The sequence below is a fragment of the Cupriavidus lacunae genome (genome assembly GCF_003353055.1).
Classification (GTDB): domain Bacteria; phylum Pseudomonadota; class Gammaproteobacteria; order Burkholderiales; family Burkholderiaceae; genus Cupriavidus; species Cupriavidus lacunae.
In genome coordinates this window covers 1-48,941 of the sequence record NZ_QKWJ01000056.1, presented here as the reverse complement: position 1 = coordinate 48,941, position 48,941 = coordinate 1, and the positions used below count along the sequence as shown (strand labels likewise).

The window sequence follows — 48,941 nt, the reverse complement described above, 5'->3', positions numbered from 1 at the left end:
GTACGCGGTGTCTCGGTCAACGGGAACGAAGCGGCTCATCGGGATAGTTTCTCGGTTGTGCTGCCGCGATTATCTGGCAGGGCATCATCGATTGGAAGGCCGGAAAGCCCGACGGGCTCCTAGGCTCGCGCACCTTCTCGACAGACTTATTTCTGCAACGAACTTCCGACTCAGGACACTAGTGAACGCACTCCGGAGAGCTCGCTATGGAATTTCGATACGGCGGCCGTGAGGTCTTGGTTCAAACAAGAGGGGACGCCGGCTTGCCGTTTCCCCTATCTCTACGACGAGACGCAACAGACGGCCCGCGCATATGGCGCGGTCTGCACGCCCGAGTGCTTCGACTTCGATGCGAACCTACGGCTGTGTTACCGGGGGCGCGTGGACGCGTCGCGCAAAGACCCGGTGGCCGGTGCGCCGCGCGATCTCTTTGAAGCGATGCGGCAGGTCGCGCAGACCGGCGAAGGTCCCGCGCAGCAACAGCCGGCGTTTGGCTGTTCGATCAAGTGGAAACTGGATACCTGACGCCGCAGAAGGTCCAGGTGCGATGCGGGCTGGCCGCTCGCGGCATTGATGGCCCGCCCGCGCAACGCGCCGATGCGGCGACGCGCGCATCCGACTTCGTGGCTGCTAAAGCGATGCGATGAACTCCTTCCACGGAGTCCCTTGCAGGGTTTCGGTACCTGCGTGCCCATAAGCACGGATGATCAGGACCGCTCTTTCGAGTTGTTTCAGGTCATTGGACTCGACGATATCCACCACGTCGAACCGGCCCAGCGTAAGAAAGCTGTCCTTCCATGTAACAGCGGGGCATTCCGCCTTGATCTTCTCCGAGACCGTGGCGGCGAGCTGCTTTAGTTCATGTGGATCCTTGAAGGCGTTGGGAGACAAAGTGCTGAGGATGACGTAGGTTGCCATGGAATACCTCCGTATGAACGGTTGCCCTCCATCGGGTACGGGCTGACGCACGCGGCAACGCTGTCCGTTGACAGCGCGTGCGCTGCCAATCGATTATAGGTTCGCGTGGGTGGCGCGCGGCCGCGCGCCCGCTATGGCAGGCAGCCGCGCCTTGCGCGGCTAGCAAGTAAGGTGCAGGACCGCGTTGGTGCCGCCGGGGTGCTTCTCCAGCGTCGCAATGGCCTTGGCAGTGGGCGCAATAACCAGTTTCACATGGCGATCCTTAGCCTCCTGCTTCACCTCGTCCATGACCGGCAATGCCCCGCTGCCGGTGCCAATCACCAGCCGACTGCAGTTCCAGGGAATGTCTTCCCGCACCGACAGCGGCGTATGCCCGAAGGCCTCGCGGAATGGCTTGGATGGCCCCTTCCTGCGCTTGCGGACTTTGCCTTGGTCGATGACCACGTCATGCTCGTACGTGACGCCATCAATGCAGATGGAGCCGAAGGAGAATGCCTCGAAGCGCATACGCACCTCCACAGTGGCCATGCCATGCGACGAACCGGCACGATCATTGTAGTTCGCCAGAACCCACCGGATTCCGCCACTCTGCCAGATGCCGCAAGCCTGATTTGCACCTGGCATGATCGTCGCCAAGAATCATTAATGTCACCCCCAACTGTTCGCAGGAGTATTGACCATGTCAGAGACCAGGATCACGACACATCTGCCGACCATCGATATTGAACTTATTCACCACCAACTCCCTGAGCAGAACGCGGAGCTGATGACCGTGCAAATCAGGGCAACGCCCTCGTTCGAGGCGATGGAGCGTTGGCTGGCGCAATCCGCCACATTCGCGCCCGGGCAGCCCTTCGCATTGCAGTTGTGGAGCGACATGCTGCGCCGGGCGTGGCTGCCATGGCTGGTCATGAATCCTGCGCTGGCGCTGTTCGTGCCGCGCGCCACTGAGGGCGGTTAAAGGCGCGCTCAAGGGGATCGCCGCGTCTTCAGACCGGCACCGCGGCGCGTGGACGCTCAGGTAGGGGCAGGGTGAAGTGGAACAAGAATGCCTTCTTGTAGGTGGTGGGAGAACGACCGTAGCGAACGGTCCACTGGAATTCCGAAATGGTTGTGATCCATGCGAGCTTCATGAGAATCAGCCCAGTGGCTGGGGATTCAGCGTGGAAGAAATCGGCGAACTTCTTCGCCTGGAGGACGGCTTGCGATGGACGAGACCGTGACACATCCCTCCGCCGTCCCGTGCTCTGACGGGCGCGCGGCAGGCGTAACAGCGGGAACCGATTGTGCCGGGGCATACCCGGGCTCTGCGCTGGATAAGCCGGCCACGCGGATCGACCGGCTCCTGCACGCGGCGATCGCCCGCGCCACCGGCGGCGTTTCGCCGGCCGCGCTGTGGCTGGCGTGCCTGGACTGGGCTTGGCACCTTGCCAGCTCGCCAGGCAAGCAGATGGCACTGTTGCAGCACATCGCGCAACCGGTCGGTCTTGCGGGCCGGCCGGCGCTCCTCGTTGAACCCGACGACCCGCGCTTCGCCCATCCGGACTGGGGCCGCTGGCCGTTCCATCTGCTGCGTGATGGCTTCTTGCACGCCGAGGCGTTCTGGCAGCAAGCGACCACCGACCTGCGCGGCGTCTCTCCACACCATGAGCGTGTCGTCAGTTTTTCGGCCCGGCAATGGACCGACATGCTGTCGCCAAGTAACTGTTGGTGGCTGAACCCCGAAGTGCTGCGGGCGCTGGCCGAGACAGGTGGAGGCAACTTCCTCGCAGGCGCTCAGCATTGGCTGGACGACCATCAGAACATCTTTGCCGACCATGTCCTGCATACGTCCCGGGCGCGATGCGGCCCCCATTGCGTCGGTCGAGACGTCGCGATCACGCCCGGTAAGGTGGTCTATCGCAATGCCTTGATCGAGCTGATCCAGTACGCACCGCAGACCGCGACCGTCTGGCACGAGCCGGTGCTGATCGTTCCCTCGTGGCTCTTGAAGTATTACGTGCTGGACCTGTCGCCACACAATTCGCTTGTACGCTATCTGGTGGAACGGGGGTACACGGTTTTCCTGATCTCCTGGAAGAACCCGCATGCGGATGCGCGCGACCTCGGCATGAATGACTACCTCGAACTGGGGCCGCTCGATGCATTGGCACAGGTGCGCCGCATTGTCGGCGGGGTACCGGTCCATGCCGCCGGCTACTGCCTTGGCGGCACCTTGTTGGCGATCGGCGCAGCCGCACTCGGGCGCGACATCGGGCCGAAGTCGGCTCCCCTCAAGACGGTTACGCTGTTCGCGGCGCAGACCGACTTCAGCGAGCCGGGCGAGCTTGGTCTATTCATCGACGCGAGCGAACTTGCCTATCTCGACGCGCTGATGTGGGAGCAAGGCTATCTGGATGGGACCCAGATGGCGGGTGCCTTCCAGCTGCTGCATTCGCGGGATCTGGTCTGGTCCCGGTTGACGCGCGAATACCTGCTGGGCCAGCGCACTGAGCAGACCGATCTGATGGCCTGGAACGCCGATACCACGCGCTTGCCTTACCGCATGCATAGTGAAAATCTGCACTGGCTGTACCTGAACAATGATCTGGCCGAGGGCAGATACTGCGTGAAGGGCCGGCCGGTGGCCCTCGCCGACATCAAGCAGCCCATCTTTGTTGTCGGCACGGAACGGGACCACGTGTCACCTTGGCGCTCCGTGTACAAACTCCACCTGTTGACGCGTACCGAAGTCAGTTTTCTTCTCGCTTCAGGTGGACACAATGCGGGCATCGTCTCCGAACCTGGGCATGCCGGCCGCCGCTATCGCTTCAGCACGCGGCCCCAGGACGGCGCCTCCTTGAATCCGAATGAATGGTTCGCGCAGACACCGGTTTGCGAAGGTTCCTGGTGGCCGTGCTGGCAGCAGTGGCTGGCCGCGCATTCCAGCGAACAATCTGCCCCGCGGCAGCTTGGCGGGGGTACCGTACTGGGAGATGCTCCCGGCACTTACGTATTCGCACCCTGAAGGTCCACTCCGCACGCCACTCGAAATAAGGCGAAGCGGGCCTCGCCAACTCTGAGCCTCTGAGCCGCCCTTGCTCCGCTGCATCAGCGGTAAATTGGCGGCGTCCAGGGCGGCGTGGCCGGCCGCCCCATCGTCGCCATCGTCCGAGCCGGCGTCCCATGCGCACTACTTGTGGCCGGCTGTGGTGCAGGGCTGTATTGCCGGATCAGATCATCGATGTGCGGGAAGACCTCGGTCTGCAAGCGCCGTCCGGAGAACAGATCGTAGTGGCCGCATCGACTCGCCGTGAGATGTCGCTTGTGTCGCACGGGTACCCCCCGACACAGATCGTGCGCTGCGTGGGTCTGCCCGCGGCCGGAAATGGCATCCAGTTCGCCTTCGATCGTGAGCAGCGCGGTGGTGCGAATGTCCTGTGGGCGCACTGGCTGGCCCTGCACGTCCCAATCGCCGACGGCCAGGCGGAACTCCTGGAACACAATGCGGATGGTATCCAAATAGAACTCCGCCGCCAGATCAAGCACGGCGTTGTATTCGTCGCACCGGCGCCGGTGCACCTCGGCATGCTTGACGTCACCGCGAACGAGATCTACGTAGTAGTCGCAGTGCGCCCGCACCAAACGGTCCGGCTGCGCCGCCGCTAGTCCGGCAAGCTGCAGGAAGCTGGGGTACACCTTGCGTCCGGCACCGGGGTAGGGATCGGGGACCACGTGAATCAGGTTTTGCTCAAACCACGTGAGCGACCGGCGCGCGGCCAGGCGGCCGACCGCGGTAGGACTGCGGCGGGCATCGATTGGGCCGCCCATCAGAATCAGGCTTCTTGGGGTCGGTTCCCCAGCGCTGGCGAGCAGGGAAACGGCTGCCAGTGCGGGCACGGCCGCCTGGCAAATGGCCAGCACGTGCAGCTGTTCTGCGCCAATATGAAGGATGGCTGTCTGCACCTCGGCCACGCAATCCTCCAGCGTGAACGGCCCGTCCGCTGTCGGCACCCGTCGCGCATCCTTCCAGTCCGTCACGTACACTACATGCTCGGGCAACAAAGTCTCAATGAGTTCCCGCAGCAGCACGGCATGATGTCCGGCGAGCGGGGCGCAAACCAGCACCACGGGTTGCGGCTCGGGCCCCGCAACACTCCCGCCAGTCGTATCTGGCGCGAAGCGCAGCAGACGGCAGAACGGATGGTCCAGCGCCACGTGCTCGGTCACAGGGATCATGCGGCCGTTATAGTTGAGCGCCGTGATGCCGAAGGCCGGCTTTTGATATGCCTGACCAAAGCGATTGCACAGTGCCCATCCCGCGGCAATGCACGATGCAGCAGCAAATCGGGCCCAGGGATTGGCCGGCTCGATCCACCCGCTTGTGACCGCCTCCGCCCACGCCGTCCATGTCGCAAGCAGCGAGCGCTGAGATTCGACGATGGGATACAGCATCTGGGCTCCACGATGAGGGCCAGCCCGCACGGTTGTTACCGCCACGCCCCCGGCCATGCACAACAGCCAACTGCGTACCTTGCAACGCGGACGCACCAAAGTGCCGATTGCTCGGAGGTTGACCGCGCACAACCGCTTTCTCCATGTTAGGTCGTTGCGGCATTTGGAGCGGGCGCGGCGGTCTGAGTCAGCATGACCAGACAGATCGCACTAATCACGAGTGGCATGGGCGGAAGGAATCGCGGCAAAGGTCACGCCACGCAGCGGTCAAGGAGCGCCCGGCCACTGGTTACCGGTGCGGTACAGGTGCGATGTCGGCACACGTAGGCTGCCGGCCGGCCGTCGACCGGGTGCCGCCCCTGGCCGACTGGAACGTCTTCGGCGAATGCCAGGACGCGTGCCGGAAGGTAGGTGCGGTGAACGCTTTTCACCAATGGGGCGGCAGCCGCCTTATCGCCGGCAAGAATGATCCCGAGCGCGCCGCGCTGCGCGAAGTCCCTGGCGGCCAGGAGGTGTACGAAGCCGGCCGGGGCCGCGGTGGCGGCAGCCCCATATCGCTGGAATTCTTGCTCGGCGAGGTCACGATAGTGATCCTGGCCGGTGAGTTCATGCAAGCGCAGGAAGGAGAACAGACTGGCTGAAATGCCCGACGGCCAGGCGCTGTCATACGGCGCGCGAGGCCTGTGCACCAATTGCTCGGCATCGTGGGAGGTGAAATACAGCCCGTCTTCCCAGAACTTGTCGAGTATGAGCGCCACGAGTTCGGCTGCGCGATCAAGGTATCGCCTGTCGAAGCAGGATTCGTAGAGGTCGATCAGAGCGTTGGCCAGGAAAGCATAGTCTTCCAGGAACCCTGGCACCTTGACTGTGCCGTCCTTCCAGTGCCGGTACACGCCGCCGTCCGGCATGGTGAGCTTGTCCTCGATAAAGCTCGCCGCGCGCCTTGCGGCGGCGAGGTGTCCGGGGTTGCCCGTCGCCTGGTATGCCGCGCAGAGCCCCTGGATCATGAGACCGTTCCAGCCGGTGAGAATGTTGTCGTCACGGCCGGGGCGCACGCGCTGGGCGCGTGCTGCCAACAGCCGCTCGCGCCAGCCTTCGAGTCGCGCCTCCTCCAGGGGGGGCAGGGTGACCGCACGGTGGAGCACCGATCTGCCGGGTGCAAAGTTCCCGCCGTCGGTCACGCCGTAGGCGCGACACGCCAGGGCCCCCTCGGATTCGCCCAGAATCGCCTTCACCTCGGCCGGCGTCCAGACATAAAAGCGGCCTTCCTTGCCTTCGCTGTCGGCGTCTTCGGCAGCATAAAAGCTGCCTTCGGGGTGCGTCATGTCCCGCAGAATGTACGCGATAGTTCCCTCGAATACGCGGCGCCAGGCTTGCTTGCCCGTCAGGCGATAGGCGTCCGCGTAGAGTGTGACGAGCTGGCCGTTGTCGTAAAGCATCTTTTCGAAGTGGGGCACGGCCCAACGTTCATCGACACTGTAGCGGGCGAACCCACCGCCGAGCTGGTCATGGATGCCGCCGGCCGCCATGCAGTCGAGCGTGCGCTCCAGCGCTTCAAGCAGCGCGGGTTCACCAGTTCGTTGATAGATACGCAGCACGAGGTCGTAAGCGCTTGCGTTCGGAAACTTGGGCGCTCCGCCCAACCCGCCATGGGTCGGATCCGTATTTCGCGCGAGGGCGAGGGCTGTCTGCGCGGGCAGGTCCTCGACTTCCAAGGCTTCGCGGCTCAGGTCAGCGTCGTCTAGCTGCCGGAACCCCTGCTGAAACTGCTCGATGGCGTCGCGCAGTTCCTGGCGGCGATGCGTCCAGGCTTCGCTCACGCTCAGCAGCACACGCTCTAACCCAGGGCGGCCATGGCGGTCATCCGGCGGAAAGTAGGTGCCACCGAAGAACGGCTCTCCTTGCGGTGTCAGGAACACCGTGAGCGGCCAGCCGCCGCCATGTCCCATCATCTGGGGGACTTTCTGGTAAACGTCGTCGAGGTCGGGACGCTCCTGCCGGTCAACCTTGATGCTGATGAAGCGCTCGTTCATCAGGCCGGCGATCCGGGGATGCTCGAACGATTCGTGCGCCATGACGTGACACCAATGGCATGTGGCGTAGCCGACGGAAAGCAGTACCGGCTTGTCCTCGTCGCGTGCGCGGCGAAACGCCTCTTCGCACCAGGGATACCAATCGACCGGATTCTCCGCGTGTTGCCGGAGGTAAGGCGAGGTTTCTGTGGCGAGCCGGTTTCTCATCATAATCTCCAGCCTGGGCCGGTGGAGCAACTGTGGCGCAGAACAAGGCGAACGGCAAGCGCGTGGCTGGTTTCCAGCATCAGGCCCCCCAATCCCGTTCGCCCGGTACTGGTACCGCCCGCGCCTGGCTACCATGGAATCGACTGGCGATCGCGGAAAAAGCCACCGGTGGGGCCGTCGTCGGGCAGCGTTGCCAGCCAGACCACGGTGTCGATGCCCTGCTCGGGCGAGCGCGGCGCATCGGGGCCGCCCAGGTCGGTGCGGCACCAGCCGGGGCACACCGAGTTGACCTTTACGCCGCTATCAGCCATCTCGGCGGACAGGATGCGTGTGACGGCATTCAGCGCCGTTTTCGAGATTCGGTAGGCCGGCACGCCGCTGCCCATCTCCGCCAACTGTCCCATGCCCGAAGCCAGGTTGACCACCCGGCCGGCGCGGCTGGCGCGCAGCAGCGGCGCCAACGCCTGGGTGATCCGAAGCACGCCAAAAAGATTGATTTCCAGGGTGCGGCGCAGGGTCTCGAGCGGCAGTTCGAGCAGGCTGGTGTCGTAGTGGTCGAGCGAAACACCAGCGTTGTTGATCAGCACGTCCACGCGACCGAAGCGTTCGGTCAGCCAGTTGGCCAATGCGGCCGCCGAGCTGTCCTCCGTAACGTCAAGGGGGTGGCAAGCGACCGGATGACCCGCAAGCCGGAACTCTGTCTCCAGCAACTCGAGCTCTGTCGGCTTGCGTGCCGTGGCGACGACCAGATGGCCTTCCACGGTGGCAAGCCGGCGCGCGGCCGCGCGGCCCAAGCCGCGGCTCGCTCCAGTGATGACGGTAATAGGTTGGCTAACCATGCCTGAGTCTCCTCGGCGCTGGCATGAGGCGGGCCAACTCTTGCTGCCTTAAAGACTTGCCCGCATCGCACGCCCACGCACGTTGCTACAGGGATGCGATGAACGCGTTCCCCTCGTTCCAGAGTCCCCTGAAAGATGTCGCTGTTCGCATGCCCCGTAGGTGCGGCTACTTATCTATACACCGTCGACGGTTGCCTGGTGATAGCGGATTCTCCGTATCCTGGCCTGACGCGAAAGGGGATGCTGGAACAAATGAGGACCGAAATGGTTCTAATTAAAAAATACTGGTGGCGACGATGCTCAGACTAAGCAAGCTGACTGACTACGGCACGGTGATCATGACGCACCTGGCGCGAGACCCGGGTCGAATTTACAGTGCCGCCGAGCTCGCCGCCGCGATCGGCGTGGCGGTACCGACAGCAAGCAAGATTCTGAAGACGCTGGCAAGGCACCACTTGCTGGAGTCGTTGCGCGGCGCCAATGGCGGCTATCTGCTGGCACGACCGCCCGAACATATCTCGATCGCGCAGGTGATTGACGCCATGGAAGGCCCGGCCGGAATGACCGAGTGCTGCGTCGCTGCCGGTCTGTGTGCACAGGAAGGTTTGTGCGCCATCCGCGCCAACTGGCAATCGGTCAATAGAGTGATCTTTATGGCGCTTAACAGTGTGACACTGGCAGATATGGCACAACCGGTTTTGCACACGGTAGATATTGGCGCCTTGCACGCCCGAGGCGCACACGGGCCGCAAGCTGACATTTCGTGATTCAGGTGACAGTGGCAAGCGAAGCAGATCATGGCAACCCCGGCACGCAAGCTCGATGAATTGATCAGCCAAGGCTATAAGCATGGCTTCTACACGTCCGTGGAGACGGACACGGTGCCGTGCGGGCTGAATGAGGACGTGATCCGCATGATCTCGGCCATCAAGGGCGAGCCGGAATTCATGCGGGAGTGGCGCCTCAAGGCCTTCCGCCACTGGCTGACGATGTCCGAGCCGCACTGGGCGACGGTCAAGCACCCGCCCATCGACTACCAGGCGATCGCCTACTATTCAGCGCCGCGCTCCCAGAAGGCGGGACCGAAGACGCTGGACGAGGTCGATCCGGAGTTGTTGCGCACCTACGAAAAGCTGGGCGTGCCACTGCACGAGCGTGAACTGCTGGCAGGCGTGGCGGTGGACGCGGTATTCGACAGCGTCTCGGTGGCCACCACCTTCAAGCAGAAACTGGGCGAACTCGGCATCATCTTCTGCTCGTTTTCCGAGGCGGTGCGGGAGCATCCGGCGCTGGTGCAGCAGTATCTCGGCTCGGTCGTGCCCTATACCGACAACTTTTTCGCGTCGCTCAATTCCGCCGTGTTCAGCGACGGCTCGTTCTGCTATATCCCGCCCGGGGTGCGCTGCCCGATGGAGCTGTCGACCTACTTCCGCATCAATGCCAGCAACACGGGCCAGTTCGAGCGTACCCTGATCATCGCCGACCAGGGCGCTTACGTCAGCTATCTGGAGGGTTGCACCGCGCCGATGCGCGACGAGAACCAGCTACATGCCGCGGTGGTGGAGCTGATTGCGCTGGAAGATGCACAGATCAAATACTCGACCGTGCAGAACTGGTATCCGGGCGATAAGGAAGGCAAGGGCGGCATCTACAACTTCGTCACCAAGCGCGGCGACTGCCGCGGCGCACGCTCGAAGATTTCCTGGACCCAGGTGGAGACCGGCTCCGCCATCACCTGGAAGTATCCAAGCGTGATCCTGCAGGGCGACGACTCGGTCGGCGAGTTCTATTCGGTCGCGCTGACCAATCACTACCAGCAGGCCGACACCGGAACCAAGATGACCCACCTCGGCAGGAATACCAGGAGCACCATCCTTTCCAAGGGCATTTCGGCCGGTCACGGCCAGAATGCCTACCGCGGACTGGTGAGGATGGCCAGGAGCGCAGTCGGCGCGCGCAACTACTCGCAGTGCGATTCGCTGCTGCTGGGCGACAAATGCGCAGCCCACACCTTCCCTTATATCGAGGTGAAGAACGCCACTGGCCAGGTCGAGCACGAGGCCTCCACCTCGCGCATCGGCGAGGACCAGTTGTTCTATTGCCAGAGCCGCGGTGTCAGCGCCGAGGATGCGGTTTCGATGATCGTGAACGGATTTTGCAAGGAAGTATTCAAGGAGTTGCCGATGGAATTCGCGGTGGAAGCCCAGAAGCTGCTGGGCGTGAGCCTGGAAGGCAGTATCGGGTAACCGTGGCGCGCACGGGGGCGCGCCGCAGGCCGCATCGGATGAAAGAAGCCAGCCATGCTTGAGATTCGCAAGCTGCATGTCAGCGTAGACGACAAGCCCATCCTGCACGGCATCGACCTCGGCGTGAAGGCCGGCGAGGTGCACGCCATCATGGGCCCCAACGGTTCGGGCAAGAGCACCCTGGCCCACGTACTGGCCGGGCGCGACCGTTTCACCGTGACTGCGGGCGAAGTCCTCTACGATGGCACCAACCTGCTTGGCATGCCGCCGGAAGAGCGCGCCCGCGCGGGCATCTTCCTCGCCTTCCAGTATCCGGTGGAAATCCCGGGCGTCTCCAATATCTACCTGCTCAAGGCGGGGCTCAATGCGATCCGCAAGCACCGCGGCGAGCCAGCGCTGGACGCCATGGATTTTCTCGCCCTGGTCAAGGACAAGCTCCAGCTCATGGAAATGGACCAGGACCTGCTTTACCGATCTGTGAACGAGGGCTTCTCCGGCGGCGAGAAGAAGCGCAACGAGATCCTGCAGATGGCGGTGCTGGAGCCCCGGCTCGCCATTCTCGACGAGACCGACTCTGGCCTCGACATCGACGCGCTCAAGATCGTCGCCAGGGGCATCGAGGCCATGCGCAGCCCGCAACGCGCCATTGTGCTGGTCACGCACTACCAGCGCCTGCTCGACTACATCGTGCCGGATCAGGTTCATGTGCTTGCGCAAGGCCGAATCGCCAGGTCCGGCGGGCCCGAGTTGGCGCGCGAACTGGAGCGGAACGGCTATGCCGGGATGGAGTCCTCAACATGAGCGCAAGCGGACTGGAACACTATCTCGCCGAGTTCGACCGCGTCGAGGCCGCGCTGCCCGGCCGCCGCCTGGGCTGGCTCGCGCACGCGCGCCGGCAGGCGCTGGATCATTTCGCCCAGGCCGGGTTCCCCACGCTGCGCCAGGAGGACTGGAAATACACCAGCGTGGCCGCACTCGAGAGAAGCCGCCTTGCCGTGGCACTGCCGCAGGCCGGCGACGGCCTGGACGCTGCGGTGGCAGCGCGGATCGAGGCGCTCGCCCTGGCCGGCGCGCACCTGATGGTGTTCGTCAACGGCGCGCACCAGCCGCAATGGTCGCGCATCGGTGCCCTGCCTGCGGGCATGGAGCTGGCCAGCCTCGCCGCCACGCTGGAGCGCGCGCCAGACGGCCTGGAAGCGCTGCTCCTGCGTCGCGCTAGCGACTACCCGTCCGGTTTTGCCGCCTTGAACATGGCGTTCATGACCGATGGTGCCTATATCCGCTTGGCGGCCGGAACTGTCCTCGAACAGCCAATCCACTTGCTGTTCCTCGCCACGGCTGGCGAGCTGGCAACCCATGCGCGCAACCTCGTGGTGGCGCAAGCCGGCAGCCGAGTCTGCATCGTGGAGCACCACGCGGGCCTGGATGGCCTGGGCTATTGCACCAATACCATCACTGACATCGTAGCCGAGCGCGATGCGCAGATCGAACATCACAAGCTGCAGCAGGAGAGCCTCAAGGCCTTCCATATCGCCGGCGTGAACCTGGACCAGCGGCAGGGTAGCCGCTTTGCCTCCAGTTCCTTTGCCCTGGGCGGCGCCCTCGCGCGTGTCGACATCGAAGTCGGGCTGAATGCCGAGCATACCGAGTGTTCGCTGGACGGGCTGTATATGACCGCCGGGCGGCAGCATATCGACCACCACACCCGCATCGACCACGCCAGCCCGCACAGCAAGAGCCGCGAGCTGTATAAAGGCGTGCTGGCGGGCGCCTCGCGCGCCGTCTTCAACGGCAAGGTGGTGGTGCATGCCGATGCCCAGCACAGCGATGCCCACCAGTCCAACCGCAACCTGCTGCTGTCCGACCAGGCCGAGGTCGACACCAAGCCGCAACTGGAGATCTATGCCGACGACGTCAAATGCGGCCACGGCGCCACCGTCGGCCAGCTCGATGCCGAGCAGATCTACTACCTGCGTTCGCGCGGGATGGACGATGCCGCGGCGCGTGCCCTGCTGACCTTTGCCTTCGCCGAGGAGGTCGTCAGGCGGCTCGGCCCCGCCCCTTTGCGCTCGCGGCTGGAAGCGATCTTGCGCAGCCGGCTGTCCGAGCCTGTGAAGGAGCTGCCATGAACACGGCAGCGCATGAACTGATGGCCGTGAAGCGCGCGTTGCCGGCCGTCAGCCTGGAGGTAGAGCGGCTGCGGCGGGATTTCCCCATCCTGCGCCAGACTGTCAACGGCAAGCCGCTGGTCTATCTGGACAACGCCGCCACCACCCAGAAGCCGCAAAGCGTGATCGATTGCGAAGCGCGTTACTACAGCGCGCTCAACGCCAATGTGCACCGCGGCGTGCACACCCTGAGCCAGCGCGCCACCGATGCCTACGAAGCCGCGCGCGACGCCGTGCGAGACCTGATCAACGCGGCCGGGCGTGAGGAAATCGTGTTCGTGCGCGGCACCACCGAGGCGATCAACCTGGTGGCGGCAAGCTTCGGCCAGCGCCTGCGCCCGGGCGACGAGATCCTGATCAGCACGATGGAGCACCACTCCAATATCGTGCCGTGGCAACTGGCGTGCCAGCGCACCGGCGCCTTGCTGCAGGTGGCGCCGATCAACGATGCCGGCGAGCTGATGCTGGAACAGTTCGCGCAATTGCTGGGCCCCCGCACCAGGCTGGTCGCGCTGACGCACCTGTCCAACGCACTTGGCACCGTCAACCCGGTGCGACACATCATCGAGCTGGCACATGCCCGGGGCATCCCGGTGCTGATCGATGGCGCCCAGGCTGTGCCGCACCTCAAGGTCGACGTACAGGCCCTCGATTGCGATTTCTACGCCTTTTCCGGGCACAAGCTCTACGGCCCCACCGGCGTCGGCGTGCTCTACGGCAAGGCTGCGCTGCTCGATGCCATGCCGCCTTACCAGGGCGGCGGAGACATGATTCGCGAGGTCACGTTCCGCAAGACCACATACAACGAGCTTCCCTACAAGTTCGAGGCCGGCACCCCCAATATCGCCGGCGTCATCGCCCTTGGCGCCGCCATCGGGTATGTGAGCGCGCTCGGACTGGAGGCCATCGCCGCCCACGAGCACGCGCTGCTCGCCTACGCCAGCGCGCAGGCGGCGCAGGTCGCCGGCCTGCGCATGATCGGCAGGGCTGCTGACAGGGCGAGCATTCTCTCGTTCACCCTGGACGGCATCCATCCCCACGATGTCGGCACCATCCTCGATCAGCACGGCGTGGCGGTCCGTGCCGGCCACCATTGCGCCATGCCCGTGATGGAACGCTTCGGGGTGCCTGCCACGGTGCGCGCTTCCTTCGCGCTGTACAACACGCGTGAAGAAGTGGATGCACTGTTTGCTGCCGTGCGTGCGGCACAGGAGGTATTCGCCTGATGTCTGACCTGCGCAACCTCTACCAGGAAGTGGTGGTCGACCACAGCCGCTCGCCGCGCAATTTCGGGCGGCTGGCGGCCGCGAACCGCAGCGCCGAGGGCTTCAACCCGCTCTGCGGCGACCGGCTGACGCTGTACCTGAGCATCCGCGACGGGGTGATCGAGGACGCCAGCTTCGAGGGCTCGGGCTGCGCCATCTCCACCGCCTCAGCCTCGTTGATGACAGAAGCGCTCAAGGGCAAGACCGAGGCACAGGCGCGGGCCTTGTTCTCGGACTTTCACGCGCTGGTGACCGGAGTGCCGCAGCGGGCCGGCGTGCCGATGGGCAAGCTGGAGGTCCTGGCCGGCGTGCGCGAGTTCCCGGCACGCGTCAAGTGCGCAACCCTGGCCTGGCATACCATGCACGCTGCTTTGGAGAACAGCGCCAGGCCGGCCTCAACGGAGTGAAGCGATGGGCATAATCGATTGGCTGCGCAAGGCCGAGGAACATGAAGACAGGTTCGAGGCTGAGCCGGACAGCCTGGAGGGGCGGGTGATAGCTGCCTTGCGCACCGTGTATGACCCCGAGATCCCGGTCAATATCTATGACCTTGGCCTGATCTACCAGTTATCGGCGGACGAAGCCAGCGGCAAGGTGGGCATCCGCATGACGCTGACCGCACCGGGCTGCCCGGTGGCGCAGACCTTCCCCGGCGTGGTGGAGGGCGCAGTGATGGAAGCCAGCGGGGTGAACGAAGTCGAGGTTGAGCTGGTGTGGGACCCGCCCTGGTCGAGAGAACGAATGAGCGAGGCGGCGCGCCTGGAACTGGGGCTGATCTGAGATGAGCGAGTGGATCGATGTCGCCCGCGCCGAGGACTTCGCGCCGGGCACTTGCCGCAACGTCGATGTCGATGGCGTACCGGTCGCGGTATTCAATGTGGGTGGCAATTACTACGCCATCGAGGCCCTCTGCTCGCACGAGGCCGAGCCACTTTGCGGCGGCGACCTGGAAGGCCAGGAAGTCGTCTGCCCCCGCCACGGCTCGCACTTTTCCCTGCTGACGGGCGAGGCGCTGTGCCCGCCCGCCTACGAGCCCGTGGCGACCTTTCCGGTCCGGGTGGAGGACGGCAAGGTGCAGGTCAGGGACGAGCGCTGAGAGCCACCGTAGTACCTTCAAGCAATTGAACGCGGGAGTGCACAGACACTTTGCGTCACCGCTAGTCGATCAGCTTGCCCTGCGCGTCAAAGAACGGATGCGCCGCCCCATAGTCCCCGATCGCTGCCGCATGCGTCACCAGTCCGTGCGCCGGATGCCACCAGTGCAGCAGGTAGCCCGGCGGCTCCATGCGAAAGCGCGAGGGCGCCTGCGGGTCCAGGTCCAGCGCCACCTGGTGCGCCGGCCCGGGCGCGGTGATCGCGACCGTGCCGCCGAAGCGGCGCGTGATGTGCCGGTGCAGATGGCCGCACAGCACACGTTCCACTTGCGGGTGGCCGCGCACGATGGCTTCGAGTGCGTCGGCGTTGGCCAGGCCCTGCTCGTCCATGTGGCCGATGCCGGTAAAGAACGGCGGATGGTGCAGCAACAGCAGGGTGGGGCGGGCCGGTTCGGCAGACAGTGCGGCTTCCAGCCACGGCAGCGCGGCGGGATCGACACGCCCGCCGGGCTGGCCCGGCACGGTGCAGTCGAAGGCCACCAACCGCAGCGGGCCGGCGTCGATGCTGTAGTGCACCGGGTCTTCGCCGCTGCCGGTGGCGAACAGGTAGTCGTGATCGGCAAAGACGCGGCGTAGCGCGCCGCGGCTGTCGTGGTTCCCCGGCAGCAGCCGCACGGGCATGGGCAGCCGCTGCAGGATCTGGCGCAGGAACTGGTATTCGCTGTCGGCGCCGAAGTCGACCAGGTCGCCGGTGACGATCACCGTGTCGGGCTGTTGCGGGGCAGCCAGCAGGGTGTCGATGCAGCGGTGCAGCGCGCCGGCGGTGTCAACCAGCCGGTATGACAGCTTGCCGCCGGCCTTGATGTGGAGGTCGGTGATGTGGGCGACCAGGTAAGGGGCGGTGTTCATGCTGCCAGGGCTTCGGGAAGGGTGATGAGGTGGCCGGTGTCGATGCACAGGCCGACGCGATCTCCGGCGTGCCAGTTGTCGCGGCGCGTAGTGTCGACGATGAGCGGCGCGGCGGCGCCGACTTCCACGAGCAGGCGCGTGCAGTTGCCCAGGAACAGGGCCGTGACCACGCTACCGTGCAGATGGGCGTTGTCCGCGTGCACCAGCGTCACGTCTTCGGGGCGGAACATCAGGTCGGCGCGGGGCACCGGCGCGGATTCATGCGTCCGGGGCACGACGCCGCCAGGCACGCGCCAGGCGCCGTTCTCGGCAGCGGCGGGCAGGCGGTTCATGGTGCCGATGAAATCCGCCACGAAGGCATTGGCCGGCGCGCGGTAGATGTCCTGCGGCGTGCCGGTCTGCGCGATGCGGCCCTTGTCCATCACGATGATGCGGTCGCCCAGCGCCATGGCCTCGGCCTGGTCATGCGTGACATAGACGGCGGTGATGCCCAGGCTGCGCAGCAACTGGTTGATGTCGGCGCGCAGCGCGTCGCGCAGCTTGGCGTCGAGCGCGGTCAGCGGCTCGTCAAGCAGTAGCACGCGCGGCTGCACGGCAATGGCGCGTGCGAGCGCCACGCGCTGGCGCTGGCCGCCCGAGAGCTGGTCCACGCGGCGGTCGGCGAGGGCTTCCAGATGCATCATCGCGAGCATGTCGTCGACCCGCCGGCGGCGCGTAGCGGCGTCCACGCGCCGCACGCGCAGCCCGTAGCCGATGTTCTCGGAGACGGTCATATTGGGGAACAGCGCGTAGCTCTGGAACACCATGCCCACGCCGCGCTGCTCGATCGGCAGCGCGGTCACGCAGGTATCGCCGAACCAGACTTCGCCGCCCGCATCGGGATACTCCAGCCCGGCGATGATGCGCAGCGTGGTGGTCTTGCCGCAGCCGGACGGGCCCAGCAGCACCACGGTTTCCGCGGCGCCGATGTCGAGATCCAGGGGCTGCAGCGCCAGCGTGCCGTCGGCAAACGTCTTGCCGCAATTGCGCAGCCTGATGGTGGTGGGTTCATGCATGACGGGTCTCGGTATGTGGGTTGGCCGGTGTGGCGGCAACAGCGGGGGCGTGCGCCGCTTCCGGAACGTACTTGCGGGAACGCGCACCCAGCGCGCTGAGCGCCTGCATCAGCACCAGCAGCGGAATGATCATGACGAAGAAGACGATGGTGTAGGCCGAGCCGATCTCCAGGCGCATCGAGGCATAGCTGTCGGCCAGGCCCACCGGCAACGTCTGCGTGGTGGGCGTGTGCAGCATCCAGGTCAGGTTGAATTCGCCCACCGACAGTGTGACCACCATCAGCGCGCCGGCCAGGATGCCCTGGCGGCAATTGGGCAACACCACGGTAAAGAAGCGCTGCAGGCGGCTGGCGCCAAGGCTGGCCGCCGCGTCTTCGAGCGTGCGGATGTCGATGGCGGACAGGATGGCCAGCACCGAACGCACCATGAAGGGCAGGGTGAACAGCACGTGGCCGATCAGGATAAACACCCAGCTCGTGCGCAGGGCCTGCCAGGTGCCGTAGAGCAGGATCAGGCCAAGCGCGGTCGCGAGGCCCGGAACGGCCACCGGCAGCATCAGCAGTTCCTCGATCAGCCGGGTGACGCGGTTGCGCCGCAGCGCCATGCAGTACGCTGCCGGCACGCCCAGCACCAGCGTGCAGGCAAGGCAGGCCAGCGCGATCAGCAGCGACAGGAAGATGGTATTGCGATAGAGCGACCAGACTTCCGCGAGCCAGCGCGTGGTCAGGCCGCTTTCCAGGCCGATGAAGATATTGTTGGTCAGACCAGCCAGCACGGAGAGCACGACCGGCACGGTCATGAAGGCGCAGACCGCCAGCGTGAGCGCCAGTTGCAGCCAGTAGCCGGGGCGGCGATGGGTTGGGGTCATGGGTTGCTCCTAGGCGGTCGCGGCCACGGCGTCGCCGGAGAACCAGCGCGCGACCGCCAGCAAGGCCCAGGTGACGGTGCCCAGCAGGATGGACAGCGCGGCGGCCATGCCGAAGTTGGCGTAGTTGGTGAACTCGTTGTAGATGGTGAGCGGCAACACGTCGAGCTGCGTGGCCAGCGTGAAGGCGGTACCGAACGCGCCCATGCTGGTGGCAAAGCAGATCGCGCCACTGGAGATCATGGCCGGCATCAGCGCGGGCAGCATCACGTCGCGCACCACGCGCCAGGGACTGGCGCCCAGCGAGCGGGCAGCTTCTTCCAGCGAGGCGTCGAGCTTCTCCACGGCCGCCATCACGGTCAGGATCACGCGCGGGATCGAGAAGTACAGGTAGCCGACGAACAGCCCGGCCAGGCCGTAGGCAAAGGTCCAGCGCTCGCCGGCGACCTTGTCGCCGACCATGGCCAGCAGGCCGTTGCGGCCGCCGAGCATGATGACCATGAAGCCGATCACCACGCCGGGAAACGCCAGCGGAAAGGTCAGCATGGCCACCAGCACGGACTTGCCAGGCACCGCGTTGCGCTGCAGGAAGGTGCCCGCAATGCCGGCAATCACGAGCGTGACCAGTGTCACGGCGGCCGACAGCAGCACGGTGACCACCAGGCTGTGCAGGTAGCGCGGACTGGAGACCACGGTCCAGTACACGCCCGCGCCTTGCTCGCCGTTGATGCTGACCGCCAGGAGCCGCGCCATCGGCAGGCAGAAGAAGGCCAGGAAGACCACCAGTGCCGGCAAGGCGAACAGGAAGAGGGAGGGGGATCGGTTTGTCATGGCAGTGACGGGGTGATGGGCGGTGGGCAACGGCTTGGGTGAGCCGCCCGGTTGTCTCCCGGCTTGCGGGGAGACAACCATCAGGCGGGAAACGCCATCGCCAGTCGTCAGCGCACCTCCTTCAGATACTGCTCGCTGAATGCCTTCTGCACGTCGGCCATCTTGCCGAAGTCCACCGCCTTGGCCCGTGCGTATTCGGTGGCCGGCAGGAAACGCGCCTGGACTTCCTTGGGCACCACGCCGGCGCGCACCGGGCGCAGGTAGGCGTTGGCCCACAGCGCCTGGCCGGCGTCGGACAGCACGAAGTCGAGCACCTTGCGGCCTTCGGCGTCATGCGGCGCCTTGTTGACCAGGCTCATCACGTAGGGAACCACCACCGAGCCCTCCTTGGGGATCACGAAGGCAACGTTGGCGTGGTCCTTGTAGCGGGCACGATAGGCGTTGAAGTCGTAGTCGAGCAGGATAGGGATTTCACCGGACAGCACGCGCGCATAAGCGGTCTGCTTGGGCACGATCGGCTGGTTCTTCTGCAGATCCTTGAAATACCTGAAGGCCGGGCCGAAGTTGTCCAGCGTGCCGCCCATGGCCTGGTTGACTGCTACGGCGCCCACGTAGCCGACGAAGGCGCTGGCGGGGTCGAGATAGCCGACCAGGCCCTTGTACTCGGGCTTGAGCAGGTCGGCCCATGACTGCGGCACCGGCTTGCCGCGCAGCGCGTCGACATTGACCATGAAGCCCAGCGTGCCGGAATGGATGGCGAACCAGTTGCCCTGCGGGTCTTTCAGGCCGTCGGGAATGTCGTTCCAGTGGGCGGGCTTGTAGGCGGCGGTCACGCCGTCCTTCTTGGCCTGGATGCCGAAGGTCACGCCGTAGTACACCACGTCGGCCACCGGGCTGGCCTTCTCGGCGACCAGCTGTGCCAGCGACTGGCCGGAGTTCTTGTTGTCCAGCGGCACGGTAACACCGGTCTTTTCCTTGATGGCGCGGATCTGTGCCGCCCAGTCGGCCCATTCGGGCGGGCAGTTGTAGCAGATCGCGGTCTGGGCGGCCACGCCCTGGCTGAACGCGGCGGCGCCAAGCGCCAGGGCAATCCAGCGCAGCGGGCGGCGCCAGGAAGGAATAGGTTGCATGAGAGGCTCCTTGGTTGGGGACAGGTGTGGGGAATGCAGCATGCGCACGCGATTACGCGGTTACGTTGACGGCGGGGCGGCCACGGTGCCGTTGACGCGCAGTGCGTGCGGCAGCAGCGTGACGCGCGGCAGCGCCGCCGAGGCTCGTCCGCCATCGTGCAGCCGGGCAAGCAGCCGGCCGACGGCGCCGGCGCCGATCTCCGAATTGGGTTGCACGACGGTGGCCAGCGGCGGTTCGACCACGTTGCCCAGCGCGATACCGTCATAGCCCAGTACGGAGATGTCGCGCGGCACGCTCAGGCCGAGGCGCCTGAGGTCGGAGATCACGCCGATGGCCAGCAGGTCATTGGTGCAGAAAAAGGCGGTGGGCGCATCGTTTGCACGAACCAGCGCGCGGATCTGTCCGGCATTGCTGGCGGTGTGCGATGGCAGGCAGACTGGCGCGGCGGGCCTTAGCCCGTGCGCGCGCATGGCATCCTGATAGCCGGCAAAGCGCTGGCGCGCGCGGTCCGAGGCGACGAAGGCGCCCGACACCACGGCGATGCGGCGATGCCCGGCGGCGATCAGGGCCTCCACGCCGGCGCAGGCGCTGCGCCGGTTGTCCACCGATACCGAATGCCGCCGGCTGCGCGGTCCGGCCTGGTTGTACGCCAGCACGTAGGGCACCCCCTCGCTGTCGAGTTGATCCAGCACCGTGCTGCGCGCCGCGTCGGCCACGGTCAGCACCATGCCGTCCACGCGATGGCGCAGCAGGTATTCCACACGCTCGCGTTCGCGCGCCGGCTCGTAACCGCTGGTGACCAGCATCAGCGAATAGCCGCCGGCCAGCGCGGCTTCCTCGATGCCGTGCCAGCACTCGGCGAACACCGCGTTTTCCAGCGTCGGCAGCATCACGCCGATCATGCGGGTCTGCTGGGCGCGCAGCTTGCTGCCCAGCAGGTTGGGGCGAAAGCTCAGCCGGCGCGCCGCCTCGCGCACACGCTGCGCCGTGCTGTCGCGCACCAGGTGCGGGCTGCTGAACACGCGCGATGCGGTGGCGAGCGACACGTGCGCGGCTTGCGCCACGTCGATCAGGGTGGCGCCACCCGTCGTGTCGGGCCTGCCCCTGGCTGGCTCTTTGCGATTCACGCTTGCGGCTCCGGATGAAAACGTTTTCATTGAAGGCGGAAAAAAGCGGGCGTCAAGGCATTCCGTCGCTGCACCGCCGCAGAAGCCGGCTGGCGCACGGGTGCCTGCACCCTGTCTGGACGGCATTCTGAGTGGGGTGGATGACAGGGGGATGACATCCGGGCGGAAGGGGGGCGCCGGGCCTGCGTCTCGACTTTCTGCGTCAAGGTGCGCCGGCCTGGCGTGCCCGGGGATCAAGCGTGGGCCCGGCTGCCTAGGCCACCTCGCGCAGCGCGGTCTCGCGCGGCATGGGGGTATCCCCCACGTGCCGCACTGACGGATACCCCGCCGCAAACACCAGCCGCCCGCCGGACCAGGTATGCGTGACCATCGGCTGCCCAGCCACGCCGGACACGGCGATCACGTCCGCGCGCAACCCCGGCGCCAGGCGGCCGCGGTCGTCCAGCAGGCAGGCATCGGCCGGATTGGCGGTGACCAGCGCCAGCGCCTCGTTGAGCGGCAGGTCGGCCAGGCGCGCGGCGGCATACGCGGCGGCGATCAGCGTGGACGGCTGGTAGTCCGAGCACAGGATGGTGCCCACGCTGGCCTGGATCGCGTCGATGGCGCGCATCGACCCGCTCTGGCTCTTGCCGCGCAGCACGTTGGGCGCGCCCAGGATGGTCGGCAGCGCGTGGGCGCAGGCGGCTTGCGCGGTTTCCAGGTTGATCGGGAACTCGCTCATGCGCACGCCCAGGGCCTGCATGGCGGCGATGCGCTGCGGCGAATCGTCGTCATGGCTGGCGGTAGGAATGCCCAGCGCATGCGCGCTGGCCACCAGCCGGTTGACGCGCTCATGCGCGCCTTCCAGCGCAGCGGCCTTCTTGTGGGCGGCGTCGGCGGCTTGCTCGCGGCTCATGCCGTGGTTGCCCATCATGTAGGCCAGATAGGCGTCCATGGTCTTGAACTGGCCCTGGCCCGGCGAATGGTCCATCACCGACAGCAGGTCGACCACGCCTTCGGCCATCAACGCTTCCAGCACCGGCACCGCGCCGGTATCGGTGACCTCGTAGCGGCAGTGGATGCGGTTGTCTACCAGGCTGTGGCTACGATAGGCGGCTACCGTGCGCACCACCGTGGCCGCGGTCTCGACATTGCGCACGCCGAACTGGTTGCCGGCAAAGGACAGCGCGTGATACGGCGTGGTGATGCCGGCCGCGGCGTTGCGGCGGTCCACCTGCGCCACGGCAAAATCCAGTGGGAAGAGCACGCTGGCGCGGGGCTCGACTTCCTTTTCGATGGCGTCGCAATGCACGTCGACCAGGCCCGGCATCACGGTGTGGCCATGCAGGTCGATCACGGTGGCGTGGGCGGGCACGGCGGCGGGTGCCGGTTCGATGGCGGCGATGCGGCCGTCCTCGATCAGCAGCGTGCTGTCGTGCAGCACGCGGTCGGGCAGCACCAGGGTGGCGTGGGTCAGGTAGGTAGCAGACATGTCCGGCTCCGTTCTGGGATTCCGTTCTGAATTCAAATCAGGCAAGTGCAGTAGCGGGTTGCAACGGCAGCAGGCGCGTGGCGACGGCGTCGCGCACGGCTTCGTCGTGGAAGATGCCGATCAGCGCGCGGCCTTCGGCCAGGGCTTCGCGGATCAGCCCGACCACCACGGCGCGGTTGTCGGCGTCCAGCGAGGCGGTGGGCTCGTCCAGCAGCAGGATCGGGTGGCCGCCGATCAGCCCGCGCGCGATGTTCACGCGCTGCTGCTCGCCGCCGGAGAAGGTGGCCGGCGGCAGGTCCCACAGGCGTCGCGGCAGGTTCAGCCGGGCCAGCAGGTCTGCCGCGCGGGCACGGGCTTCCTCATGGCTGGCGCCGCGCTGCCGCAGCGGATCGGCCACGACGTCGAGCGCGCCGACGCGGGGAATCGCCCGCAGGAACTGGCTGACATAGCCGATCACGTCGCGGCGCAGCTTCAGCACGCGTTGTTCGGGGGCTTGGGTCAGCTCGACCCACGGCTCGCCCTCGGTGCTGGTATCGCGCAGGCGGATGCTGCCTTCGGTGGCCAGGTAGTTGCCGTACAGGCAGCGCAGCAGGGTGCTCTTGCCGGTGCCGGACGGCCCGGACAGCACCAGGCATTCGCCGCGGGCGGCATCGAAGTCCATCGCGCGCAGCACCGGCAGGCGGATGCCGCCCTGGTTGTGCAGCGTAAACATCTTGCCGAGGCCGCGAACCTCGACCAGCTTCTGTGAGTGTTCTGCTTGCATCGTCGTCAGCCCTGCAGGATGGAAGAGACCAGCAACTGCGTGTACGGATGCTGGGGATCGTCGAGGATCTGGTCGGTCAGGCCTTGCTCCACCACGCGGCCGCCTTGCATGACCAGCGTGCGGTGCGCGAGCAGGCGCGCCACGGCCAGGTCGTGCGTGACCAGCACGGCGGCCAGGCCAAGGTCCGCCACCAGGCGGCGCAGCAGGTCGAGCAGGCGGGCCTGCACCGACACGTCCAGCGACGCCGTGGGCTCGTCCATGAACACCAGGCGCGGATGTGTGACCAGGTTGCGCGCGATCTGCAGGCGCTGTTGCATGCCGCCCGAGAAGGTGCCGGGCACGTCGTCCAGGCGCGCCAGGTCGATCTCCATCTTCTCCAGCCAGTTGCCGGCGACTTCGCGCAGGTTGCCGTAGTGGCGCTCGCCCACGGCCATCAGGCGCTCGGCGATATTGGCGCCGGCGCTGACCTGCATGCGCAGGCCGTCGCGCGCATGCTGGCGCACGAAGCCCCAGTCGGTGCGGGCCAGCAGCCGCAGGCGCGCGCTGGACAGGGTGGCCAGGTCGGTCAGGCCGGACTCGCGCATGTCGTAGCTGACGCTGCCGTGCTGTGCCGGCGCCTGCATCGACAAGGCCTGCAGCAGCGTGCTCTTGCCGGAGCCCGATTCGCCCACCACGCACAGGACCTCGCCCGGGTACAGGTCGAAGCTGACGTCGTGGCAGCCGTGCAGGCCGTCCCAGGTGCGCGTCAGGTTGCGCACCGACAGCAGCGGAGTGGCGCTCATCGGGCACCTCCGGCAGCGGTCTTGACGGCCTGGTCCGCCTGGCGGTCGGCGCAGTATTCGGTGTCCGAGCACACGAACAGGCGCGTGCCGGCGTCGTCAGTGATGATCTCGTCCAGGTAGCTGTCGGTGGCGCCGCACTGGGCGCAGCAGCTGGACCACTTTTCCACGGTGAAGGGGTGGTCGGCAAAGTCCAGGCTCTTGACCGCGGTGTAGGGCGGCACCGCATAGACGCGCTTCTCGCGCCCGGCGCCGAACAGCATCAGCGCGGGGCTGCGGTCGAGCTTGGGGTTGTCGAACTTGGGGATCGGCGACGGCCGCATCATGTAGCGCTGGTTGACGATCACGGGATAGTCGTAGGTGGTGGCGATATGGCCGTGATGGGCGATGTCCTCGTACAGCTTGACGTGCATCGCGCCGTACTCGGCCAGCGCGTGCATGGTGCGGGTCTCGCCCTCGCTCGGCTCCAGCCAGCGCAGCGGCTCGGGGATGGGCACCTGGAACACCATGGTCTGGCCCGCGCGCAGCGGCGTTTCCGGAATCCTGTGACGGGTCTGGATGATGGTGGCCTCGGCGGTGCGCTCGGTGGTCTGCACGCCGGTGACGCGGCCGAAGAAGCGGCGGATATTGATGGCGTTGGTGGTGTCGTCCGAGCCCTGGTCGATCACCTTGAGCACGTCGTCCTTGCCGATGATGGCCGCCGTCACCTGGATGCCGCCGGTGCCCCAGCCGTAGGGCAGGGGCATCTCGCGGCTGCCGAAGGGGACCTGGTAGCCGGGAATCGCCACGGCCTTGAGCAGCGCGCGGCGCAGCATGCGCTTGGTCGATTCGTCGAGGTAGCCGAAGTTGTAGTGGTCGTCGCGGGCCATGCCCGTGGTCATGCTGGTGTCGGCGGCGGTCATGCAAGCGTCTCCTCTTGCGGCTGCGGTTGCTTCTGGACGGTAGCGGGCACGGCACCATCCTGTTCCGCGCGCAACCGGCGCAGCAGTTCCAGGTTGGCCTGGAAGTCCACGTAGTGAGGCAGCTTCAGGTGCTGCACGAAGCCGGAGGCCTCGACGTTGTCGCTGTGGTACAGCATGAATTCAATGTCATTGGCGGGGGCGTCGCCGGCCTCGCCCAGCTCTTCGGCGCGCATGGCGCGGTCGGCCAGCGCCATCGACATGGCCTTGCGCTCGTTGTAGCCGAACACCAGCCCGTAGCCGCGCGTGAAGCGCGGGGCCTCGTCGGCATTGCCGGCAAACTGGCTCACCATCTGGCATTCGGTCAGCTCGACCTCGCCGATGGTGACGGCAAAGCCAAGCTCTTCCACGAACAGTTCGACCTCGGCCGCGCCATAGCGGATCTCAGCCGCGAACGGGTGCGAGTTGCCGTAGCCGCGCTGGGTGGAATAGCCCATCGACAGCAGGAAACCTTCATCGGCGCGTGCCAGGTTCTGCAACCGTGCGGCGCGGCTGGCGGGAAAGGCCAGCGGCTCGCGCGTCAGGTCGGGCGGCGCGGGGTCGCCGATGGGGATCTCGTCGGCCTCGACCAGTTCATCCGCTTCCAGCAGGCCGGTCACGCGCGGCATGCTGGCGGCGAGCGGCGCGGGCGAGGGCGGCAGCGGCTCGGGATCGCGGCCGGCTTCGAGCGAGAAATCCAGCAGGCGCTGCGTGTAGTCGTAGGTCGGCCCCAGCACCTGGCCGCCCGGCACGTCCTTGAAGGTGGACGAGATCCGGCGCTGCAGGCGCATCGCGCCAGTATCGACTGGCTGGGTATAGCCGAAGCGCGCCAGCGTGGTGCGATAGGCGCGCAGCAGGAAGATCGCCTCGATCTGGTCGCCGGCGGCCTGCTTGAGCGCCAGCGCGGCCAGGTGCGGGTCGTACAGCGAGCCCTCGGCCATCACGCGCGACACCGCCAGTGGCATCTGTTCGCGGATCTGCGCCAGCGTGAGTTCCGGCACCGCGGTATCGCCGCGGCGGTAGGCATCGAGCATCTGGTATGAGTTGAGGATGGCGCGTTCGCCCCCTTTGACGGCTACGTACATGTCAGTCCTCCACCAGCGTGGTGCGCGTCAGCGCGCAGAAGCGGTTGCCGCTGGCCAGCAGCAGGTCCACGCCGAGCGGGAAGCCGGCGTTGTTGGCACGCCAGCTGGCGCGGAAGTCCGCGGGCAGGCCAGCCACGCGCAGCGCCTGCGTGGTCTCGATGCCGGGCCCGCGCAGCGTGAGGGTGTCGCCGTCGGTGAGCGAGGCGACTTCCACCAGCAGCGTGGCCGAGCGGTCCGGGAAAGCCGGGTCGCCTTGCGCGCAGTCCGCCAGTGCCGGCATGGCATGTCCGGCGGGCACGCATACGAAGGCCGCGGCGCGAACATCGTCGGTCAGCGGGCAACCGCAGTGAAAGCGCAGGAAAGCGCGCGCCGCCGCCGGCACGCCGGCGGGCAGCCAGACCGGGGTATCGGGATCGGCCAGCGTCAGCAGCAGCGCGGCCAGCGCGGGCGACAAGCCGTCGGGCAGGCCGCTGGTCACGGGCAGCATGTGCAGCCGGCCCGGATGGGCAAACGCCTGCAGCGCGGCGCGGAACGCCTGCTGGGCGTCGTCGACCGGGTTGTTGAAACCCGGCAGCAGCGAGGCGGCAGGCGCGGACAGGATCGGTTGGGTGGCAGTCATTTCAGTCCTCTCCCCGGACCATGGTGAAGAACTCGACGCGGGTCTGGGCGGCGGTGGCCGCTGCGCGCGCGGCGCGCTCGGCCTGTGCGCTGGCCAGCGGCGCGAGCACGAGGTCCTGCACACGCTGGTGCCAGGCCGGGCGCTGCAGCAGCGCGTCCAGCACCGCTGCCTGTTCGGCATGGCTGGCGTTGCGGCCCTGGATATAGGCCACGCCCGCGGTGGCGCCGGCAGCGCCGTCATCCAGCACGACCGCGCAGCGCGTGACCGTGATTTCCCCGAGGTTGAACTGGGCGCCGGTGCCGCCCGCGCGGGCCCGCACCATGGCCATGCCGGACTCCGGCTTGCGCAGCAGCCGGTAGGCCGGCAGGCCCTGCGCCTGGCCGAGCCGTTGGTAGGCGCCGTCGAGCGCGTCGGTGGGCGCTGTCGCCAGGATCCGGAGCCAGGCGGCGCGGGCAGCATGGCCCTGCGCAGTTTCGCTTTGCATCATCACCCCTATACGTCTATACGTTTAGATGTCACTGCTGGAACAGGCAGCTACTAGACCACATGCAGATGAACGTTTCATGACGGGGCAGGGCATCGCTCGGGCACCGGCGCCTCGGGGCGCCAACTGAGGCACAATCGCATGCCATTGGTGAACGCTTGATGACAAGAGGCAGCGCAAGATGTCTGATCGAGAAGTGGAACGGGGTTCGGGCGTGGCCGTCTGGCGCCAGATTGGCGAGGCGCTGGCGGACGATATCCGCAAGAAGCTGTACCTGCCCGGCGAACAGCTGCCCCCGGAGCCGGAGCTGGCCACGCGCTTTGCCGTGAACCGCCACACCATCCGCCGCGCCATGGGCGAGCTGGAGCTGAGCGGGCTGGTGCGGATCGAGCAGGGCCGCGGCACCTTCGTGCAGGAGCATGCGATCGACTATGCGATCGGACGCCGCACGCGGTTCTCGCAGAACCTGGCCGCGCAGGGCATGCGCGGGCACACCGAGATCATCGACAGCCAGGTGGTGCGCGCACCGGAGGTGGCCAGGCAGCTTGGGCTGACGCGCACGGCCGAGATCCTGCATGTGAAGATGATCGGCAAGGCTGAGGACCGCACCATCGACGTCGCCGAGCATTATTTCGATCTCAAGCGTTTCCCGGGGATTGACGAGGTGCTGCGCGCCAAACAATCCGTGTCGCGCGCGCTGGCGCATTTCGGCATTGGGGACTACACGCGCAAGTGGTCGCGCATCACGGCGGCCATGCCCAGCGCGCCGGTGGCGCGGCTGCTGAACCAGCCGAAAACACGCCCGGTGCTGCAGGTGGAGGCGCTGAATGTCGATATCGACGGGGCGCCGGTGCAGTACAGCGTGGTGCGGTTTGCGGGCGACTGGGTGCAACTGACGGTGTCCGACAATGACTGAGGCGGGGGTGCCGCGGCATTGGTCTAGACATCCGGCTGTCATCTGCCTGCGCTAACGTGTCTGCGGTCAACACCACAAAACCAGCACAGTCGCCGCCGCCGGGCGTTGGACGCCACTGGTAACCTTGTCGTATGACCTTGCCAGCCCACCGTTACGCCATCTATCTGGCACCATCCGAGCCCTTCCGTACCTTCGGCAGCCAGTGGCTGGGCCGCGACGCCGATACCGGCGCCAGGCTGCCCGCCCCTGAAGGCGTGGCGCCACCGCCTTCAGACTGGGTCAGGGCCCCGGCCCTCTACGGCCTGCACGCCACGCTGAAGCCGCCATTCCAGCTTGCGCAGGGCACCGACGGGCCAATGCTCGATGCCACCGCCCGTGACTTCGTGCGTGGCCTGGCGCCGTTCAGCGCGCCGCTGGCGCTGCGCGCGCTGCGCGGCTTTGTCGCCTGGGTCCTGGCCGATGGCTGTTCGCCGCCGATGCACGCGCTGGCCGATGCCTGCGTGCTGGCATTTGAGCGCTTTCGCGCACCGCCCTCCGCGGACGAGGTCGCCAGGCGCAAGCCGGACCAGTTGACCGACGAAGAGCGCCGCATGCTCGATGCCTGGGGCTACCCCTATGTGTTCGGGACGTTCGTTTTCCATATCACGCTGACCGGCATGCTCGACGCCGCCGGCCAGCGCGCCGCGATCGAGCGCCTGGCGGCCGCGAGCGGCAAGCTGCCGCAGACGCCCCTTCATGTGGGCGGCATCAGCGTGTTCGTGCAGCCGGCACCAGGCCAAGACTTTATCGTTGCGCGCCACTACGGCTTCAACGGCAGCACCACCGACGGCGCCGGCGCGGCGTACCTGGACGCATGAACGCACCCACCGCGGCCGACGGACACGGCCTGTTCTACCTGATGGGGCCGTCCGGCAGCGGCAAGGACTCGCTGCTGCGCGCGCTGCGCGAGCGTCTCCGGGCGGAGGACCGCATTGTCATCGCGCATCGCTACATTACCCGTGAGGCCGATGCCAACGAGGCTTCGGTTGCGCTGACCCGCGATGAATTCCGGCGCCGCCAGGCGCTCGGCTGCCTGGCGCTGGACTGGCACAGCCACGGGTTGCACTACGGCATCGGCATCGAGATCGAGCAGTGGCTGGCCAGGGGCCTGACCGTGATCGTCAATGGCTCGCGCGAGTACCTGCCGCAGGCCGTGGCGCGCTACCCGAAGCTGTGCGCCGTGCATGTGCGCGTGCGGCCGGAGGTGCTGGCCACGCGGCTGCGCCAGCGTGGCCGCGAGTCGGAAGAAGCGATTGCCGGACGCCTGGCGCGCGCGGCGCAGGCGTTCCCCGTGCCGGCAGGGTGCCGGCTGGTCGAATTCGACAATAGCGGGGCGCTGGAAACTGCTGCGGAGTCGTTCGCGCGGCTGGTCGGCGCGACCCGCGACAGCGCAATATATGGCTAGCATAGCTGATGTAGTTGATATATTATTCCAAAAAATAAAATAAATTAGGCTAACAAAGCTATTGTTCCGAGAAGAACAATAACCTTGCCTCCTGTTGTCGCGTGAACCAACAATGAACCGCCCCGGGGTCTGCCGGGGCTACCAAAAACAACCTGGTTCACGAAGGAGACTCAATGCAACAAGCTACTCGCTCCAGCTTCGCTCCTGGAGAAATACGAAGGCGCTGTCTTTCTGCCACTCTATTCGGCCTCAGTCACCGTGGATGGGGGCGAGACGGGACGTGGGCGCTCGTCGGGGCACGCTTATTCGCCCGACGGCGCGTTGGACGTGCAGCTTCGCATGCCGGTGGAAATGGGGGGCAAGGGTGGTGGCACCAACCCTGAACAGCTGTTTGCCGCAGGCTTTGCGGCCTGCTTCCATGGTTCGCTGGTGCTGGCCGCCACCAGGCAGCGCCTGCGCCTGCCTGCGGACCTCGGGCTGGTTGCCACGGCGACGATCGGGCGCGACCCTGAGGATGGGCTGTTCGCGCTGAAGCTGAGTGTCGACGTCTCGCTGCCGGGCATGGCCCGGGCCGAGGCCGAGACCCTGATCGCCGAGGCCGAGATCATCTGCCCGTATGCAAAGATGGCGCGCAAGGGCGTGGAGCAGAGCATCCGCCTGGTGGCCGGCTAAGCCTGGTCCCGTGCCGAAGCTGAGCCTTCGGCACGGCCTTGGCATCACAGTTCGATGCTGAAGCTGATGCCGTGCTCGGTGAAGCCCAGCTGGCGATAGAACTGGTGGGCCTGCAGGCGCCTTGCGTTGGACGACAGCGCCAGCTTGGCCGCACCGGCCTCGCGTGCCAGGCGCATCGCTTCGCGCATCATTGCCTTGCCGATGCCCATGCCGCGCGCGGACGGCGCCACCACCACGGCTTCGACAATCGCCTCGGGCCGCCCGTCGTGGACCATCACGGGAAATACCAGCAGGCTGAAGGTGCCGACAGGCACCTCGTCCTCGTCTACCATCATGTAGCAGCGGTAGTCCGGATAGCGGCGCATGGTGGCGTAGCGCTCGCGCATGGTGGCCAGCGGCAGCGGCGGTTCGTCGTCCATCGCGGCCAGCAGCGCGGACAGGTGCCGTAGTTCCGCGTCGGAACCACGCACTTCGCGCAGCGCCAGGACGGCTTCGGTCATGGCGTTCATGCCATGGTCGGCAAACAGCGTTTCGATGCGGGAAAGGGTCAGCATGGTGTCAGACCAGTACCTTACGGATCTGGGCAGAGAGGATGTCGATGGCAGAGACGAACAGGATGATGATGATCATCACCGCACAGGTCTCCCCATACTGGAAGCTGCGGATGATCTCCCACAGCACGGTGCCGATGCCGCCGGCGCCGACGATGCCGACCACCGAGGCCGAGCGAACGTTGGACTCGAAGCGGTACAGCGCGAACGACAGCCACAGCGGCAGCACCTGCGGAATCACGCCATAGACGATCTCCTCGATCGGGCCGGCGCCGGTGGCGCGCACGCCTTCAACCGGGCGCGGGTCGATGGCCTCAACGGCTTCGGCGAACAGCTTGGCCAGCACGCCGGTGGTGTGGATCCAGATCGCCAGCACGCCCGCAAACGGGCCCAGGCCGACGGCCACGATAAACAGCATGGCAAACACCATCTCATTGATGGCGCGGCACGCGTCCATGATGCGGCGCGCGGGCTGGTAGGCCCACGCGGGCACGATGTTAGCCGAGCACAGCAGCCCCAGCGGCACCGCCATCACCACGGCCAGGGCAGTGCCCCACAGCGCGATCTGCACGGTGACTAGCATCTCGTCCAGGTAGTGCTGCCAGTCGCGGAAGTCGGGCGGGAAGAAGTCGGCGGCAAACTTTGCCATATTGTCCGAGTCGCGCAGCAGGTCCAGCGGGCGCATGTCGGCGCCTTGCCAGGACAGGGCAAGCATGGCCAGCAGGACCGCCCAGGTCAGCATCACGGCAAGAGAGGTGCGCGGCGGGCGCACGTTGCTTTGGGGCGTGGGAGGCAGGCCGGGCCTGGCGGTGACAGTCATGGGGCGATCCGGAATCAAGCGGGGGAAAAAAAATCGATGCGGGGCCGGCGGCGGCGTGCGCCATCGGCCCCGGCGGTGCGTGCTTATTGCGTGCTGGTGGCGTGGCCGGCGGCCTTGTCCAGCTCAGCCAGGCGGCGGCTCACCTCGGCCAGGCGCTTTTCCTTGTCGGCGGCGGCCAGGGTGGTGTCCGATTCGATCTTGGCCTTCTCGCGGGCCAGCTCGATCTGGCGGATCGGCACCAGCTGCGCATCGCTGGCGGTGCGGAAGCCCTGGTAGGTCAGCGTGGCCAGCACCTGCTTTTCACGCGCCGCGTCGGCACCCTTGCCGTAGTTGACGAAGAAGGCCTGGATCTTCTTCTTCGTTTCCGGCGGCAGGTCCCTGCGGTAGACCATCGGGTCGGCCGGGATCAGCGGCGACTTCCACAGCACGCGCACCTGGTCATAGGCGTTCTTGCCCGTGTTGATGCGATAGCGCTCCATGTTCTCGGTGTTGTTCACCGCCACGTCGACCTGCTTGTTCAGCACCGACAGCAGGTTGGTCTCGTGGTTGCCGATGCGCACGGCCTTGAACAGCGTCTTCGGCTCGACCTTGTTGGCGGTCCACAGGTAGAAGCCCGGCACCGCCGAGCCCGAGGTGGAGTTGGGGTCGCCGGCGCCGTAGCTGAGATCCTTGCCGCGCTTGATGACGTCCTCGACGCTCTTCAGGTCGCTGTCCTTGTTGACGATCAGCAGCGACCAGTAGCCCGGGTTGCCGTCCTTGTCGATCACCGAGGCAAAGACCTCGCCGCTGGCGCGGTCCACGGCCTCCATGGCCGACTTGTTGCCGAACCAGGCGATCTGCACCTTGTTGAAGCGCATGCCTTCGATGATGCCGGCATAGTCGGACGCAAAGAACGGCTTGACCTGAACGCCCAGCGTCTTGCTGAGATCGTCGATCAGCGGCTGCCAGGCGGACTTCAGGTTCGACGACGATTCGGTCGAGATAAAGCCGATGCTCAGGCTCTTGGCATCCTGCGCGAAAGCGGGCAGGGCGACCACGCCCGAGGCCACGACGGCGAGAAAGGTTCTGCGAAGCATGGACAACTCCGGTGGGAAGCGGTTATGGGGTAAAGCGGTTGGTGGATTGGCGGCAGTTCAGGCGGCCGCCAGGTGCATCGTGACCATCGCCGGTGCCGGCATGGCCGTGGTGGATTCATCTTCTTCCGGCACGGAATCGAGCAGCAACTCGTCGGCTTCCGTGCCGTAGAGATCGCGCAGCATGCCGGGCGTGAGCGCCGCGGAGGGGCCGTCATAGACCACCTTGCCGTGCCGCAGCGCCACCACCCGGGGGCAGTAGCGCATGGCCACGTCAACCTGGTGCAGCGACACCAGCACCGCGACCTTGCGCGTGCGGTTGATCTGCCTGAGCAGCGACATCACCCGGCGCGAGGATTCCGGGTCGAGCGAGGCGATCGGCTCGTCGGCCAGGATCACCTTTGCGTTCTGCACCAGCGTGCGGGCGATGGCCGCGCGCTGCTGCTGCCCGCCCGACAGCGTCGAGGCCCTTTGAAACGCATAGTCGTCTATACCAACTTGTGCAAGCGCATCGAGCCCGCTCTGGACTTCATCGGCCTTGAAGATACGCAGCAGGCTGCGCCACTTGGGTACCCGCGCCAGCATGCCGACCAGCACGTTGGTGATGACCGGAAGACGGCCCACCAGGTTGAACTGCTGGAACACAAAACCGATCTCGCCCCGCACCTTGCGCACATTGCCGGCCAGGCGGCCGTTGCGCTGCACGTGGCGGCCATTGACGAGGATTTCGCCAGCGCCGGCATCGCCGGTGACAAAGCCCGCCACGTGGCGCAGCAGCGTGGACTTGCCCGATCCCGATGCGCCCAGCAGGGCGACCATCTCGCCTGGCGCGATCTGCAGCGTGACATCGTCAAGCGCCTTGCGGTCCGCGCGGAACGATTTGGAAAGCCCGCGGACTTCAATTGCGTGCGTCATGGCGACTCCCTGACTTGAATGACCTGCGCATTCTGGCCGGGGTGGATGACAGAACGATGACTTGGGATGCGATCCGGACCGAAGATGATGCTGGCGTGAACCAAGCGGCGTTTGCGCAAGCTGTAGAGTCTCGTATATTTCCCTGCTTCGGGCGGATTTCCGGTTGCGTCATGCCAGCGCACTCACGCTTCGATTGCATGCATCCGCCCCGAATCCTGGTTACGACGTCCAAGACTGTCTGATATGAAAAAGCTTTTCACGAAACGAATGTGGGCCTTTGCCGCCGCGGCCCTGCTTTGCGGCACCAGTGCCCACGCTGCCGACCGTGTCGGTCAGGCGGGGCTCGAGCGCGCCGTGAACGAGGCCATCCGCCCCCTCATGAAGGCGCACAACGTGCCGGGCATGGCCGTGGCGGTCACCGCCGGTGGCAAGCAGTACTACTTCAACTACGGCGTCGCCGCGAAGGAGGGCGGACGCAAGGTCGACGGCGACACGCTGTTCGAGATCGGCTCGGTCAGCAAGACCTTCACCGCCACGCTCGCCGCCTACGCGCAGGCCAGCGGCGCCTTGTCCCTCACCGACAACGCAGCCAGGTACTTGCCCCAGCTTGCCGGCAGCAGCCTGGGCAAGACCAGCCTGCTGGATCTCGGCACGTATGCGGCGGGCGGGCTGCCGCTGCAGTTTCCCGATGCCGTCACCGATACGGACAAGATGGTCGATTACTTCAGGAACTGGCATCCCAGGTATGCGGCCGGTACCCACCGGCAATACTCGAATCCCAGCATCGGCCTGTTCGGCTACCTGGCCGCCAGGAGCATGGGCCAGCCGTTCGATGCACTGATGGAGAAAACCCTGTTCCCGGCGCTGGGACTGCGCAGCACCTACATCACGGTGCCGAAGGCGCGCATGGGCGACTACGCCTATGGCTATGCGAAGGACGGCAAGCCGGTCCGCGTGACCCCCGGCGTGCTGGATGCCGAAGCCTACGGCGTGAAGACCACGTCGGCCGACATGATCCGCTTTGTCGAAGCCAACATGAACAGCGCCGGGCTGGATGCCAGGCTGCAGCAAGCGATCGCCGGCACCCACACCGGATACGTCAAGGTCGACGACATGGTGCAAGGGCTGGCCTGGGAGATGTATGCCTGGCCCGCGAAGCTCGACAGCGTACTGGCCGGCAGCTCGCCGCAGGTGGTGCTCGAGGCCAACCCGGTGACCAGGCTGGAACCGCCCCTATCGGCTCCCGCCAGCATGCTGGTCAACAAGACCGGCTCGACCAATGGCTTTGGCGCCTATGTCGTCTATGTGCCGGCGCAGCGCATCGGGGTCGTGATGCTGGCGAACAGGAACTTCCCGGTCACGGAGAGGGTGAAGGCGGCATTCAGGATACTGGCGGCGCTGGAGCAGGCGCCTGGCGGCGGCCGCGCTGCGGCGTCCATGTGACGACGATGTTCAAGCCGCGCAGCCAGGTCAGTCGAGAGGCTTGACGCGCCGGAATGCGCCAAGGAGCGCGAGGTCATAGGCAATCTTGAGCACGCCGCAGGCAACCAGCGGCGTGCCGACCCAGCCGACGGCCAACAGCGCGCCAGCGAGCGTCGGACTGATTGCGGCAGCCAGGCTTCTGGGCACGGCGGTCAGGCTTGCAGCCGCCGGCCGTTCCGGCGGCGTCACAACGGCCATCACATAGGCGGTCCGGGTCGGCACATCCATCTGCGACAGCGCGCTGCGTACTAACAACAGCCCCAGCGTCACTGCCAGGGAGGGGGAGAGCGCGGCTGCGATCAGGCAGACGCTGGATGGAATATGGGTGAACACCATCGTATTCAGCAACCCGAACTTGCGAGCCAGCGGTGCGGCAACGAGTTGCGAGCCCGCGCTGAGCAGCCCGGCACAGAAGAAGAACTGGCCAGCGGCGCCAACGGAAAGACCGAAGCGCTGGATTAACCAGAGCGCCAGCAGGGAATTCACCACCAGGCCGCCGGCAAATGCATCGACGCTGAAGAGCAGGGCAAGGCGGGTAACGATCCGGCGGGACGGGCCCAGCGGGACTCTCGTGGAAGCCAGGTGCGGCTGAGGGTCCGGCATGCGGGCATAGAGGAACCAGAGCGCGGCACCGGTCAGCGCATAGACCACGAACATGGCTCGCAGGGCGCCAAGGACAGGGATGCCGAATTGCACCGCGAGCCAGTCCGGCAGCGCCGCCGCCAGCGCGCCAATGGCGGCGCAGAGGGCTCCGGTCAGACTGTAGCGGGCGAACAGCGCCGTGCGGGCATCGGCGGCAGCCGCATCGGCAAGGCCAGCGTGCTCCAGGGGCAGGAAGACGCTGACGTCTCCGGCGCTGGGATTGAGCGTGCCAATGAATGCGACGAGCAGCAGCGGCCAAAGGGAAGACAGCCCGGCGAATCCTATCCCGGTCGCGGCCATCAATGCGGCCGCCGCCACCAGCAGGCGGCGCTGCGGATAGCGGTGCCCGATGACGCCCACCAGAATGGTCGCCAGTGCCGAGCCGATCAGGGTGGCACTGCTGACCAGTCCCACTGCCAGTTGCGCGAAGCCGAGAGCCAGCAGGTACGCCGGCAACAAAACGGCGATGAACCCGTCACAGAAACCGCGCAGCGCACGGCCAACGAGCAGCGGCAAAGCACTGGGGTGGACGCCGTCAGGCAATGCCAGGCGCGCAAGCCAGCCCCCATTGTCTGTCATAGCGGCACCCTCGGTCCACGCATCGTCAAGGCGCTTATACGGGCACTATCGGTGGCCATCGCTGCGTATCCCCTGGGCAATACGGCTTCAGTGATGCAGGAGTGGAAAGACGGCCAGGCCGATCAGCGCCGCCCCCGCAACGTATATCACCAGTTGCCAGAGGGTATAGACCGGGCGCTCCTCCGTCATGGCAGGCCGGGCGCCAATCTGCTGGCGATCGTTCATACCTTTTCCTTGTTTGGGTAGCTTAGCGTTGACGGTTGCCTGAAAAGTGGGTGTAGAGCGAATCCAGCACCAGGCCGATCTCCGTCAGCAGTGCATCGTCGTCGGGCAGGCGCTCGCGGGCGCCTGCAAGCACGGCTTCGAATCCGCTGGCTTCCGGCACTGCCGGGCCGCCGATATCCAGCGCGTGGACCATTGCACCCAGGCGGCCCAGACCCCGGTTGTCGTCTCGTAGGTGCGCCCGTGCCGTTTCAGCAAGCGGTTGAGCTCTGTTTCGTCCAGCCCGGAAAGAGACTTGCGTGCGTCGGACAACGCGGCCAGCAACTCGGCATAGTCGGCACTGCGATCGAACAGTGCGCGAAAGGCCGCGGCCTCGTTACCCACCGCCCGCACACTGAGCAGCCAGGCCTGGCCGTCTTCTCGCGTGGTTTCGTCGGCCAGTTCGCGCAGTTGGGCGACTTGCTCCTCGCCGGCGGGTAAAAGGTAGGCGCCGTCGCGCAAGGCACCGCAGCCAAGCGCCTTGAGCGCGCGCCAGATCCGCATCCGCGCAGTAGCGCCGGACGTTGGCAGGCTGACGATCAGCAGGACCCAGGAATCGGAAAGGGCAGGCATGCAGGCATCTTAGATCTCCATAGACTGCTCTTCAATACTGTAGAGATCTCTACAAATTTAGAAGTCGATGGAATAGCCCACGCCTCCCGTGTGTTTACGCAGGTAATCCCCAAGCCACGCGAACGCCCGGCCGGGAAAAAAGGAGACCCTGCGATGAATTGGAGAACCTCACGCAACAGCGTCGGCACCGTGGCACGCCTTGTGCCGGCGCTGTTCCTATTTGCTGCAAGCTTTACCGCGCCAGCCCAGGATGCCCACCAGCATCCCGGAAATGCCCCGACTCAGGCACCGCCCCGGTTTGTCGCCAGCACCGCAAAGCCATTCGCCGGCCTGATGGATGACGCCATGGCCGTGATGCATCACGGCATGACGCAGGCGCCCATGAACGGCGTCCCGGACCACGACTTTGTGACCATGATGATCCCGCACCACCAGGGCGCGATCGACATGGCCAAGGCGCTGCTGCTGTATGGCAAGGATCCGGAGCTGCGCAATCTCGCCCAGGGCATCATCACCGAGCAGCAGAACGAGATCCGGCTGATGCAGGCGTGGCTGCAGCGCCACCAGTCCCAGCCGTCCGACCCCACAAATCCTCGCTAGCGGGCCAGTTCCTGCCCCCCACGCCACCTGCATCGAGCCTCAAACAGCCATGAAGAAACCTCTCGTTATCCTCGCCATCTCAGTAGGCACGCAACTCGCCTTCGCCGCGCCGCAGCCCCAGGATCGCGTGTACACCGCGGATCAGAACACCAACACGGTGTCGGTGATCAACCCCGTCAGCAACACATTACTTGGCCAGATCCGGCTTGGCAACACACGGCCGGACGTGCTGTCGCCGCTCTACAAGGGCGAACTCAATGTCCATGGCCTGGGGTTCTCGCCCGACCACCGGACCCTGATCGCGATCTCCAACGGCTCCAACTCCGTCGCGTTCATCGATACCGCGACCAACAAGGTCAAGGGTATTGCCTATATCGGCCGCTCTCCGCATGAGGGCTTCTTTACCGCGGATGGGAAAGAGGTATGGGTGGTGGTGCGCGGCGAGGACTACATCTCGGTCATCAACCCCACCACGTTCCGCGAAACCCGCCGCATCCCGACGACGGCGGGGCCGGGCATGGTGCTGTTCCATCCGGCGGGAAAGCTCGCCTTCGTGGTGTCCAGCTTCAACCCCGTGGTGGATATTATCGACGTCAGGGCCCACAAGGTGGTCAAGCGGCTGGATGTGGTCAGCCCGTTCTCCCCGTTCCTGCAGTTCACGCCTGACTTCAGGGAAGTCTGGATGACGCACAAGGACGTGGGCAAGGTCACGCGTATCGACACCGAGAAGCTGGAAGTGAAGGGCGTCTTCGATACCGGCTTTATTACCAACCACCTGGCCTTTGCCAGGACGGCCAGCGGCACGCTCGCCTACGTGACGGTGGGCGGCGAGAACGTGGTGAAGGTCTTCACCACCGACGCCACGCCCCGGCTGGTCGCCACCATTCCGGTCGGCGCGCTGCCGCACGGCATCTGGACTGCCGACGACGGCTCACGCGTGTTTGTCGGATTGGAGAATGGCGACGCGGTGGATGTGATCGACACCGCCACCAACCAGGTCATGGCGCGCGTGCCGGTCGGGCAGGCACCTCAGGCATTGGTCTATGTCCGGAACGCAGTGCCGAGCGGCAGCGGGACTGACAACCTCGTGCAGAGAGCGAACAGCGAGCCGGTCAACATCGCGCTCAAGCCAGTCGGCGGCGACGCCAAAGGCTTTGTCGTGGCGCGCAACCTGGGGGTTGTCGACGCGTTGGAAGTGTCCTTGTTCAAGCTGAAGCCGGAGACTACCTATAGCGTCTATGTGGGCGCGCAACGAGCGCCGGTGGCAAGCTTCAAGACCAATCCGGCCGGCATGGCCAACGGCACGGCGATCGGGCCGATGCGGGAGGTCGTGTCGACGCTGTCGACAAAGACGGCATCACCCGCGCAGATGGTCGTGATGGAGGGGGATGCGCCGGCGGACCCGGCCAGGGCGGTGTTGGTCAGCGTGCCGTAACGCTGACCAGGTTGCGGCGACCCTGCCGCTCAGAGGGCAGGGCCGTTCAGGGCACATTGCTCTGCGTAAAATCAAACGGCTTGCCAGGCACCGCATAGGTGCCGCCAAACTCAAACAACTCGTTCCCTGACTTGCCGATGCCAATATGCAGCGGCGTATTGCCGCCTTGCAAGGCAATCGGCGCGTAGCGGTAGTTCATCACCTGCTTGCCGGTGTAATCCGTAATGGTAATCACACTGGTCAGCAGGGGGTTCTGCTGGGTTTCGTCGACGGTAATGGGATCGACGATGCGGGAGTCCTGAAGCGTTTTCTCGATGGTCAGGCTCACCATATCCACAAGCTGGATCTGCTGCGCGCCGCGGGATACCACCCAAAGCCTGGTGTTCGAGTTGCCAAGCCCCACGATCACATGATGGGTCATGCTGGTGGGATTCTTGCCGACCTGGAGGCTCTTCATCTCCTTGATCAGGTTGGGGTCCATGTTGCGCCCGGACTGCACGCCTGCCACGGAGAACGCCCGGATCTTCCCGTCCTCGGTCGCGACCCAGGCGCGGCCGGGATTCGGCAGGATCGAAACCTTCACCACCGTCGGCTTCTCAGGCAGGTTCATCGACTTGATAACGGTCGGCGCATAATTCTCGACGGCAAAAGCCGGAGGCCACTGCGTATCGCCCAGGCCAGTATTCGCAAGGGTCGATCGCAGCGAAGCATTGCTGCCTTCAAAATAGGCGTTGTTGACCTTGTCGAAGAGGGGTTTCAGGTTCAGGAATATGACCTTCTTCTCGGATTTTGAAATCACCGCCGCAACGCCGGCCCGGGAGACCAGTTTCCCGTTGATGCCAGCGCGCGTGAAGCTTTTCTGATTGATGCTGTTGGTGCCCGGGTTCACCTCCGTCATGGTCAGGCTGGCGCCTCGGTTCCCGACCGGGTCAATCAGCCATCCTTGCGTGCTGTTGTCCTGCATCACGCCAAAATCCGTAACCGCCGAAATGCCCGTTGGCGCCGCCATCTCCGGCAAGTCAATAAAACCCAGAAGCTTGATGAAGATAAAATTGGACATGTTCCTCAGGCCGGGGTACAGGCCCGGCCACGATCCCGCGCTGGGATCGTAGGGCCCGCCGACCTTGCTGCCGTCAGCAAGACTGCCCAGCGCCAGCACTGCCACCTGGCCTTTTAGGGCTTTGGTATCCCAGACAGTCACCAGCGCAAACTCGGAATTGGTCGTAATCGCGATGGCGGTAGGGACCTTGCCCGCCGGCAGCTTCACCGAAGCGGAGTGAGAGGCAGTATTGCTGCCGACCGAAGCAATCAAGCCATTCTGAAAGGCGATCAGTGCCTGGGCGCAATCGTGCTCGCTACAGCGGCCCATGGCAATCGGACGCCTTGGCAATACGCCGCCATTGGCAGCGATATGATTCTTCAACTGAGGGTCGGTCGATACATGGCCGTAAACCCACGGCAACTGGGGTTTCTCGGCAACCGTCCCGGCGCTCAGGTCCAGCGTCAGCAGCGAGGTGACGCCGGGGTCCGATGGCGCATCGGCACGGTATATGACGTCTCCCATATTGCTGCCGAAATCGTTCCTGGAGCAATCCAGGGCGCCTAGCTGGTAAATGATCCTGAGGTTGGTATTCAGTTCGTCCTTGGGGAATTCCTTTTGGTAGCAAACGTTCCCATGGGGATAGAAGGTCTTGTCGCCGGGCTGCCAGTAGGTGGGCGCCGCCACTGGTTTCGCGTTTGCCGGGCCATAACGATAGGCGATAGCTTCTTCGCTGCTGTAGTCGGAAGCAATGGCGACATAGGCTTCCGGCACCAGTTTCCCGGAGGCATCCAGGATGTCATCGAATCGTGGACGCGGCGCGGGCGGCGCTGGCGCGGCCGAAGCGCTGGGCATTGGCGCGGCTGGCACGGGTGCGCTGCGATCTCCGTCACGATCGCAGGCTGACAGCGCGACGGCGGCGCAGGCGGCGACCAACAGGTGCAGGCCCGGCCGGATGGAAGCATGGCGCGCTGCACGCAGTTGGGTGCCGCCGTGCGTTGGCATGGATGTCCCAGGCATCAGTCTCTAGGTAGCTGGATGGAATGGGCGGCAATGGCACAAGCAACCGCCAGCCTGACTTTCGCAGCTTTTCGAGTGGGGTTAAGTTCGGCAGCCCATATAGCTGTGGCGTCTGCTTGCCTTTTTGCCCTGCGCTCGTCCCAGGCCTTCTGACTGACCGCCTCCTACGTCACTCGTGTTCCGAAGCTTTGAGTCTCACGACATCGACTGATGCCTGCCAACACTCGAGTGCTCTGGTCGCGCCGCATCGATGACACCAACCGCCTGGTCTATGTCGCCGACGATGAAACGCTGCGCATTGTCAGTTGCCGCTACCACTACGGCGACAAGTAAGCAGAGCATTTCGCCACGGTTCTTTACAGGGGTGGCCGCGCCGTCGCGACATCAATCCAGGACGTTTTGATGTGTCGGGCGGCCCGCCAAATTCAGATGTCGGGGCGCGCGCTTTTTCTGCCGCGGTACCGACCCTCACTCCTTCCGATGCGCATCCTTGTCCAGCGCTCGCTCCGCCTCATCACCCGTCGCACCCTTGTAAAAGAGATGCACCCCAATCGCCAGCGAATCATGGCGGATTTCCTGGAGGGCCTTCCATGCCTTGAGCGGGTCGCGGAACACCAGGTAGTGGGTTTCCTGCGCGATCAGTTCGGCTACCTCGTGCAGGCCGTGGCCGTGCAGGGCGCTGACGAGGGCGTCCAGGCTGCGGTGCGTGCGGGCGTCGGTGCGGGGATAAAGCATGTGCAGCACGGCGACCTGCTGCTCGGCGACAAGTGCCGAGAGAGCGACAACGATTTGCTGATGGTTGAGCGCGGTGACGACGTGATCGGGGTTGTCGACATGCTTGGCGAACAGGGCTTCGAGGATGGCACTCACGTTAGGACTCCTTTTTGCTGCTGACTGGGGGCGGTGCGCCAGAAATGGCCATAGCTGCCTGGCTCCGGCTCGCAATTGCCGGGAGGGCCGTGGCCGGAACGCTGGCGGGTCATGGAAATGTAGGCGAGAGGACAGCTAGGGGAAACCCTGATTGGAGCAATGCACTGTTCTGGAAAAACGGAACAATGGGAATTGAACTAACGCGCGTTTGGGCTTCCAGGACCTTCAGTCGATCCAGTTTGGAGGGCATTCTGATCTGGCTGGAAGCGGACATTCTGGTTTGGCCTTTACATCCGGTGTCTAGGCTTTGCTCAAATGTCGCAGGGCCAGCTAGTTCGAAAGGTCGGCACGGGCGTGCGCTTTGTGCGGGAGCGGAGCTTATTTGACGGGATTGCCGTCGGGCGGTGGCGCTGGCCGGACACGGTGGGGCCAGCCCAGGGTGACGCGCGCGGCCTCGCGGCCGGGCGTCTCCCAGCCTCAAGGATAGCTGGTAGCTACCAGCTTAGGATAGAAATCGCTCAGGCCGAGGGCTGCCGTGAATCCGCGACCGTCGCAGAACGACCCTTCGCTGCCGGTCGCCGACACAGAACCCCCGCGGCTTGTTTCGGATACACAGCGGCCATTCGCTGGAGCAGATTCTCCAACTTCTCAGCCTTTGCGGCTAGTCGAGTACCGGCTCCGGCCAGGCGGCGAGACGTCGCATTCATCGAGTGCTTACATTGCAGTCGGGTCAGCGAGTTCCTCTAGGATCATAATTCCATTGCTACGCAGGGAGATGAACGGTCTTGCCTGGCACTCGATCGTCGATGCTTGTGCATACTCCAGAAAGCGCATGCTGGGGTACTAAACGCATCCTGCTTCGAGGTAAGACGGTGCGGGACACCCTTGGAGGCAAGGGCTTTCCCGTCAGACGCATGACCAATCGGGAAACGCCGTCCTTAATCTCATGAACCATCTCGATCACACCAAATTGATAGAGCGAATTCCGACCACGAGTAAACTCTTCAGCAGATAGTCCCGCCTTAGCACAGATATCTTTTCTTCGATAGGTCTTCCGCGGCTGCAACAGTCCCAAGATCCTCTCGGCAGCAACTCTGGTGCTTATTAGCTTGTCTACAGGGTCAGTCGGCATCGCCCAGACAAATGCTTCCTCCCATTTCCTTGCAAGTGCTGGGCGTATACGCCCTTGTTGGGCGGGCACAACGTTCACTGAGGGGGACAACATGTCTGGGAAGCAAGTGGCGCGCAAGGAAAGAAATCGCTGGCGCGTGTTGCACTCGTGCTTCTTTAGCTTGCGCAACGCCTCGCGCTTCAAATTAAGGTCATTGAGCGCATTTGAGACCGAATCACAGGTCAGGAAATATTGGCGCGTCCGCCGTGCCCTTTCATCAGGTGGGGTCAGATTCAAAAGTCCAAGTCGTCGCCCACGCCTGATAGCGTTGACCAGCTCGTATGGGGTCAAAAGTTTTGCAGCCCTCAAGTCCTCAAAGCTGTGCCTGCTTCCGCGCTCCATAAAGTCGACAAGCTTCGTTAGGTTTTCCAAGACCGATCGGCTGGAAGTCTCTTCCTCCAGTGGGCGCAAGTCAATGCCGCCGTCGCCGCATACGGATTGCATCCAATGCGCGACCACATCGATGCTTGGTAAAACGCCGTATTCGGCTTCCAGCGTGTTGGCCTTCCAGCCCATGATGTAATGTTGTACATCTATGGGACAGTCGATTTCCCTCAACCGGTCAATAAATGTGTGACGTAGACGGTGCACGGGCTGGTCTATCTGTTGAGCACGTAGGAAACACCTCAACCCTGAACGGCACTCTCGTCGCCTACCGTCTGCTATGTACCGAGGGAACGCATACTTTTGCCCCGGTGCAGCGGTCTCAATTACCCGCCTCGCCGCCCACAACGCCAAACCGAAAAGCGGAATCACGCGATGGCTGTCTCGTGTCTTCAGGCGCCGCCATGGCCGCTTTCGAATATGCAAGACCGGAATTTCCTCATCGAGCCGGAAGTCGTCAACACCTGCACCACAGATTTCCCAAGTTCTTGCACCAGTGTCCATGAGAATCGCCAGCAACCATCTGATGTCATCGTCAATTTCTCGACAAACATAACGCAGTCGTGAGAGCTTCTCCGGCGCAATGCGCTCAAAGCGCCGAACATCCTTTCCGAAGTCTGGGATCCGCACTCCATTGAAGGGGTTCTGTATCGGAAGATCGTTCTCGCGAATATAGAATCCCGCGACTAGACTGAGTACCCTCGCGAAGCTCCTGACACTGTGGGACTTAAAGCCGAGATCCAACTCGTTCTCCACGAAGCCACGCACATCCTTTGGCATGATCTCCGTAATGCACCGCGATGGTCCAAAGAAAGTTACTGCCTTGAGCAGAACTCTGTCCACGAGATTCATGTAGGTCTGAGTGACGCGTCCTATTTTGTGGCGTCTATAGAATGAGAAGGTCCTTTCAAGGGGAACAACCAGGGGATATCCCTTTGCGTGCTGATGAGTCGGACGGTCGGCTACCACCCTAAATTTCGGAAACGCAACAGTATTTCTCTTCATACGATACCTTCCACGGCATCTTGCCGTCGCAATCGATGCGTACACCACTTCTTTTTGGCACTCTTACATCGATATGCCAAGCCGTCGGCGATCCAATTGACAACTCATCACGCAGATGAATAACTCCTGGGAAGGTTGGTACGGATGCTCGCCTACGGGGATGCGGCAAACGCATCCCCGTGAGCCTGTAAGGCGGCGCAATCGGTGTCGGGGCCATATGTGCCGCCTCAATGCAACCTCGTGCTTTGGCGTAACGGATGCCGCGCCACACGTCGTGCCGTCTTAGTGCGGAATGATCGGCAATCGCAGGCAGGCTGGGATATTCCAACCGCTCAATGAGTCCGAGGGCCGCCGTGGCACATTCCAGATTTGTTCGTTCTTTGCTCCACTTTGGTCTCGCCGGAAGACATGTGGCGGCAATCTCGATGCGCTTCATCCAAGGAATTAGCGCTTGCGGGCTTACCCCGGCGCCATACTGGCGCTCCATACCATGAAGCGCCCATCCAGCAACGCTGGCGCGGATGAAAGCCGGGCTGCCACTCTCTTTAAGTCTCTGTACAAAGGCGCGTCGGATGTCCCCAATCCCACCTTCTACGCCTCTCGCACGAAGCCACTGATAGAGGGCCCTATTGACTGCCGGCTTCACCCTCTCGCCTTCTACGTAACGGGGAAACGCAAGTAATTGATCTTGGTTTGCTGTGTCGATCACTCGCCTCGCTCCCCACAGCGCGCACCCTATGAGAGGAATTTCACGATTACGCGCCGGTGTCCGAAGCTTTCGCCATGGATGAGGTATTATTTTTAGATGTGGCGCATCCGAGTCAAGATGTATGTCCGTGAGCGCGAGTCCGGCAATCTCATGTACATGCGCCCCAGTATCGGAAAGTATGGCTAGCAGCCAGCGAATATCGTCATCGAGATGCAGACACGCTGCCTGGATGCCTGCGAGTCGTGCGTTGCTCAAGGCTGGTCTTTTCGATCTATGCGGCCACGCTTCGCCAGCATGATATGCGTACACTGGGTTATGTCTATCGAGGCCGTACTCCCGTATGTAGCAGGCGATTCCAGCACGGAGCGTGTTCATAACGACCTGAATCCCTCCATGCCGCAATCCCATCCCCGCAAGATGGCTCAAAAATCCTTCTACATGATTACGTCGGATCCTCGTGAAGCAGATGTCGCCGAAATAGCGAACGGCCCGGGAAAAGGATCTTTCAATGATGTCTCTCGTGCCTTGGCAGTGAAATCGGTATCGCGCCGAGAGATATATTTTGAGCACTTCGGAAAGCTTGTAAGGCTGTCGAGGAAGGTCTCGCCAATTTCTGACGAACCGCTCTTGGGAAGGAGCCCGGCGACGAAAGTTCGGGCGATAGCTGCATGTTCCCACGATCTCCTCCTAGGTGGACAGTCGTTTCGATGCGGGCCGCGATAGTAAAAGTAGCAGATGACAGCGACGCCAAGAGAGATTTTTGTCAACGTGGAGTTGCCCTGTGCAACTGCGATGCAATCACAACCCATCTTTGAACAGAAGCGTCCGACGTAGCCTACGAGTAATCTTGCTTTGTCAGTGGTTGGACTCGCCCCGTGAAGGCCCGCTGTCCGATGCAGAGCCGCCACTCGAATGTCCGTGCGACAGCGATGACGAGTGGCGGAAATTGGCCGATAGGCGCCTCTTGAGGAAAAACCAAGGATCCAAGTTGAAGCCGATAGGCCGAGGTCCGAGATCGGCCATAATCTGCCGTTCGCGGCCCCCTCCTAGATTGTCAACAATCGAAGCACAAACGCGTATCGCTTGACAACTCTCCGGCAATGCGTAAAATGACTGACCAGACAGTTATTAAATGAATTTGGAGCGACTTAGCGTGGCCAGACCAAAAAGTGAGGAGAGGCGTCAGGCCATCATCGACAGTGCGATCAGACTGATCGCACGTGAAGGCCTGGGTGCGGCTACGGCCGCCATCGCGAAAGAAGCGGGGGTACCCAATGGCTCCTTGTTCACATACTTTCCAACCAAGATCGACCTGTTCAACGCGCTCTATATGGAGATCAAGGAAGAGCTGATTTCGACTGTTGACGACGGCCTGTCGGACGCAGGGGACGAGCGTGAGCAGTTGCTGCACATATGGGCGAGCTGGACTCGGTGGGGAGCAGCCAATTCCGAGAAGCGACGTGTCCTTGCCCAGCTAAGCGTATCGGACGACGTAACGGAAGCGACCAAAGAAGCTGGATTTACTGCCGCCTATCGGTCCGTCAGCCTGATCCGGCAGGTGGCCCGTCATGGCGCGTTGCGGGATCAGGATCCGGCGTTCGTTGGAGCAGTGGTGGAGTCGCTGGCGAGCACGACGATGGATTGCATGAGTCGGGATCCGAAACATGCCGAACAGGTCTGCACGGCGACATTCGAGTTTCTGTGGAAGGCCTTACGGTAAATTTTTTACCATTTAAATGACTGGCTAGTCACGCATTTAATGAAACAGGAGATTGAAATGTCTAAGGTTTGGCTTATCAGTGGAAGCGGAAGTGGTTTGGGTCGGATCATTGCCGAGACTGCGCTGGCCGCGGGCGACAAGGTCGTCGCGACCGCCCGTAACGTCCGCCAGTTGGACGAGTTGGTGGCCCAGTATGGCGCGAACATCCGGGCGGTCGAACTCGACGTCACAAACGAGTCGCAAGGCCAGGCGGCGGTCGATGCAGCGGTCGAAGCCTTTGGCCGACTTGACGTGCTTGTGAACAATGCAGGTTATGGGGATACCCGTCCGTTTGAGCAGGTTCCCTCGAACGAGTTTCGCCAATTGGTCGAAACCTGCTTTTTCGGAGTTGTGAATCTTACCCGTGCCGCGCTTCCTGTTATGCGGCAGCAGCGCAGCGGATACATCATCCAGATTTCTTCGTTGGGTGGTCGTACGGCGTTCCCAGGCAACGCGGCCTACTTTGCGTCGAAATGGGCCGTCGGTGGCTTCACTGAAGGCCTGGCGCAGGAAACCGCACCTTTTGGGATCAAGGTTACCGCTCTCGAGCCCGGTGGAATGCGTACCAATTGGGGAAAGCGCGCCCACGCAGACAGACCGGCCTTGTTGCCAGATTACGAACCCTCAGTCGGGATAAGCATGAAACAGATGGAAGGCTATTGGGGCAATGAGTCCGGTGATCCTGTCAAAGTCGCACAGGTTGTCCTCAAGATTGCTGACACTGAAACATTACCGCCGCACATTCTGCTCGGAAGCGACGCTTTCCAGTTTGCGCGTCAGGCGGAATTGGCGAGAGCAGCCGATGCGGATCGTTGGCAAGCGGTCAGCGTGTCAACTGACGTCGATGCTGTCGGTCCCATTCCGGCGTTTCCGATGAAATGACTGGGGTGTAATGCGCGGCCAATTATCCTGAGCGGCAGCTTTGAGGGAAAGCCGATGGCTGAAGTGGGTCGCAAGGCGCCATCTACGTAGCGGGCGGATGTGGCGGGTCCTCTGTCGAATCATCGTTCGCTGCGGAAAGAGGGTGGTGATGCATCGCCCGCTCCAGGTCGAGCCGATTCACGAGCCGCTGTCGCTTGACGTTCAGCGGTACCGTTGTAGGCCGCGGGGGCTCGCCATGGAAGGTGCGGGAGGGCGCGCCGAAACGGCGGTTGTCGCGCAGCGACTGCACCTCGGCCGCAATGGCCAGTGCGTGGCCCAAGCGCTTGTTCTCAACGATGGCGCCCTGGTCGACCTCTGGGAACCGGTCGTAGGTGGTGTAGGGCAGGGAAGTGCCATCCGCCCACAGCTCAATCCGCCCGTCCGGATACTCGGCCACCTCGATGTAGCGATGGATCAGGCGGCGGTGTTCTGGAAGATCCTCCAGCAGGTATAGCACCTTGGCGTACTGCAGGGTCAGGCTCTGTGAGACCTTGCGCCACTCCCGCCAGCTTAAGATCCGCGCCAGGTCCTCGTCGCCGCGCAGCGGCCGGTGTGCATCGAAGTCGCTGCGTGGCACCTTGGCGAAGCGCGCGTTGAAATCGGCCATGAAGGCGGACGCAAACGCGTTGGCGGCTGCCAGGCTGGAGATCCCGCGCAGGCGCAACTCCTTGACCAGACGGTCCTGCAGCGTGCCGTTCATGCGTTCCACGCGGCCCTTCTCAAAAGCAGTCAACTACACGTGATCTGACCGGTGGGATGCAATCCTTCCGGGTTACCCATCCCTTCCATCCGCTTTACGGGCGAGAATTCGCGCTGCTCGAATGGCGCAATGCGTGGGG

Annotated in this window: 49 protein-coding genes and 3 pseudogenes; 21 read left to right on the top strand and 31 right to left on the bottom strand. The window is 64.4% G+C overall.

Annotated elements, in window-relative coordinates:
* The first annotated feature begins 381 nt into the window (after positions 1-381).
* A complete protein-coding gene (locus tag DN412_RS44805) occupies positions 382-525 on the top strand; it encodes a thioredoxin domain-containing protein (protein ID WP_244222830.1) in 144 nt (47 codons plus the stop codon).
* 105 nt (positions 526-630) lie between these two features.
* Here DN412_RS44805 and DN412_RS30105 read toward each other — a convergent pair whose 3' ends face one another.
* Both DN412_RS30105 and DN412_RS30100 read right to left on the bottom strand, forming a co-directional pair.
* Positions 631-918 carry a GYD domain-containing protein gene (locus DN412_RS30105; RefSeq protein ID WP_039010287.1) on the bottom strand — a complete coding sequence of 96 codons (288 nt, stop codon included), beginning with the start codon at positions 916-918 and terminating at the stop codon, positions 631-633.
* A 159-nt stretch (positions 919-1,077) separates the two neighbouring features.
* Positions 1,078-1,542 (bottom strand): MTH938/NDUFAF3 family protein, encoded by a 465-nt coding sequence (locus tag DN412_RS30100; RefSeq protein ID WP_244222829.1) that lies wholly within the window; start codon positions 1,540-1,542, stop codon positions 1,078-1,080.
* A gap of 55 nt (positions 1,543-1,597) precedes the next feature.
* Here DN412_RS30100 and DN412_RS30095 point away from each other — a divergent pair, with 55 nt between their 5' ends.
* Positions 1,598-1,879, top strand: coding sequence for a hypothetical protein (locus tag DN412_RS30095; protein WP_115214909.1), 282 nt, complete (start codon positions 1,598-1,600; stop codon positions 1,877-1,879).
* Between the two features lie 28 nt (positions 1,880-1,907).
* On the opposite strand, the gene DN412_RS43555 is transcribed toward DN412_RS30095, so the two are convergent.
* Positions 1,908-2,051 (bottom strand): hypothetical protein, encoded by a 144-nt coding sequence (locus DN412_RS43555; RefSeq protein ID WP_161564066.1) that lies wholly within the window; start codon positions 2,049-2,051, stop codon positions 1,908-1,910.
* Positions 2,052-2,125: 74 nt separating this feature from the next.
* Between DN412_RS43555 and DN412_RS30090 the strand changes: the two genes are divergently transcribed.
* Positions 2,126-3,925, top strand: coding sequence for a PHA/PHB synthase family protein (locus DN412_RS30090; protein ID WP_115214908.1), 1,800 nt, complete (start codon positions 2,126-2,128; stop codon positions 3,923-3,925).
* A gap of 83 nt (positions 3,926-4,008) precedes the next feature.
* Here DN412_RS30090 and phaZ read toward each other — a convergent pair whose 3' ends face one another.
* The 3 genes from phaZ to DN412_RS30075 form a co-directional block, all read right to left on the bottom strand.
* Positions 4,009-5,352 carry a polyhydroxyalkanoate depolymerase gene (phaZ, locus tag DN412_RS30085; protein ID WP_115214907.1) on the bottom strand — a complete coding sequence of 448 codons (1,344 nt, stop codon included), beginning with the start codon at positions 5,350-5,352 and terminating at the stop codon, positions 4,009-4,011.
* Between the two features lie 251 nt (positions 5,353-5,603).
* Complete coding sequence (locus tag DN412_RS30080) at positions 5,604-7,592, bottom strand: thioredoxin domain-containing protein (protein ID WP_115214906.1); 1,989 nt, start codon at positions 7,590-7,592, stop codon at positions 5,604-5,606.
* Positions 7,593-7,720: 128 nt separating this feature from the next.
* Positions 7,721-8,431, bottom strand: a complete 711-nt coding sequence (locus tag DN412_RS30075; RefSeq protein WP_115214905.1) for an SDR family oxidoreductase — start codon at positions 8,429-8,431, stop codon at positions 7,721-7,723.
* Positions 8,432-8,727: 296 nt separating this feature from the next.
* Here DN412_RS30075 and DN412_RS30070 point away from each other — a divergent pair, with 296 nt between their 5' ends.
* The 8 genes from DN412_RS30070 to DN412_RS30035 are packed head-to-tail and all read left to right on the top strand — an operon-like array spanning position 8,728 to position 15,206.
* The gene (locus tag DN412_RS30070) at positions 8,728-9,198 is read left to right on the top strand and encodes an SUF system Fe-S cluster assembly regulator (RefSeq protein ID WP_115214904.1); all 471 of its coding nucleotides are present in this window, start codon (positions 8,728-8,730) and stop codon (positions 9,196-9,198) included.
* A 30-nt stretch (positions 9,199-9,228) separates the two neighbouring features.
* Complete coding sequence (gene sufB / locus DN412_RS30065; RefSeq protein ID WP_115214903.1) at positions 9,229-10,677, top strand: Fe-S cluster assembly protein SufB; 1,449 nt, start codon at positions 9,229-9,231, stop codon at positions 10,675-10,677.
* A 54-nt stretch (positions 10,678-10,731) separates the two neighbouring features.
* On the top strand, positions 10,732-11,478 hold the full coding sequence (sufC, locus tag DN412_RS30060; RefSeq protein ID WP_115214902.1) for a Fe-S cluster assembly ATPase SufC: 747 nt from the start codon (positions 10,732-10,734) through the stop codon (positions 11,476-11,478).
* Positions 11,475-12,806 carry a Fe-S cluster assembly protein SufD gene (sufD, locus tag DN412_RS30055; protein ID WP_115214901.1) on the top strand — a complete coding sequence of 444 codons (1,332 nt, stop codon included), beginning with the start codon at positions 11,475-11,477 and terminating at the stop codon, positions 12,804-12,806. Before sufC ends, sufD begins: the two co-directional genes overlap by 4 nt.
* A complete protein-coding gene (locus tag DN412_RS30050) occupies positions 12,803-14,071 on the top strand; it encodes a cysteine desulfurase (RefSeq protein WP_115214900.1) in 1,269 nt (422 codons plus the stop codon). Before sufD ends, DN412_RS30050 begins: the two co-directional genes overlap by 4 nt.
* Complete coding sequence (gene sufU, locus DN412_RS30045) at positions 14,071-14,517, top strand: Fe-S cluster assembly sulfur transfer protein SufU (protein WP_115214899.1); 447 nt, start codon at positions 14,071-14,073, stop codon at positions 14,515-14,517. The genes DN412_RS30050 and sufU overlap by 1 nt, the downstream gene beginning before the upstream one ends.
* Before the next feature lie 4 nt (positions 14,518-14,521).
* Entirely contained in the window at positions 14,522-14,890 is a 369-nt protein-coding gene (locus tag DN412_RS30040; RefSeq protein WP_115214898.1) for an SUF system Fe-S cluster assembly protein, read from the top strand.
* Between the two features lies 1 nt (position 14,891).
* Positions 14,892-15,206, top strand: coding sequence for a Rieske (2Fe-2S) protein (locus DN412_RS30035; RefSeq protein ID WP_115214897.1), 315 nt, complete (start codon positions 14,892-14,894; stop codon positions 15,204-15,206).
* 61 nt (positions 15,207-15,267) lie between these two features.
* Here the strand turns inward: DN412_RS30035 and DN412_RS30030 are convergent, their stop codons facing one another.
* From DN412_RS30030 to phnG, 13 genes are all read right to left on the bottom strand, one after another.
* Positions 15,268-16,113 carry a phosphodiesterase gene (locus DN412_RS30030; protein ID WP_115214896.1) on the bottom strand — a complete coding sequence of 282 codons (846 nt, stop codon included), beginning with the start codon at positions 16,111-16,113 and terminating at the stop codon, positions 15,268-15,270.
* On the bottom strand, positions 16,110-17,168 hold the full coding sequence (locus tag DN412_RS30025) for an ABC transporter ATP-binding protein (protein ID WP_115214895.1): 1,059 nt from the start codon (positions 17,166-17,168) through the stop codon (positions 16,110-16,112). Before DN412_RS30025 ends, DN412_RS30030 begins: the two co-directional genes overlap by 4 nt.
* Positions 17,161-18,036, bottom strand: coding sequence for an ABC transporter permease (locus DN412_RS30020; protein ID WP_115214894.1), 876 nt, complete (start codon positions 18,034-18,036; stop codon positions 17,161-17,163). Before DN412_RS30020 ends, DN412_RS30025 begins: the two co-directional genes overlap by 8 nt.
* Positions 18,037-18,045: 9 nt before the next feature.
* Positions 18,046-18,864 (bottom strand): ABC transporter permease, encoded by an 819-nt coding sequence (locus tag DN412_RS30015; RefSeq protein ID WP_115214893.1) that lies wholly within the window; start codon positions 18,862-18,864, stop codon positions 18,046-18,048.
* A 107-nt stretch (positions 18,865-18,971) separates the two neighbouring features.
* Positions 18,972-19,994: an ABC transporter substrate-binding protein gene (locus tag DN412_RS30010; protein ID WP_115214892.1), complete on the bottom strand. Its 1,023-nt coding sequence runs from the start codon at positions 19,992-19,994 to the stop codon at positions 18,972-18,974.
* A 60-nt stretch (positions 19,995-20,054) separates the two neighbouring features.
* Positions 20,055-21,152, bottom strand: coding sequence for a substrate-binding domain-containing protein (locus DN412_RS30005; RefSeq protein WP_244222828.1), 1,098 nt, complete (start codon positions 21,150-21,152; stop codon positions 20,055-20,057).
* A 223-nt stretch (positions 21,153-21,375) separates the two neighbouring features.
* Entirely contained in the window at positions 21,376-22,593 is a 1,218-nt protein-coding gene (locus tag DN412_RS30000; protein WP_115214890.1) for an alpha-D-ribose 1-methylphosphonate 5-triphosphate diphosphatase, read from the bottom strand.
* 37 nt (positions 22,594-22,630) lie between these two features.
* Positions 22,631-23,356: a phosphonate C-P lyase system protein PhnL gene (gene phnL, locus DN412_RS29995; protein WP_115214889.1), complete on the bottom strand. Its 726-nt coding sequence runs from the start codon at positions 23,354-23,356 to the stop codon at positions 22,631-22,633.
* Between the two features lie 5 nt (positions 23,357-23,361).
* Positions 23,362-24,138, bottom strand: coding sequence for a phosphonate C-P lyase system protein PhnK (gene phnK, locus DN412_RS29990; protein ID WP_115214888.1), 777 nt, complete (start codon positions 24,136-24,138; stop codon positions 23,362-23,364).
* Positions 24,135-25,037 carry an alpha-D-ribose 1-methylphosphonate 5-phosphate C-P-lyase PhnJ gene (locus DN412_RS29985; RefSeq protein ID WP_115214887.1) on the bottom strand — a complete coding sequence of 301 codons (903 nt, stop codon included), beginning with the start codon at positions 25,035-25,037 and terminating at the stop codon, positions 24,135-24,137. The genes phnK and DN412_RS29985 overlap by 4 nt, the downstream gene beginning before the upstream one ends.
* On the bottom strand, positions 25,034-26,158 hold the full coding sequence (locus DN412_RS29980; RefSeq protein WP_115214886.1) for a carbon-phosphorus lyase complex subunit: 1,125 nt from the start codon (positions 26,156-26,158) through the stop codon (positions 25,034-25,036). Before DN412_RS29980 ends, DN412_RS29985 begins: the two co-directional genes overlap by 4 nt.
* Before the next feature lies 1 nt (position 26,159).
* Positions 26,160-26,777, bottom strand: coding sequence for a phosphonate C-P lyase system protein PhnH (phnH, locus tag DN412_RS29975; protein WP_115214885.1), 618 nt, complete (start codon positions 26,775-26,777; stop codon positions 26,160-26,162).
* A 1-nt stretch (position 26,778) separates the two neighbouring features.
* A complete protein-coding gene (gene phnG, locus DN412_RS29970; RefSeq protein ID WP_115214884.1) occupies positions 26,779-27,264 on the bottom strand; it encodes a phosphonate C-P lyase system protein PhnG in 486 nt (161 codons plus the stop codon).
* A 178-nt stretch (positions 27,265-27,442) separates the two neighbouring features.
* Here phnG and phnF point away from each other — a divergent pair, with 178 nt between their 5' ends.
* The 4 genes from phnF to DN412_RS29950 all read left to right on the top strand — a co-directional run bounded on the left by phnF (position 27,443) and on the right by DN412_RS29950 (position 30,293).
* The gene (gene phnF / locus DN412_RS29965) at positions 27,443-28,177 is read left to right on the top strand and encodes a phosphonate metabolism transcriptional regulator PhnF (protein ID WP_115214883.1); all 735 of its coding nucleotides are present in this window, start codon (positions 27,443-27,445) and stop codon (positions 28,175-28,177) included.
* Between the two features lie 131 nt (positions 28,178-28,308).
* Positions 28,309-29,034 carry a DUF1045 domain-containing protein gene (locus tag DN412_RS29960; RefSeq protein WP_115214882.1) on the top strand — a complete coding sequence of 242 codons (726 nt, stop codon included), beginning with the start codon at positions 28,309-28,311 and terminating at the stop codon, positions 29,032-29,034.
* Positions 29,031-29,621 (top strand): phosphonate metabolism protein/1,5-bisphosphokinase (PRPP-forming) PhnN, encoded by a 591-nt coding sequence (gene phnN, locus DN412_RS29955; RefSeq protein WP_115214881.1) that lies wholly within the window; start codon positions 29,031-29,033, stop codon positions 29,619-29,621. Before DN412_RS29960 ends, phnN begins: the two co-directional genes overlap by 4 nt.
* A gap of 204 nt (positions 29,622-29,825) precedes the next feature.
* Positions 29,826-30,293, top strand: coding sequence for an Ohr family peroxiredoxin (locus DN412_RS29950; RefSeq protein ID WP_244222831.1), 468 nt, complete (start codon positions 29,826-29,828; stop codon positions 30,291-30,293).
* Between the two features lie 44 nt (positions 30,294-30,337).
* Here DN412_RS29950 and DN412_RS29945 read toward each other — a convergent pair whose 3' ends face one another.
* The 4 genes from DN412_RS29945 to phnC form a co-directional block, all read right to left on the bottom strand.
* The gene (locus tag DN412_RS29945; protein WP_423748820.1) at positions 30,338-30,802 is read right to left on the bottom strand and encodes a GNAT family N-acetyltransferase; all 465 of its coding nucleotides are present in this window, start codon (positions 30,800-30,802) and stop codon (positions 30,338-30,340) included.
* A gap of 49 nt (positions 30,803-30,851) precedes the next feature.
* Positions 30,852-31,664 carry a phosphonate ABC transporter, permease protein PhnE gene (gene phnE / locus DN412_RS29940; protein WP_078200097.1) on the bottom strand — a complete coding sequence of 271 codons (813 nt, stop codon included), beginning with the start codon at positions 31,662-31,664 and terminating at the stop codon, positions 30,852-30,854.
* An 83-nt stretch (positions 31,665-31,747) separates the two neighbouring features.
* Entirely contained in the window at positions 31,748-32,740 is a 993-nt protein-coding gene (gene phnD, locus DN412_RS29935; RefSeq protein WP_115214879.1) for a phosphonate ABC transporter substrate-binding protein, read from the bottom strand.
* 57 nt (positions 32,741-32,797) lie between these two features.
* Positions 32,798-33,652: a phosphonate ABC transporter ATP-binding protein gene (gene phnC, locus DN412_RS29930; protein ID WP_115214878.1), complete on the bottom strand. Its 855-nt coding sequence runs from the start codon at positions 33,650-33,652 to the stop codon at positions 32,798-32,800.
* A gap of 243 nt (positions 33,653-33,895) precedes the next feature.
* Between phnC and ampC the strand changes: the two genes are divergently transcribed.
* Positions 33,896-35,095 (top strand): class C beta-lactamase, encoded by a 1,200-nt coding sequence (gene ampC / locus DN412_RS29925; protein ID WP_115214877.1) that lies wholly within the window; start codon positions 33,896-33,898, stop codon positions 35,093-35,095.
* 27 nt (positions 35,096-35,122) lie between these two features.
* Here ampC and DN412_RS29920 read toward each other — a convergent pair whose 3' ends face one another.
* The 3 genes and pseudogenes from DN412_RS29920 to DN412_RS29915 all read right to left on the bottom strand — a co-directional run bounded on the left by DN412_RS29920 (position 35,123) and on the right by DN412_RS29915 (position 37,189).
* Positions 35,123-36,355, bottom strand: coding sequence for an MFS transporter (locus tag DN412_RS29920; RefSeq protein ID WP_115214876.1), 1,233 nt, complete (start codon positions 36,353-36,355; stop codon positions 35,123-35,125).
* A gap of 87 nt (positions 36,356-36,442) precedes the next feature.
* Positions 36,443-36,580, bottom strand: a complete 138-nt coding sequence (locus DN412_RS43550) for a hypothetical protein (RefSeq protein ID WP_161564065.1) — start codon at positions 36,578-36,580, stop codon at positions 36,443-36,445.
* 22 nt (positions 36,581-36,602) lie between these two features.
* A pseudogene (locus tag DN412_RS29915) lies at positions 36,603-37,189 on the bottom strand (chromate resistance protein ChrB domain-containing protein).
* A gap of 153 nt (positions 37,190-37,342) precedes the next feature.
* On the opposite strand from DN412_RS29915, the gene copM reads away from it, so the two are divergent.
* A complete protein-coding gene (gene copM / locus DN412_RS29910) occupies positions 37,343-37,789 on the top strand; it encodes a CopM family metallochaperone (protein WP_115214875.1) in 447 nt (148 codons plus the stop codon).
* Between the two features lie 49 nt (positions 37,790-37,838).
* Complete coding sequence (locus DN412_RS29905; protein WP_115214874.1) at positions 37,839-39,224, top strand: YncE family protein; 1,386 nt, start codon at positions 37,839-37,841, stop codon at positions 39,222-39,224.
* Between the two features lie 46 nt (positions 39,225-39,270).
* Here DN412_RS29905 and DN412_RS29900 read toward each other — a convergent pair whose 3' ends face one another.
* Positions 39,271-41,268 (bottom strand): hypothetical protein, encoded by a 1,998-nt coding sequence (locus tag DN412_RS29900; RefSeq protein ID WP_244222827.1) that lies wholly within the window; start codon positions 41,266-41,268, stop codon positions 39,271-39,273.
* A 240-nt stretch (positions 41,269-41,508) separates the two neighbouring features.
* On the opposite strand from DN412_RS29900, the pseudogene DN412_RS29895 reads away from it, so the two are divergent.
* Positions 41,509-41,616, top strand: a pseudogene (locus DN412_RS29895) (type II toxin-antitoxin system YoeB family toxin); the annotation flags it as partial.
* A gap of 135 nt (positions 41,617-41,751) precedes the next feature.
* On the opposite strand, the gene DN412_RS29890 reads toward DN412_RS29895, so the two are convergent.
* From DN412_RS29890 to DN412_RS43545, 3 genes are all read right to left on the bottom strand, one after another.
* Positions 41,752-42,153 (bottom strand): hypothetical protein, encoded by a 402-nt coding sequence (locus DN412_RS29890; RefSeq protein WP_115214872.1) that lies wholly within the window; start codon positions 42,151-42,153, stop codon positions 41,752-41,754.
* Positions 42,154-42,916: 763 nt separating this feature from the next.
* Positions 42,917-44,560: a site-specific integrase gene (locus DN412_RS29885; protein ID WP_161564064.1), complete on the bottom strand. Its 1,644-nt coding sequence runs from the start codon at positions 44,558-44,560 to the stop codon at positions 42,917-42,919.
* Positions 44,561-44,678: 118 nt separating this feature from the next.
* The gene (locus tag DN412_RS43545; protein ID WP_161564063.1) at positions 44,679-45,422 is read right to left on the bottom strand and encodes a hypothetical protein; all 744 of its coding nucleotides are present in this window, start codon (positions 45,420-45,422) and stop codon (positions 44,679-44,681) included.
* A gap of 1,153 nt (positions 45,423-46,575) precedes the next feature.
* Here DN412_RS43545 and DN412_RS29880 point away from each other — a divergent pair.
* Together DN412_RS29880 and DN412_RS29875 are read left to right on the top strand one after the other, a co-directional pair.
* A complete protein-coding gene (locus DN412_RS29880) occupies positions 46,576-47,142 on the top strand; it encodes a TetR/AcrR family transcriptional regulator (RefSeq protein WP_161564062.1) in 567 nt (188 codons plus the stop codon).
* Positions 47,143-47,199: 57 nt separating this feature from the next.
* A complete protein-coding gene (locus tag DN412_RS29875; RefSeq protein WP_115214869.1) occupies positions 47,200-48,063 on the top strand; it encodes an SDR family NAD(P)-dependent oxidoreductase in 864 nt (287 codons plus the stop codon).
* 82 nt (positions 48,064-48,145) lie between these two features.
* On the opposite strand, the pseudogene DN412_RS29870 reads toward DN412_RS29875, so the two are convergent.
* Positions 48,146-48,832 (bottom strand): annotated as a pseudogene (locus DN412_RS29870) (transposase family protein); the annotation flags it as partial.
* Positions 48,833-48,941 lie beyond the last annotated feature (109 nt).

Excerpts from the sequence above, each read along its gene's own strand:
- DN412_RS30105 (WP_039010287.1), bottom strand. The coding sequence starts at position 918 with ATGGCAACCTACGTCATCCTCAGCACTTTGTCTCCCAACGCCTTCAAG.
- DN412_RS30100 (WP_244222829.1), bottom strand. The coding sequence starts at position 1,542 with ATGCCAGGTGCAAATCAGGCTTGCGGCATCTGGCAGAGTGGCGGAATC.
- DN412_RS30095 (WP_115214909.1), top strand. The coding sequence starts at position 1,598 with ATGTCAGAGACCAGGATCACGACACATCTGCCGACCATCGATATTGAA.
- DN412_RS43555 (WP_161564066.1), bottom strand. The coding sequence starts at position 2,051 with ATGAAGCTCGCATGGATCACAACCATTTCGGAATTCCAGTGGACCGTT.
- DN412_RS30090 (WP_115214908.1), top strand. The coding sequence starts at position 2,126 with ATGGACGAGACCGTGACACATCCCTCCGCCGTCCCGTGCTCTGACGGG.
- phaZ (WP_115214907.1), bottom strand. The coding sequence starts at position 5,352 with ATGCTGTATCCCATCGTCGAATCTCAGCGCTCGCTGCTTGCGACATGG.
- DN412_RS30080 (WP_115214906.1), bottom strand. The coding sequence starts at position 7,592 with ATGAGAAACCGGCTCGCCACAGAAACCTCGCCTTACCTCCGGCAACAC.
- DN412_RS30075 (WP_115214905.1), bottom strand. The coding sequence starts at position 8,431 with ATGGTTAGCCAACCTATTACCGTCATCACTGGAGCGAGCCGCGGCTTG.
- DN412_RS30070 (WP_115214904.1), top strand. The coding sequence starts at position 8,728 with ATGCTCAGACTAAGCAAGCTGACTGACTACGGCACGGTGATCATGACG.
- sufB (WP_115214903.1), top strand. The coding sequence starts at position 9,229 with ATGGCAACCCCGGCACGCAAGCTCGATGAATTGATCAGCCAAGGCTAT.
- sufC (WP_115214902.1), top strand. The coding sequence starts at position 10,732 with ATGCTTGAGATTCGCAAGCTGCATGTCAGCGTAGACGACAAGCCCATC.
- sufD (WP_115214901.1), top strand. The coding sequence starts at position 11,475 with ATGAGCGCAAGCGGACTGGAACACTATCTCGCCGAGTTCGACCGCGTC.
- DN412_RS30050 (WP_115214900.1), top strand. The coding sequence starts at position 12,803 with ATGAACACGGCAGCGCATGAACTGATGGCCGTGAAGCGCGCGTTGCCG.
- sufU (WP_115214899.1), top strand. The coding sequence starts at position 14,071 with ATGTCTGACCTGCGCAACCTCTACCAGGAAGTGGTGGTCGACCACAGC.
- DN412_RS30040 (WP_115214898.1), top strand. The coding sequence starts at position 14,522 with ATGGGCATAATCGATTGGCTGCGCAAGGCCGAGGAACATGAAGACAGG.
- DN412_RS30035 (WP_115214897.1), top strand. The coding sequence starts at position 14,892 with ATGAGCGAGTGGATCGATGTCGCCCGCGCCGAGGACTTCGCGCCGGGC.
- DN412_RS30030 (WP_115214896.1), bottom strand. The coding sequence starts at position 16,113 with ATGAACACCGCCCCTTACCTGGTCGCCCACATCACCGACCTCCACATC.
- DN412_RS30025 (WP_115214895.1), bottom strand. The coding sequence starts at position 17,168 with ATGCATGAACCCACCACCATCAGGCTGCGCAATTGCGGCAAGACGTTT.
- DN412_RS30020 (WP_115214894.1), bottom strand. The coding sequence starts at position 18,036 with ATGACCCCAACCCATCGCCGCCCCGGCTACTGGCTGCAACTGGCGCTC.
- DN412_RS30015 (WP_115214893.1), bottom strand. The coding sequence starts at position 18,864 with ATGACAAACCGATCCCCCTCCCTCTTCCTGTTCGCCTTGCCGGCACTG.
- DN412_RS30010 (WP_115214892.1), bottom strand. The coding sequence starts at position 19,994 with ATGCAACCTATTCCTTCCTGGCGCCGCCCGCTGCGCTGGATTGCCCTG.
- DN412_RS30005 (WP_244222828.1), bottom strand. The coding sequence starts at position 21,152 with ATGAAAACGTTTTCATCCGGAGCCGCAAGCGTGAATCGCAAAGAGCCA.
- DN412_RS30000 (WP_115214890.1), bottom strand. The coding sequence starts at position 22,593 with ATGTCTGCTACCTACCTGACCCACGCCACCCTGGTGCTGCCCGACCGC.
- phnL (WP_115214889.1), bottom strand. The coding sequence starts at position 23,356 with ATGCAAGCAGAACACTCACAGAAGCTGGTCGAGGTTCGCGGCCTCGGC.
- phnK (WP_115214888.1), bottom strand. The coding sequence starts at position 24,138 with ATGAGCGCCACTCCGCTGCTGTCGGTGCGCAACCTGACGCGCACCTGG.
- DN412_RS29985 (WP_115214887.1), bottom strand. The coding sequence starts at position 25,037 with ATGACCGCCGCCGACACCAGCATGACCACGGGCATGGCCCGCGACGAC.
- DN412_RS29980 (WP_115214886.1), bottom strand. The coding sequence starts at position 26,158 with ATGTACGTAGCCGTCAAAGGGGGCGAACGCGCCATCCTCAACTCATAC.
- phnH (WP_115214885.1), bottom strand. The coding sequence starts at position 26,777 with ATGACTGCCACCCAACCGATCCTGTCCGCGCCTGCCGCCTCGCTGCTG.
- phnG (WP_115214884.1), bottom strand. The coding sequence starts at position 27,264 with ATGATGCAAAGCGAAACTGCGCAGGGCCATGCTGCCCGCGCCGCCTGG.
- phnF (WP_115214883.1), top strand. The coding sequence starts at position 27,443 with ATGTCTGATCGAGAAGTGGAACGGGGTTCGGGCGTGGCCGTCTGGCGC.
- DN412_RS29960 (WP_115214882.1), top strand. The coding sequence starts at position 28,309 with ATGACCTTGCCAGCCCACCGTTACGCCATCTATCTGGCACCATCCGAG.
- phnN (WP_115214881.1), top strand. The coding sequence starts at position 29,031 with ATGAACGCACCCACCGCGGCCGACGGACACGGCCTGTTCTACCTGATG.
- DN412_RS29945 (WP_423748820.1), bottom strand. The coding sequence starts at position 30,802 with ATGAACGCCATGACCGAAGCCGTCCTGGCGCTGCGCGAAGTGCGTGGT.
- phnE (WP_078200097.1), bottom strand. The coding sequence starts at position 31,664 with ATGACTGTCACCGCCAGGCCCGGCCTGCCTCCCACGCCCCAAAGCAAC.
- phnD (WP_115214879.1), bottom strand. The coding sequence starts at position 32,740 with ATGCTTCGCAGAACCTTTCTCGCCGTCGTGGCCTCGGGCGTGGTCGCC.
- phnC (WP_115214878.1), bottom strand. The coding sequence starts at position 33,652 with ATGACGCACGCAATTGAAGTCCGCGGGCTTTCCAAATCGTTCCGCGCG.
- ampC (WP_115214877.1), top strand. The coding sequence starts at position 33,896 with ATGAAAAAGCTTTTCACGAAACGAATGTGGGCCTTTGCCGCCGCGGCC.
- DN412_RS29920 (WP_115214876.1), bottom strand. The coding sequence starts at position 36,355 with ATGACAGACAATGGGGGCTGGCTTGCGCGCCTGGCATTGCCTGACGGC.
- DN412_RS43550 (WP_161564065.1), bottom strand. The coding sequence starts at position 36,580 with ATGAACGATCGCCAGCAGATTGGCGCCCGGCCTGCCATGACGGAGGAG.
- copM (WP_115214875.1), top strand. The coding sequence starts at position 37,343 with ATGAATTGGAGAACCTCACGCAACAGCGTCGGCACCGTGGCACGCCTT.
- DN412_RS29905 (WP_115214874.1), top strand. The coding sequence starts at position 37,839 with ATGAAGAAACCTCTCGTTATCCTCGCCATCTCAGTAGGCACGCAACTC.
- DN412_RS29900 (WP_244222827.1), bottom strand. The coding sequence starts at position 41,268 with ATGCCAACGCACGGCGGCACCCAACTGCGTGCAGCGCGCCATGCTTCC.
- DN412_RS29885 (WP_161564064.1), bottom strand. The coding sequence starts at position 44,560 with ATGAATCTCGTGGACAGAGTTCTGCTCAAGGCAGTAACTTTCTTTGGA.
- DN412_RS29875 (WP_115214869.1), top strand. The coding sequence starts at position 47,200 with ATGTCTAAGGTTTGGCTTATCAGTGGAAGCGGAAGTGGTTTGGGTCGG.